Source organism: Agrobacterium tumefaciens str. B6 (assembly GCF_001541315.1).
GTDB classification, from domain to species: Bacteria; Pseudomonadota; Alphaproteobacteria; order Rhizobiales; family Rhizobiaceae; genus Agrobacterium; species Agrobacterium radiobacter.
In genome coordinates this window covers 113694-166048 of record NZ_LMVK01000052.1, presented here as the reverse complement: position 1 = coordinate 166048, position 52355 = coordinate 113694, and the positions used below count along the sequence as shown (strand labels likewise).

The following is a 52355-nucleotide window of genomic DNA, read 5'->3' as shown; positions in this document are numbered from 1 at the left end:
GGGCCCCTCCCAGCGCGGCGATTGTTCGGTGGTGCCGGGAGCGCCGTCTCGTGGAGAATTATTGGTCATCATTGCCTCCGCTTGGGTTTCAACGCTTCCCAACCATTTTGCTGCGGCAATGTTCCGCAAAGACCGGGAGGCCGAAGGAGGATTTTTTTTCGAAACAATTGCGCTCTCCCCCGGTTAGGCGAGCCAGACATTCAATCCGAGGGAGCGAACGATGACGGACAAATCCGGAAAATCCGATCGCATCTCCAGAATTGCGTATGAGCAGCAGCAGGATTTTCTCAGACGCTCGTCGCTGCAATTCCTGGAATGCGCGATTCATTTATGCGCAACGAACATGAGCATTTCCGAACTTGCGACGCGGCTTGAAAAACAGGCCCAATATCTGCGGCAGTTTGGCTGAGGAAGCGCCGAGACATGCGCCTGCGGCGACCATGCCATTTCTTGGGAATACTGCTATGCCAAGATTTTTCTTCACCGTGATCAGCGGCAAGAATCTCCTTGATGACCTGGAGGGGAGCGACCTCCCGTCGCTGGATCGGGCAATCGAAGAGGCTCTCAAGGACGCGCGAGCCTTGATGAGCGAAGCAATCCTGCAAGGGCGCGACATCTCCGAGGGATGCATCATTATCCGGAACCGGCAACAGGAAGTGCTAAAGGTCGTCCGCTTCGCCGACGCGCTAGACAGAAAAGAGTGATGGCGCGGCAACATGCGTCTGCAAACGGGCCATGAGCCTTTCATATTCTTTTTCCGGGACGCCGTAGGTCATGTTGGCAACGTCTTCCAATATGCTGCGGTTGATGATCCGGATGTTTCCGCGGCTGGCGTGGATGGCATGGATGCCTTCGAGAACATGCAACTCGTTGGTGATGCCCGGCCGCCGCACCCCAAGAACCGTGGAGAGAAACTCATGGGTAATGGGCAGGTCATCCGTATCGAGCCGGTCATGACACATCAGCAGCCAGCGTGCGAGCCTTTCCCGCAGACTATATTGTCCATTTGCAAGTACAAGCTGACCGACCTGAAGCAGGCAGACATTGATGTAGCCTAGCAACAGCGCACGCAGGCGCGCGTCTTCCTCCATTTCCCGTCGTATTTCAGCAGCCGGAATCAGGAAGCCACGGCCGCCCACGCCCATGATGGTTTCATCCGGCGTGGTTTCCGCGCCCAGCAGAACGGGCCAGCCGGTAATCCCCTCCCGCCCGACCATCACGGTTTCAATGCTTTTGCCGCCATCATCATGAACAACGGTCGATGCAAGGCCGGTTTCGATGAAACAGAGATGTGAAATGGGCTTGCCAGCCGCAACGAGCTGGTGTCCCGCCGGCAGATCCACCGCCTCCATGCGCGACGCAAGGCGCGACAGCCCTTCCGTGCCGAAGGTCTTCAATAAACGATTGTAGACAAGAAAATCTGATCCAAGCATAGCAGTTCGCCCGGCTCGTCCCTTTGCTCGAAAACATTAGCCCGGCGTCATATTAGCAGCGGAAAATCGCATGAAAACAGTGAGTACGTTTCCGTACCAATTCGCAGAAAAGATCGTCTCTGCGTCACAGAATGGCCGAAATTCCAAATTTAAGCCCATTTTTCAGGGAGCATCCTACACCGAAACCCGATCAGGGTATGTCGTCCCGCACCCTCACGGAAATCGGGAATGATGACCATTCCAGCGGGAGCCACACCTTGGCCAGAAGCACGAATAGAAACCGACCGCCGCCTGCCTTCCAGCCCGACAGCGCCGGCGCACCTTCACTCCGCGCCTTGCACGCGGAAGCGGAAAGTTGCGAAAGATGTGACCTCTACAGGCACGCCACCCAACTGGTTTTTGGCGACGGCGACACAAGAGCGCGCGTGGTCCTTGTCGGCGAACAACCCGGCGATGAGGAAGACCTGAAAGGCCGGCCTTTCGTTGGCCCGGCCGGTCATCTGCTCGATGAATGTCTGAAGGAGGCCGGTATAGATCGTTCGCAATGTTATGTGACCAATGCCGTAAAACATTTCAAATTCGAGCAACGTGGGAAACGACGACTACACGCCCGGCCAAACAGCGGTGAAGTACAGCGCTGCGCCTGGTGGCTGGGAGCGGAACTGCGCCTTATCGATCCAGACCTTATCGTGGCGATGGGCGCCACGGCCTTTTATGCGCTGACGGGACGGACAAGCGGTGTGACGAAGGAACGCGGACATGTCCTTTTGACGCCGCGCGGCACACGTCTTCTCGTCACCATTCATCCGTCTTACCTGCTGCGCCTTCGCGACCGGCAGGAGGCGGATCAACAGCAGCGCGCCTTCGTCTCCGACCTGCACAAAATAGGCGAAATCCTGGGCGAGGCGACCTAGCGAAACCGGCCTGCCGCATTTGCCCACTGTCAGGAACAAGCTTTTCCCATCGCAGTTAGGTGCGACCGAACAGGGAGGCTTGAACACCATGGAAAAGAACATCGAATACCAGATCGTGGCACATGAAAACGGGTGGGGCGTTGTCGTCGCTGATGTCATGAGAGCTGTTTACCCCAGCCGGCATCTGGCTTTGGCAGCCGCAAAGCTGCTGGAGAGCGATGTGGCCCCAACGCAAGAGCCGGAACGCTTTACCGCGACCACAAATCTGACCTTGACCGACGCCGCGACACCCAGCCTTTTGCGCAGTTCGCTCCAGGTAGAGGTGGCTGTGCCCTATCAGGTGGATATTCCCTTGCGGCGGAGAGGCGGAGAAGTCAGTTTTCCATCGTCAATCGGCGGCCTCAATCTGGCAGGCGGCAAAGTATAACCGGATGGCGGCCAGCCTCACCTCATGCGGCGCGGCCAGAGTGCATTTCCGTTAGAAAATAGAGCGCAATCGCAACAGCCAGCATGTAGATCATTAAGGCTTTCCACGTCCTTTTTCGCCCGCGAAAATCGCTATCATCTGTGCGAGGGACCAGAATTTCGGCTCGAGCCGTTCGCACAAAGGCATATCCTGTTCGGGCCCGATACTTTCCCACGTCGCATCAATCATTCTTTGTTTTCACCGGCGTGGAATGTCCCTATCGGCGCCTCTTTGACAAATTCGGTGACCGAGCAGCTGAAATCGTCCAGTTCAGGCGTTATGGTGGGCAACAGGCACAAGCATGCCTGTGGTATGCGAGGAGTAAAGGATGCAGACTGTTAAACGCCTCACCATCGCAGTCATCGGTATGACAGATACTGTTACATCGGAAATCAGAATGGCCTGGTTTCATGCCCAGATCGGCCTGGAGGGCCCCTACTCCGCCAGCTTCATAGAGAGCAAGGGCGCCCTCAAATTTGCGGCTGCGATTATCGACGTACGTTACGAGGCAGACGTCATGCTGCGCCTCACCGATCAACTGGACGGAGAGGCCATTCCCTATCTTTTTTTTGTGCCGGAGACGGTTATCGACAGCGAGCCGGGACCTTTTGCCCTCTCTGGACGTTCGGAAGACATCGAAAATATTGTTTCCGCCTTGATGGCGCAAGGAGGGGGCATCAGACATTAGAGCGAGGCTCGTATTATGCTGGAACGACCCGAGAGCCTTGGTGAAGTAAACATCCTGCTTTCTCTTCTGCCGGAAGCCATCCGGCAAGAGGTTATGGGCGTTTGCAGCCCCCTCAAGCTTGCATTGGGCGATGTGCTGATATCCGCTGGCGCGCCCGTCGAGCGTGTTTTCTTTCTGTCCTCCGGCATCGCTTCCGTCGTGGTGGTCACCAAATCGGGGCGCAAAATCGAATCAGGAATTGTCGGGCGAGAGGGTTTTGTGCCAACGGGAGCGGTGGCTGGCGCGCAAACAAACCTGACTGAGATCGTTACGCAGGCTCCGGGCGAAGCACTTTTCATGAGCATAAGGTCGTTTGACGCTCTTCTTGCACAATATCGGGTCTTTTCCGATATTCTTGTCTGCGCCCTGCACGTTTCAAGAACCCAGGTGGAATACACGGCTTCTTCCAATGCCACCCAGTCCGTAACGGAGCGCCTCGCCCGGTGGCTGCTGATGTGCCACGACCGTGTGAAAGGCAATCATTTGCCACTGACCCACGATTTTTTGTCCACAATGCTGGCTGTCAGGCGCGCGAGTGTAACAGATGCCCTCCATGTTCTCGAAAGCCATGGGTTCATTCGTTCCGAAAGGGGACGAATTACGATCAGGAACCGCGAGACGCTCGAAACCTATGCACACGATCTCTACGGCATGCCCGAGGAGGAGAATAATCGTATGATCACCCGCTTTTTGCAGGACGACCGGTCTGAAACCCCGCTTGACGACCTGACCGCGGTCGGGAACGGCGTGGTTCGCTAAGCAGGACGGTCTTTTCAATCATCGTTGGGTACGCTTCCGGACATTTACCTTCGGTCGTTTCGCTATTAATATGGATGTAACTTCCTTTACCCTATGAAACGCCGGGCGCGTTTCAAGGAGGTGAAATGTACGCCAACCACGAGTATCAGAGCTCCGGAATTTTTCTGAACGAAGACATCAACATCGTTAAGGCAGCCTACGAGAATGTCCTGTCTGCGGAACGAGTTCCTGCTTTATGTCGGGCAGACGTCGCCCGTTATGTCCTGAAAATGTATGATCGCGGCGTTGTCGATCCCTTGAAACTCCAGCGGCTCGCAATTCTCTATTTTAGAACCAAATTGCTCGTCGGCTGATATCCGGTCTTAGGCGACGCAACTCGCCTTAATCTCAGGCTCGATTTCGTGGAGGGGACGTTTCTTTGCCGTCTCCGGAAAAACGTGCGCTTTGTGATGCCGGCAGATAGGATGATGTTGCATTCGGGTTTCCTGCCGGACATCACCCCGCCGCCGTATGAAACCTGGTCGGCGGACGGGAACAAACCTGCACAAGCACGGTTCGGGTCGCTCCACGGAAATCATGCCGGATGAGGTGCAACATGACCAGGAAAACACTCCCCATTCCCGAAGACAATCGAAGCCAGCAGGGTCCTGGCGACAATGATCGGCTGAGCACTGAAGATACTCCCTTCATCAAGGAGCAGAAGGTTTCGACCCAGACCGGCAGGCAGGCCAACATAAAGATAAACACGACCCATCAGGGTCACCAGCAGGACAGATAGCGTTCACCTGTTCAGGTGGGTTGTACCTCGTTCCGGGCTCCTCGCAATCACGGATCAACCTGATTCCTGGACGCCCCGAATGCGGGTTTCTGCGTTACCGCCGCCATGTTTCATTCAGAACTGACGGATTGCCCCATGGGCAGGCACTCTGCCGGAGGCAACTGGCAACTGGGACTTGCGGTTCCCAGACGAATCCGCAGGCGATGAGCCTTCACCCGCATGAGAGCATTGATGAGGGCTATACGAAGGCTGCATCGCACGGTTTACGATCGACGCGCACAACCCTCAGTCCAGATTTCGCCGTAGCGACTCCCTTGCCCTGTTGACACGGCTTTTGATGGTGCCCACGCGGCAGCCGCAAATGGCGGCGGCATCGTAGTAACTCGTCCCTGCGGCCACGAGCAACAGAGCTTTTTTCTGATCCTCGTCGAGTTCGCGTATTGCCTGCATGACTTCCTGATGCTGCACGCGCCATTCCTGGCTGGCGGGGGTGGACATGGATTGCTCGATACCGACAGGCAGACCGATACATTCGCGTCTCGACACCTTGTAACGGGTGCAGAAAGTGTTGCGTAAAATGGTGAAGAGCCATGATTTCAGCGCCGTGCCGGGGGTAAAACCATGCAGAGACCTAATTCCCCGTAACATCGTCTCCTGAACGAGATCGTCCACATCCTCCTCATTTCTGACGAAGCGACGGGCGAAAGCTGTCAAGGCCGGCGCTTGCTGTGCAATACCGATACGCAATACCTCCAGCTGGGCTTCACTCAATGTGTTTCCGGAAACTCCACTCATAGCGTGCCTGGTCATTTTCCCATCCTTTCATCATGGGGAAATGCCTCGGCAGCCGCTTGGTTGCTGTACGCCAACGTACAATGGCGAAATCCATGCCAAAGGGCGTTGATGGGAGAGGCCAGACAGGTGTTTAGGTGTCCTCTCCCCAGGAAGTGGCCTGCGATGCCTCTGCTCGACCATGCGTTCCGCGTTTTTTCGCGTCTGTTCACGGTCCCGGCGGCTTTCTTCGCTATCGCCGGAACGGGCATCATCCGTACCGGGCTCCGGCTTTGTATCGTCCTCTGGTCGGCTCATCGCTTCATCTCCGCTTGTGAGTACAGACTGATGGATCGCTCTTCCGGCCCGTCTTCTAACCGCAGCGTCCTGGAGAGGTTCCGGCCCGGCTGAAGATTTGAGGGAACAGTGATGAGGGAAGCAGGTTAGGGGAGGATCAAGGAGGATGTCATGAACAAGGACGACAAGCTCAAGCAGATTCACAAGGACAGCGAACCGCAGTTCGCACGCGGTAAAAAAACCTCTGATAACAATGGCGTGGCAAGCGCAAAGCCAAGGGTTATCACCGGATCCGACGATGCAACCGCCAACAAGCTGCCGCCCGGCGTCAAGAAACCCGAGAAGGACTGGGATGTCAACTACGACGAACGGGAATCGAACGAGGGCGATTTCAGGGGGTAGCGCCGCCGCAAAACGATCTTCACCCGGCCAAATCCTCGACAACAAGTTCGATGGACTGTGGCTCGGCGCCCTCCTTTGTCTGCACCGTCAAGACGCTGCCGGTGTTCAGCACGCCTTCCAGTACCGTACGCTCACCGACAACGATCTTAATCACCTTGGGGGTCGAAGCCTCGATATTCAGGCTGTTGCTGGTTTCGTAATCAATGGTCTCTGTCACGGCTGGAACCTCCGGTTCGTGTGAAGCTAGGCGGCCTAACTTCGGTCGGGCAAGCTTGTTCCTTTCGGTGACGACAGGCAGCCGGCTGCTTTCCCTGCTCGCCCGGAGCGGTCCGATGCTAGGGCCTCATCAATCGCGGAGCGGATTGCGAAGGAAGTGCCGCAAGGAGGGTTGCCGTATCGCATACCTGCAACTGCGTCGAAAAACGGCCGGACAGCAATTTTAAGGCGGCGTCGTGCGTCGCGTCCCTTCCGCTGCACAGCGCGTCTTCAACCAGAATGACGTGAAAGCCGTCATCTATCGCCCCTAATACGGTGGCGAGAACGCAGACATCGGTTTCTCCGCCGGTAATCACCACAGTCGAGACATGCTCTTTCCGCAGGATGTCGCCCAAGCCTCCATATTGCCACGGGGAATAGACGCTTTTGCGGAAGATACGCGCGGGCGGTATGTAGCGTGACAGCGGCGGAATGACCTCCACAAGTTCTGGAGCCAATGCCTCGCGCGTCATCATCGGCCATTTTTCATAGTAGGCCCGCCAGGCGCCGGGGGCATCCGCGACGGTTTGCGGCGGAATAAAACAGGTGAAGATGCAGCGGGCGGGATCGCCTTGAACGACAGCCTCCACTTGCTCGCTGATGCGGTCCATCCATTCGACGTGCCATGGCGTATCCTCGGCGAAAATACGCTGCATATCGACGCACAGGTGCCGCCAGTCTCCCGCAGATGAAAACTCGATCATTCCCCTCCCCTATCCGCCCGTCTCACCATGAGGGGCGGTAACGGGCTTTGATTCAGGCGACCCGCGAAAGCGCAGGAAGATGGAAAGAACGACCAGAACTGCCGTCGAAAGAAACTCGGATTGCCAGTTCTGAAAAGACTCGAACCAGAATTCCACACTTCCCAGATGCGCAAACAGCGTTGTCTCGGGCTCGCCATGCATGACTGCTTCCAATGCCGCCGCGTCTGCGCTGTATTTCAGATGCAGGACAAAACTCACGATAAAGAGGAAAAATAGCGCCAGTCCCAGAGAATAGGAATAAATGGTGCGGATAAGTCCCCCAGCTTTCACTGGCCATGGAGCCTCGGGATCATCTTCTTTTCGCTCGGGGTCTTCGTCCTGCGATGCAACTTCATCGGGATCCTTCGATTCTGATGAGCCCTTTTGAAAAAGAAATGCAGTCAGAACGACATAAGCCGACATCTGGAGAAACTCGCTCTCCCAGTTCTCAAACAGGGCAGACAGAAAATGGCCGCTCTTTGCATAAGAAAAAAGCGTGAGGGGCAAGGCTTGATGCTGCGCCAGCTCCTCATTGTGAACTGCCCATCCGGTTGCGAGCATGCCACCGATCGTCAACAGGGAAGCCAGGACAAGGATGATCGTCAAGCCATTGTCGCGAAACAGCCTCATGGTTCAGCCTCGCATGAAATTGACAACTGCAAAAGCGGAAGCGCCACCGGTTTCAACAGCGCTTCCGCGTGATGGATCACGCTGCCTTGGACTTGCCCTTGATGTTGGCGCTTGCCTGGGCAAGCGACGAGAGAGCGGTATCCGTTGCGCTTTCTTCGCCAAGTGTCTGCTCGAACAGCTTGGCCGCTTCCTTCATGCCAAGCTCGACCGCCCAGGTCCGTAAAGTGCCATAACGGGTGATCTCGTAGTGTTCCACGGCCTGCGCTGACGAAATCAGCCCGGCATCGAGCGCTGGAGAGCCTTTGAACTCCTCCATGATCTCCTCGCCTTCCGAGATGATGCCCTGGATCGCCTCGCAGGTCTTGCCGCGTGCCGGCTTGCCGAGCAGCTCAAAGACATTCTGCAAACGCTCCACATGGACCTCTGTCTCGTTTCTGTGCTTTTCGAATGCGGCCTTCAGATCCGCTGATTGCGCGGCCCGCGCCATCTTGGGGAGCGCCTTCAGAATCTGCCGCTCAGCGAAATAAATATCTTTCACCGTATCGAGGAAAAGGTCTTCCAATGTCTTCTCAGCCATTTCAGTCTCCTGTTGCTTGGTGGTGAGTTGTGTAGGGGATTGTTATTTCTTATCGATGGGTGGGGAGGCCTTGCCCAGTTTGACGGAGGGTTCGCGAGCCCATACCCGCAGCTTGCCAAGTTCTGACACGAAGGCTGCAAGTCCCCTTTCGCCCGGCAAAGGCAGAACGCCCTCATCCATGGCATCGGCAATTCCAGCGATTTCCAGTAACGGCAGCGCCGACTGGTCGTAGCCGATGAACTTGCAATGCTGGAACGCGTCGGCAACGAAATCCCGGGCCGTCGCCTCCTTGACAAGATCGTCGATGGCCGCACCCGATGTCAGCAGCGCGACGGCATCGAAAAGCACCGAAGGACCGCCATCGATCATGTGGTGGGCCTCGATGAAAGCGCCGTCCGACGCCGTGACACCGCCAACCTTGGGGGCGACAAATTCGAGGACGGCTTTTTCGGCGGTAACCGCCTGGGTCAGCCCCTTCAGCAATTTCGCATCCACGCCATCAGTGATGAGAATGCCGAGCTTGCGGCCTTCAAACCGTTTGGGACCCCGTTGAACGATGCTGAGCGCCGGCGACGGCTCAAGATCCTGCCGAGTCGGCATGGCCGCGTCTGCGGGTTTCGGCATGGTCTTAAAGCCGAGCTTCTGCGCCACCGTTGCAGCAAGCGTTTCGTCGATATTGAGAAGATGCGACACCATCCTCTCGCGAATGATCACTGTTTCGACCTTGCTGAGTTCGAAGGTGAGCGCCGACGCGATATGGCGTTGCTCAGGCGGGGTCTGGCTGATGTAGAACTGCCGTGCCTGGCTGTAGTGATCGGCAAAACTTTCCGGCCGCAGCCTCGCCTTGGTCCCCTGCTCTTCAACTGCGAAATGCTGGAAACCACGCGTCGGCGATTCCCTTGGCCCCTCCCCGAAGGAATTCGGCTGATAATTAGCCCGTCCTGTCGGGTTGCGCATCGCCATATGGCCATCCTGCTGGAAATGCGCGAAGGGACACTTCGGCGCATTGATGGGCAGGTGGGTGAAGTTTGGCCCGCCAAGCCGTTTCAGCTGGGTGTCGAGATAGGAGAAGTTCCGGCCCTGCAACAGCGGATCATTGCTGAAATCTATGCCGGGCGGCACGTTCTGCGTCATGAACGCCACCTGTTCGGTTTCCGCAAAGAAATTCTCCGGCATGCGATCGAGAACCAGCCGGCCGACAGGTTTCGGCGCTAATATCTCCTCGGGAATGATCTTCGTGGGATCGAGGACGTCGAAATCGAAACTGTCGGCGAAATCCTGGTCGAAAAGCTGCACTTGTAATTCCCATTCCGGGAAATTGCCTGACTGGATTGCGGCCCAGAGGTCGCGCCGGTGAAAATCGGGGTCAGCACCATTGATCTTGACCGCTTCGTTCCACGCCACCGACTGCAACCCAAGCTTCGGCTTCCAGTGAAATTTGACGAAGGTCGATTGCTCCTTCGCATTGATGAGGCGGAAGGTATGCACGCCAAAGCCTTCCATGAAGCGGAAGGACCGTGGAATGGTCCGGTCGGACATGATCCACATGACCATGTTCATGCTTTCAGGCGTGAGGCTGATAAAATCCCAGAACGTGTCATGCGCCGTTTGCGCCTGCGGAAAGGCGCGATCGGGCTCCTGCTTTGCGGCATGTATGAGATCCGGAAACTTGATGGCGTCCTGAATGAAGAAGACGGGGATATTGTTGCCGACGAGATCCCAGTTTCCCTCCCTGGTATAGAGCTTGACGGCAAAACCGCGCACATCCCGCGCAAGGTCGGCCGAGCCCTTGTTGCCGGCAACAGTCGAGAACCTCACGAAGGCCGGGGTCCTTTCCCCCGCCCGTTGAAACAGGTCAGCCTTGGTGTGAGCGGCAAGGGATTCATAAGTCTCGAAATAGCCATGCGCCCCGTAGCCGCGGGCGTGAACCACGCGTTCGGGAATTCTCTCATGATCGAAGTGGAAGATCTTTTCGCGGAAATGGAAGTCATCCACAACGAGTGGCCCGCGAGGACCGACCCGAAGCGAATTCTGGTCGTCGGCAACCGGCCCGCCCTGGGCGGTCGTCAAGACAGGATCATCGCCCACCGCGGTCTGATGCAGTTCTCCGCCCGTAGCCCGGTGAAGCTTTTGATCGTGGATCGTCGCAGCCGTTACCTTGCGGGCAGACGAGGTGGACTGTGGTGGTTTGCTGGCCATATCAACTCCTGAAAAACGACCGCAAGGGGCGACGGCGGAGCCATGCGCCCTGCTTAACGATGAGGGGCTTCCCGTCAGTTCGCCGAACGGCGATAGCGGTTTCGTTCCCTTTCGACGTCTTCCAGCGCGTAGGGATTTAGTGTGTCGTCGAAACGCGTCCAGCCCTGCTCCTGATAGGCCGCACGGCGATCCACCGGATCCACCCGGTTTGATCGCTTGAGAATATCTTCCGCCACGGGCGCGAATTCATCCTCCACTCTGGCCGTCACCAGCGTGCCACCCCTGCGGACGCCTTCCGCATAAACATTGGCGTCCTCTTCGGAAACGCCAGAGCGGGTCATGGCGCCGATCAGCCCGCCGGCTGCGCCGCCAGCGACCGCACCGCCGGCTGCACCAACGGCCGTTGCAGCAAACCAGCCTGCGGCCACAACGGGCCCGACGCCTGGGATTGCCATCAGCCCAAGTCCGGTGAGCAGACCACCCGCCCCCCCAACCACGGCGCCGATCCCTGCGCCTGCGCCTGCCCCTTCCGCGGCGTTGGAATCCTCCCCGTGCCGCCTGTCGGCATTGCTGGCAACGATACTGATATCGCTCGATGGCACGCCAGCCGTCTCAAGTTCACTGACGGCAGCGCTTGCATCATCATAGTCATCAAAAAGTCCGGTTACGGTTCTCATGTCATTTCTCCCAAAAAGATCCCGCGCCTTACTTGGCGACGACGTTGCCCTGATAATCGAGCGCTATGGCCACGGTCTTGCCGCCCTTCATGCCCGATGCCATCCACACACCCTTGTCGTCCTTCGTCAGGTTCTTGACCTGTGTGTAACCGGCCTCTTCCATCCTTTGCCTGGCCTGCGCTTCGGTGAAGCTGTTCGCGCCTTCAACGGGAGCCGTGGGATTCTTGGCGTCCGGCGTCGCGACAGCCGGCGTATCGCCACCCGGATTGGCGGTTGGCGCCTGCTGGGCGAAAGCCGACAGCGCACCGCCGCCCAGGAGCAACGCAACGAAAACAGTTTTCTTCATCTGGATTTTCCTCCGCTTTCGATCATGGATTTCCAGCCTTCCTTTTGGGACCTTTCCTCCGAGAGACGGGAAACCCATCTCCGGCCGGCATGGACGCCTCCCGAACAAACCGACATGGATAGAGTTCCGAAAATAATTATTGCTGGGAGAAATGCCGTTTCGCGCGATGATCGCAGCAGCGGCAATTTCGGACCACATAACAACAAAACCAGTGACGCGGCGGCGCTCTTGGCTACAAAGCCGCGACAGCAGTAGTGACAAGGCGCTCACTGCGATCACAGGCGAAGTCAAGCCGGTGACAAGCGGGCCGGAAGAAATGAACTCAGACCTCGCTGCCCGGATATTGGCGGTTTTTGAGGAGCGCAGCCAGATGCACCGTGTTGCGCACAAGCATGCTGATCATGGTTTTAACGGTGTCCGGCGTTTTATCGAGATCGATGAAATTCTCCGAACCCATCGCCTCTCCCACCCAATAGGCAACCGCGTTTGCCGGAATGGTGAAGCCGACGTCATTCAGCGCTTGGAAGATTTCCGCCGAAACGTGGTGCGCACCATCCTCGTTTCCGACGACCGCCACCGCAGCAACCTTGCCGTAGGAAACCAGCCGCCCCTGTTCATCAGTTTCGTTCAGGAATGCATCCATGCGCTCCAGCGCCCTTTTGCATACGCTCGAGGGCTGTCCGAGCCATATGGGCGTCCCCAACAGGAGAATATCGGCGGCAAGGATCTTTTCGCGGATGGCCGGCCAGGCATCCCCCTCACCTTCATCGGAGGTCACGCCGGCCTTGACGTCATGATCGGCAAGCCTGATCGTTTCGGTGCGAACATCCTGACCAGTGAGTTCCCCAAGGATCAACGCCAGCAGTCTTTCTGTGGACGATTGCTCCGCCGACGTCGATGACTTGAGTGTTGCGTTCAATGCCAGGGCCGTGAGAGACATGCTAGCTCCTCCTGTCAGCGGGCTTCGCCCTATGTTGGCTTTCGGTGACAATGTCGCTTGAGATGGGGCCGCCATTGCCTCGTCCCTTTGATAAAACTGCCGTGACCTAACGTCGGGAAAGCAGTCGCGCCATGGCGTGATGGGGAGGAGGCTTCTCGCCTGCAGGGCCGTTTTCTTTTTCGAGCCGAGCGCGGATGTCCTCGATCTCTTCTTCCGTGAGATGCTCGATCCCGATGAAATCCGCACGCGCCTGCTCCACGGCTCTCAACAACTCGTCCAGTTTTGCTTCCATCGCCGCGGAATCCCGGTTCTGTGAATTCTGCACGAGGAAAATCATGAGAAACGTGACAATGGTCGTGCCAGTGTTGATGACCAGTTGCCACACCTCCGAAAAGCCAAACAACGGCCCGCTTACTCCCCAGACGAGGACCGTACCAAGCGCAACGATAAACGCCGTCGGCGAGCCGGCAAAAGACGCAATACGACTCGCAAAAAGGGTAAAGAACTTGTTCATAGCGCGCTGCACCTCACTGTTGACACAGATGCCGACGCAAAACGCCCGTCAATCGCCCACAGGTGTTCGGTAATGTGCGCCGCGAGATGACACTAACAAAGGAGAATACGGACGGTTCCGGGTTAGCGGCAAAGTGAAGCGCGGAGCTTCCAACTTTACTTATGCTTTGAAGAAAAAGCCGATTGCCCTCCGCATCCTTGTCGTCGTTCTTCTGGGCTTTAATATAGGGGCGAACCATACTCGGGCGACATCAGTCGCACGTCGTGTCCTCCTGCCGCAAAGAGTCGACCAAGGTGGTGAGCGCCGAAGCATGCTTCCATAGCAATGATGCACGCCGGCATCTTGCGACAAACTCAGTGAGCGTCTGACGCCGCATCGTTCGGCGGACAATCACCGAACCTTCGTCATCAACTCCGACAACGCTGCAGCTGTTTTTTCCTATGTCGATGCCAAGTATCGAAATCGTCATGATCTGGCTCCTCTTCCAATGACGAGACATCATACTCGATGTTCTCGCAAAGGGCGGGCCATCCCATAACCAACATCCTCAATCAGCTTTGGGAAGTTCTCGACCATGTCGGACCGGGCCGTGATGACATCGAACGCGTCGCTGTCGAGATCACCCGTTACATGACTGAACGCGAAGCGGAAAAAGTGGCTGATCTGATTGTTGATTTCTTCGATGAGCTTGTTGAAGCGGGCCTGCGCCAGTCCGATAGCGGACCGTCCTAAAGCATTTTCTGGATCGCTAAGGGGAAATACAGACCCATTCGCGCTCCGAACTCTGACGCGTTTCAATCGCCCAGACTGACGCGTCCAGGTCCGGCTGGCGCAAATGCGCCAGGGATGCGGCAGGCATATCGGACAATGCGCTCTCCCTCCGCATCGAGGACCTGCTCGCCGTCTTCCTTGTGAAGGCGTCTTTGTGGGTGTCGGGCAGGATGTCTAGCACCGCTTCGGACGGTCGCGAGAGACGGGTGCCCAGAGGCGTCGCCACGAATGGCCGGTTGATCAGGATCGGATCCTTGAGCATCGCGTCCAGCAGCAGGTCGTCGGTCAGATTCGGGTTGGCGAGGCCGAGTTCGGCAAAAGGGGTGCCCTTTTCGCGGATGACCTCGCGGACGGTCAGGCCGGCGTCGGCGATCATGCGGACCAGCTGCTCCCGGCTTGGCGGGGTCGCAGGTATTCGAGGACCGTGGGCTCAATACCGGCATTGCGGATCATCTCCAGCGTGTTGCGCGAGATGCCGCAGTCGGGGTTGTGGTAGATGATGACGTCCATGATGTCATGCCCTTCTGATGGTAGTGGCGTTCGTCCGGACGGCGGCGCCGCGCTCGTACCAGCCCTTGCTGCGGTTGACGATCCAGACCACCGACAGCATCACCGGCACTTCGATGAGGACGCCGACGACGGCGGCAAGGGCCGCCCCGGAATGAAAGCCGAACAGGCTGATGGCTGCCGCCACCGCCAGTTCAAAGAAGTTGGAAGCGCCGATCAGCGCCGAGGGACCGGCCACGCAATGCTCTTCCCCGGTGGCGCGGTTGAGCAGGTAGGCCAGGCCCGAGTTGAAATAGACCTGGATCAGGATCGGCACGGCGAGCAGCGCGATGACGCCCGGTTGCGCGATGATCTGCTCGCCCTGGAAGGCGAACAGAAGCACCAGCGTCGCGAGCAATGCCACCAGGGACACCGGCTGCAGCCTGGCGCCGAGGCGGTTGGCGTCTGTAACCCGGCGCAGGACCTGTGCCGCGATCACCGGCAGGACGATATAGAGCACCACCGACAGGATCAGCGTATCCCACGGCACGGTGATGGCTGAGAGACCCAGCAGCAGGGCGACGATTGGCGCAAAGGCGACGACCATGATGGTGTCGTTCAGCGCCACCTGCGACAGCGTGAAATGCGGCTCGCCCTTGGTCAGGTTCGACCAAACAAAGACCATGGCCGTGCAGGGTGCAGCGGCGAGGATGATCAATCCGGCAATGTAGCTGTCGATCTGGTCGACCGGCAGATACGGCCGGAACAGATAACCCACGAACAGCCAGCCGAGCAGCGCCATCGAGAATGGCTTCACCGCCCAGTTGATAAACAAGGTAACGCCGATCCCGCGCCAGTGGCGGCCAACCTGGCTAAGGGATGCGAAGTCGATCTTGAGCAGCATCGGGATGATCATCAGCCAGATCAGCACTGCGACCGGCAGGTTGACCTTAGCGACTTCGGCCGTGCCGATGGCCCGGAAGACGCCCGGCATGACATGGCCGAGGGCAACCCCGACGACAATGCACAGGAACACCCAGACGCTCAGGTAGCGTTCAAACGTAGACATCGACTTCACCCTATTATTATCTTGGCAAGCAGTGCAGCAGATGCCGGACAAAGGCTTGCTGCCTGGCGGGTCTGCAGAATGGCGGCGGGTGCAGCCGCGCGATCAATCTGGGCGAACCCGAGGCGTTCAAAAAAGGATGTCGCCGTGTCCGTCAGAAGATAGACGGTGCGGACGCCATGACCCATCGCTTGGTCAAGCACGAGATTGGTTACGGCGACGCCGTAGCCGCGCCCGCGATGTTCCGGAACCACGACCACCGAGCGTAGGAGGGCGTGCTGACCATAAATCTCAAGACCGCCGAAACCTACCTTGCGGCCGTGATCGCTCAGCTGGAAGAAGCTGCGTCCGCTTTCGGTGAGATCGTCGGTTGGCAGACTGGCAGCTTGCAGGGCCGCCAGAAGGTCGCCATCGGTTCCGGCGACCGGCTGCAGATCCAGCTGCCAGCTCACGCGACATCGCTCCGCCGGTTGGTTGAACCTTCCATCGCACCGATGGTGCGCAGCTGGGTTTCCAGCGCCAGCTTGTCGATCGACGAAAAGGGTAGGCTCAAAAACGCGGTAATGCGGTTCTTGAGGAACCGGGCGGCCTGGGAGAACGCCTGGCCCCTCTCGATGAGCGAGCCTTCGACGGCGGCCGGATCCTCGACCCCCCAATGGGCGGTCATGGGGTGGCCGATCCAGACCGGGCAAGCCTCGCCGGCGGCGTTGTCGCAGACCGTGAAGATGAAATCCATCTGCGGCGCGCCGGGCTCAGCAAAGACGTCCCAACTCTTGGAACTGAAGCCAACGCTATCGTAGCCGAGGCCGCGCAGCGTATCGAGCGCCAACGGGTGAACCTCACCCTTGGGTTGACTACCGGCGGAATAGGCTTTGAACCGGCCCCTGCCCTCGCCATTGAGAATGGATTCCGCCAGGATCGAGCGGGCGGAATTCCCGGTGCAGAGGAACAGGACGTTGTAAATACGATCGGTCATTGCAGCTTCTCCATGGCTGGTGCGCAGCAGGTGGCGACCTCCGCCGCTGGTGCGCAGATTTGGGGATGGCCGGCGCAGCAGTCTTCCATCAGGAAGCGGATCAGGGCACCGAGGCCGTCATAGTTGGCGGTGTAGATCATCGAACGGGCCTCGCGCTTCTGATTGATCAGACCAGCGCGCTCCAGCTCCTTCAGGTGAAACGAGACGTTTGATGGTGAGACCTCAGCCTTCTCGGCGACGACCCCGGCGGCCATGCCCTCAGGCCCTGCGACCACGAGCATCCGCACGATATGCAGCCGGGTTTCTTGCGACAGCGCTGCAAATGACATGAGGGCTTGACGTTCTTTCATATTTCTACAATCCTTGAATTATTGAATCAGGAGTAGCCGAAATGAATGCAATCTACAAGTCCCTTTTGGAACTGGACATAAGCCTCGGCCGCCTGCTGGACACCATCGACGATGTTGGCGATGTGCCGCTGATCTTTTCCTACGACGGCCGGCTGGTGAAACCTGGTTACCATGTGACCGAGGTGAAAGCGGGCCAGTTCGCCGCACTTGATTGCGGCGCCAACCCGGAAGCCTGGTCGGAAATCTTCGTGCAGTTGTGGGACATTGAGGAAGGCGACCGCACACATATGCCAGTGGCCAAGTTCGCGGCAATCATCCGCAAAGTCTCCGAGCATGTGCAACTGGATGGATCAGCGAAACTGACCTTTGAGGTGAGCGATGGGACCCGGCCAATGCAGCTCTACAGCGCATCGATGCCAAGGTTTCGCGATGGCGCACTGCATGTTGAACTTGCGCCGCGTCCGGCAAGCTGCAAGCCGCGCGATCGTTGGCTGGAACAGGAGACCCGGAAGACAACACAGGCATGTTGCGGAGCGAGCGCCGCCCAAAACACCTGCTGCGGATAAAGTCGCAGCGCAACCTGGCGTCCGTATAATGAGAGGTCCGCAGCGCTACAGGGGAAAGGAAGCCGACAGGAGCTTTGCCGGTGTTGCGGCGTCGTCCGCATTTGTGACGAGAAGCAGGTACAGCGTGTCATTCTCCATTTGAGCGCTGACGCCCGCCACCTTGTATGGCTGTTCAAGCTGGTGCAGCGAGAGCAACCGCCCATCTTTGTCAGCGATCCCGACCGCGGCCCCTACGCAGTAACCATCAAGATATGCGTCGTCGGTATCAGCGTCGGCCCGGCATTTTGCTTGCGCGGTAGTCGGCAACTGGCAGACCGCCTATACCCCAGTTCGGCAAGGCAACCTCATCGATAACAACGAAAGTTGTTGCGGGATCCTTGCCCAGAACGTCGCTCAAGACGTCAGTGATCCCCTTGATGACGGCGGCCTTCTGCGCGTCAGTCGCACCCTCTTTGGTGATCTCAACTTTAATGTATGGCATGCTAGGCTCCCCTCTCTTCCACAAGTTCGAAGTCAAATACTTTGGCGATAATCCACCAGCGGCCACGCAACTGAACCAGGGTGAGGAGGTCCGTGAAATAGCGATTGCCGATTGCACAGTTCGCCACGACGAGCGCGGTGGATCGTCCTGCGAATTGCACCGAGACGACTTTGTCGCGTCGCATCTCGTTGCGCTGAGCGGGGGGCTCACGTTTCGCCAGAACGGCCAGATATTCAGGCTGGGTTCGGTGAAGAAGGTCACCCTCAGCGGCGGTCGCATACACCGCGGCTGGCAGCATTACCTCCGCCATGCGTGTAGCATCTGCTTCATACAGAGCATCAAAGTAGACCTGGACAACCTGATAAACTGCTGCCATCTCATCGAGATCATTCATCATGCCGTAGCCTCCAGACTTGCCTGAAGAGAGCCAACGCGCCAGCGCAAGGACGCTTCCGCCACGCGTCGTCCCAGGTATCGGGCGGTTTCGCGATCTGACGCCCCTGGTACGACGTCTGCCCCCTGATCTGCATTGCTCTGCGCCATGGCACCGAGGAAAGAGGCAAGCCTGTTCATGTCATTTTCAGAGCCGGTCGAAGTGTGATTGCCCGGAAGAAGGCCAAGACCAACCCAAACCATTCCGTGCTGCATGGCGAACAGAGAAAACTGCTGCAACGTGTTCAGCTTGTCGCCGTTCATCCCGGCAGAGTTTGTGAACCCTGCTGCGAGCTTATCTTTCCATCGCTGATCGGCCCAGCGAGACGACGTTGCGTCCAAAAATGCCTTGAATGGGGCAGACGGGCCGGCCATGTAGGTCGGGGAGCCGAACACGATTGCATCGGCTTCATCCAGCTGATCCCAATGCGCCTCATAGTGCTCGACAGAAATCAGCGTTACCTCCACACCATTGACCTGGCGGACGCCTCCCATCACGGCCTCCGCTTGCACACGTGTGTGACCAAAGCCGGAATGGTAGATGATGGCTATGTTGGGCATGTTGTTCTCCTGCTGCCGTTGAAACTAACAAGACGAAACATGTGGATTTCGGTTACCAAAGTAAACTTACATTCTCTTGGTTTCTTGATTTCCAGGTTTCGCACTGGTAACCTATTTTTATGTCATTGAAGGTCAGAAAAAATCGAAGCCCCTCGCCGCCAGCTTCGTGCTCGCTCACAGAGTGCATGGGCGTGATCGGCGCGGCATGGACGCCAAATATCATCTGGTACTTGAGGGCAGGCCCGAGGCGCTTCAGTGAACTGAGAGTCGATATTCCGCCGATTTCGGCAAAGGTCTTAACGCAGCGCCTACGTGAGCTTGAGGAGCGGGGCGTCGTGACAAGGAATGTTCTCCCAACATCCCCTCCCTCGGTCGAGTATCAACTGACCTTACTAGGAATGGAGCTTATCCCTGCCATCGCCGCGATCGTTTCGGTAGGTGAGAAGCTGAAAGGAACACACGAAGGCAGAGCTCTTCTTGGTGCTGAGGCTCAAGAGCCTGAAGAGGCAAACGCTGCCAATAGCCAATCACGCTAACGGCAGGGCAAGCGATGCAACGACAACGCAGTATACGGCCTTTTTGCTCTTGAAAGGAGTCGAACTTACGACTCGTAAACGACTTCTCTATCAGGTTGAATTAGCTGTTTTCTGCCCAGTAGCTTGCCCGCCATGGCCGATCCACGAACAGGGGTATCCCGCCAGGTTCGAAATTCTTAGTAGATTGGCGGTACGCCCTTGACCTCCGGCCGACGCGGTAATGCTCAATCAACTGACTGAGGTTGGTCACGCTGTCTGAGGAGCTTGCGCGTAGTCTCCGCTCAAGATCTTCCTGCTAGGAACCGCGGCTCCACATCAGAATCGTCACGGACGATCATGCCGCCCTGAGATGCGAGGGAAAGGGCAGAGCAGTCGATCGGGCGTCGGCCCGAACGGACCGCTCACGCGCTTGTGGATCCTGAGCCAACCGTTGTCGCCGAGCGCAAGCCGCAGGCGCTGGGTGCCATCACCGTTGCGCGCCTCTGACCATTTACATGCTGGGCGATCACCCAAGTCTCGATTAATTCACGCCAGAGGGTTTCAACCGTTGCCTCGGCCAAGGACAGGAGCCGGCGGTGCTGCAGCGATATCGGAAAGCGATCCGATCGCCCTCCCAGTTCTCCGAACTTGCCATCGTCGGCACCTTCCCGCTTCAGAGCCGCACAAATGGCCTCCACATAACAAAGAGCCGTTACGGCGAGGCCTGGAATAGTCTCATAAGAGCTCGGTGCGCCACGCTGTGCGATGGTCAGCCTCTCACTCAATACGACCACAGCCGTGTCACCATTGGCGGCTGCGGCGGGCCAGCCATGGGTCCCGCACCGCTGCGACAGTGTCGAGAGCAGGTTGCCAACACAGATATTGACTACGAGATTCTCATTGGATCGATATCGGGAGCGTTCGCCTGCTCGCGACAGCCAATCGATCGGAGGTATTCACGACATGTGGGTCGCTTATATGACATCGCCGGATCAAGCTGGCGGCGGGCCACTTGTTCCGGCGATGATGCCGGTCATTACTCCGGCAATCAAATGGCGTCGATCGACACAAACTCTCTAGGCGCAGGACAGAGAACTCGCAGCCGCGAACCTGGGGTACCGATCGCAGACGAGGGCAGGTCCTGGTCCTTTCCGGCTGCCTCTCAATTTCCGTCTTCTTGTTCGAGAGCGTCGCGAACCTCTGCGATTTTCCCTGTATCTGTTCCAGCGCCTAAAATGCTCTTCGCTTCGGCAAGCTCCTCGTCGGTCACCGGCCGGTTTGCCAGCTGTTCCAGTGCCGAAACAAGGGCAGTTTCGCTAAGCGCGGGATCTGTGGGCACGGCCGTCACCCCGTACTGAATTTCGAATTCCGCATATGCCTTCACGTAGGCCGCAAGCGCTGCCATCTTGGGGTCGCTGGAATTCAGGTAAGCATGATAATTTCTCTTCATCGAATTGAGACTGCCAGTGCCGGGCTTCGCGCTGTGCGTTTTCGATGTCCCGGCATGAGTTTTTGAGGGTTTGTTGGAATGATGCGATTTCAATGATGCCGAAGAGCCCTTGTGCGCGGATGAATTCGAGGACGCGCGGCTTTCGCCGGCGCCGGATTTCCCGCCGCCATGGCCTCCCCCGTTGCCACCGCCGTTCCCTCCCCCATTACCACCGCCATTGCCGCCGCCGTTACCACCGCCGTTCCCGTCCTTCGCAAATGCCGCGTGCGTGAAGCCGGGAGTATCTCCCCCCATGGGGGCAAGGGCCAGGACAAGCCCAAGGCTTGCGGGACCGATCAGCGAGGAGATTTTCATGTGCAGGTCCTTTTCAAAGTCGGTCACCGCTTGCGCCGAGCCGCGGTGCCAGTAAATCGTTACGCACTACAATATTGCCGAAATCTCCGGTTTCTACTCCACTCCGACCTATGCCTTGGGCACTTGGACCATAGTCCGATTGATCGCGACCGATGGTCGCTGATTGTATGGACCGGACGACAGGCTCCTCTTGGCGAAACCTGTGCCTCCCCGCACGGTTGACACCTTGCGTTAACGGGGTAGCTATAAAGGATTGGGAGATGAGTGCTGATAATGCGCATTCTGCGGACAGGTCCTAGCTACAAGGCGTCGATGACCAGCCCGGTGCAACGCTGGAATTCCCAGTCACTCGCACGGCAGTTCCTGCTTGCGGGCGGTTTTGTCGCGATCTGCGCGATGGTGGTCGTGGGCTATTTTGTTGCCAGCCTGATCGAAAACGCCGTGACACGTAACTCCGCGGCAACGACCGCGCTTTACGTCGACAGCGTGATTGCACCTCTTTTGCCTGACATGCAAACCACCCAAGCCCTGGACGATTCGATAACGCGGGCCCTGGATGAGACCCTTGGCCAAGGCGCACTTGGAAAACGACTGTTTTCGTTCCGGCTCTGGCGCAGCGACGGTACGATTCTCTATTCCAGCGAAAAGAACCTTTCCGGCAAGCAGCTCCCGCTTTCCGGTGACCTCAAAACGGCCTTTACCGGACAGATGACAGCGAGGTTCAATCGGATCGACGGCGTCGAGAGCGACGCCGAACGTGATAGCGAAAAGCCACTTCTGCAAATCTACAATCCGGTCCTGCAGCCATGGTCGGGCAAGGTCGTCGCCGTCTCTGAATTTTTCGAGATCGCCAATGAATTCGAATGGAGTCTCAATCAGGCCCGCCTCCTGAGCTGGCTCGCGGTCGCGGCGTTCACGACCACATTTTTTGGCCTCTTGTCGATTCTAGTCCTGCGTGGAAGCCGAACCATCGACAGCCAGCGCAAAGCCCTCAATGACCGCATCGGTGAACTCTCCGCCCTGCTGCGGCAGAACGAGGCCTTACGCGCGCGTGTTCAGCGTGCGACACAAAGGGCCACGTCCCTCAACGAGAGTTACTTGCGCCGCATCGGTGCCGACCTGCACGACGGTCCCGCACAATTGGTCGCCTATGCATCCTTGCGCCTTGACAGTCCGAAGCTCGCCGACCCTCGCACTCCCGCCGAGGAGCGGGAAGCATCCTTGACGAACATCAAGACAAGCCTCGATGACGCCATGACAGAAATCAGGGGCATTTGCAGCGGGTTGATGTTGCCGCATATAGAAACGGACAGCCTTGCCGAGTTGCTGAAGCGCGCGATTCTTGCCCATGAGCAGCGCACGGGCGTCACTGTCGACCTCTTACTCAACAAAACACCGGCATATCTTTCCAGGGCTGCAAAGATCTGTATCTATCGTTTTGTTCAGGAGGCCCTGAACAACGGCTATCGACATGCGGGCGGCATTGGACAAAAGGTTACGCAATCTTCCGAAGGCAGCCTCGTTATGGTCGAAGTGGCAGACGAAGGGCACGGCTTCCGAATGAGCGACGTTGCACCCGAGAAACTCGGCCTCGCGGGTCTTAGGGACCGCGTTGAAAGCCTGGGCGGTGTCTTCCATCTCTTTTCGTCCGATCGTGGAACCATCGTGCGAATGTCGCTTAACATCGAGGAAATGGAGCAGGCATGACAGCGCAGCAAATCAGTCTGGCAGTTGTGGACGATCACCCTCTCTTCAGGGAAGGCGTTATCCGAAGCCTGACCGAAATGGACGAATTCAAGGTCGTTGGCGAGGGTAGCAACAGGGACGATGCGCTGCGCATAGCGGCGGAGCACCGGCCGGACATTCTGCTGCTCGATATCTCCATGCCTGGAGGCGGGCTGGAAGCTGTCCCGCTCATACTTGAACAGATCCCGGGCCAGAAGATCGTGATGCTGACGGTTTCCGAGGCAGGCGATGACGTCATGACAGCTCTAAGGAGTGGAGCGAAGGGTTACGTCCTGAAAGGAGTCGGGTCCCGTGCACTCGCTGATATCATTCGAAGCGTCGCGGCAGGCGACAGTTACGTCGCTCCGACACTGTCTGCACGTCTGATTTCGCAAACCGGGTCAGGCACCCGGTCTAATGCCTTCACCGCACTCACGGAGCGGGAACGGGAGGTGCTGGAGCTGGCATCTGCCGGATTGAGCAACAAACATATCGGGCTGAAACTGGATCTGCACGAAAAGACTATAAAGCATCACATGACGCAAATCTTTACCAAGCTCGGCGTGAGCAACCGGACGGAAGCCGCGATGGCATTTCGTGACGAGATTGACCGGCGCCGTTAGCGGAGGAAGGCCCTGAGCCGCTCCTCGTCAGAGACTGTTGCATCGCGATTGACGATTGTTCTGCCCTTTGCATCCTTCATCACGTATCGGCCGCGCTGAACGCTTTCGCTGATGCCATCCTTATGGCGAACAGTCAGAGTACCGCGACCTCCATTCGCCGCGTCGTCGAGACCGGCCTGGCTTTTCGCAGCATTTCCGGTGCCCGACGACTGGCTGTTACTATTTCCCTTGCCGCCTGAATTACCATTGCCGTTGCCGCCACTGTTACCGTTGCTGCCTCCGTTCCCGCTACCCCCTCCATTGCCTCCGCTGCCCCCACCGCCGCCATTGCCACCACCGTTACCGTTTCCGGCCTCAGCCACCTGCTCGTGAATTGCAGCGGAGAAACCGTGAAAATCAATCGTATAGGGAAGAGCCGTGTTGAATAGGGTCAACAGCAAACACGGGAAAACGGCGATCAAATTGCGGCTTGGTAACACATCCGGCCTCCTTTGGGTTGGATCTGTATGCCGAGGCAAGCGGAAATCTGACCGCACCGATGGGCATAACTCTGAGACCGTACAAGTTGTCAATGCACCTCGGAGGGTCAAGTCCAAACATGCGAGAAAAGGTCTCACGGGACTTCAGCAGACACGTGAGAAACCTTTCGTCGCCCTTCGATCAGACCAAGGTCGGACGCCGGCGCCCTGGAGTGGGAGAGCAGACTCAGAAAAACATAAGGCCAACGCACTGTTCAAAGAACTTAGGCCTTCCCCGGACGGCCTCTTCGAAGCGGGCGTCGTCGGTTTGTCAGCGTATAGTCAGCGTAAATCGTTAGTAACTTCACGGTGCACTCTTACCCGACAGTCAGACGTGACGATGCCCGGAACGATTTGAACTCGCTCAGCGACTGTAACGACCGCCCGTTATCGATGGGCGCCAGATCGAGGATAATATCATTGGCAATCGTCATAGGCACAACAAGCGACTGCGATCCGCCTGGATTGCCTCATGACACCAGAATTTGATGGCAGGGGCAGGATCGATCCTTGTGCCCTCGACGTCCGTCACAGCTAGCGTTTTTGCCACTCGCCGTTTTGCAATCTCGCGTACTTCCTGGGGAAGCGGCGGTGTCCGGCGGAAGGCGAGAAACGAAACGACATCTTCGGCGATCAGAGTTGGCAGTACTTCCGCAAGCTGGTGCTCCGGTTGGCCAGATCGGTCGCGTAGGCTCGCTGAAAACGCGCGAATATCCGCGTCGGATACACTGCGGCGGACCTGCTGAACAGCAGCAATCTCGCTGTCCAGGATCGACGCCGGCAGGCCGTTGTGCGTCGAGCGACGGTTAAGATCAAACGTGACCCGGAACGACCTACGCCATCAAGAAGCGTGGCAGTCTTGAATTCAGCCGCTTCGCTTCCCAAATCCTGATCGACCCGCTGGTCCGGGCCCCTCTGGTGACAGTCCTCGGCGCTTTCACGATGTCGGACCTCAAACCGACAGATGCCGCAACCCACGGGGCTAGACTATGATTGCAGATATCGTTGCCTGGATCTTCACACTCTTCGTAGTCGATCCGCTTCATTCCGAGATGCGGCAAAATCTCGAACGTGCAAATGCGCCTGTCCAGATCGTGCAGCAGTCGCAGCAATGCCTTGCCGTTCAGGTGCCGGCTCTCATCGAAAAGGCCGGCAACGAGCCAGGTTGGGCGATTGCCACGGTTATCGGCATCTCTACCGGCTGGACCCCACCAGAGCAGCTTTTTGATAGCGAAGATCTGAACTGTCGCACGCTTCGTGGACTTTTGGGCGCGCCAGGTACCCACGAGGCGGAAGGCTGACCTTGATTACGCCGGGCCGCAAGCACGTGAAGAGCAGAGCATCCACGACCTTGTCCCGGCTTGTGACAGAAGCACAAAGCCGAGAGGGCTTAACGATCGCAGAAGCCCTTCACCTAATGGGAAAATCCGGCTTTGGTTTCGTCATGCTGCTTCTTGCGCTGCCGGCGCTGATCCCGATTCCGGGCCCTTTCGGAATGGTGTTCGGATCTGCGCTAGCGATCGTTTCACTTCAGTTCGCGATCGGATTGAAATCGCTGTGGCTGCCAGCCGCCCTTGCCGATCGACGCATATCAGCGAATGCGTTCGAGGCGCTTGAGCGGTATGCATCGCCAATGATCCGCAAGATCGAGTATTTTGTCCGGACGGGTCGGCTGGTGACCTTTACCGGGCCACGCATGCCCTACCTGCTTGGGCTTCCGGTCTTCTGCCTTGCCGTCGCCGTCGCTTTGCCGATCCCGTTTGGAAATCTCGCCCCTGTCGCGGCACTGTGTGTCATCGCCATCGGCCTGATCGAGCGTGACGGGCTCGTGGTTCTACTCGGCCTCTGCATGACCCTGATCGCACTGGCTGTGACAGGTGCAATTCTCTACGCTGCAGCCGGGCTTATTCCCTGGATTTGAACCTGGGTTGCCACTTGTCAGTGGCACGGTCCTGTGCGCTCCAAGCCATGGTGGAGCGTGACGGCGAGACATCGATACCAGACGCGCAAGCAATCTCAGAGATAACCGCGGTTGGATCAAAACAGGCAATGACGAGGCGTTCCCTATGTCCGCGTAACCATCGCCGACGGCGCTCAACGGGCGTGCCCTCTTTAGAACTGCCAGTCAGCAGCCGCCGTTGAAACAGTCGCCGCGCTATCGTGCCCTCTGAATGATCAATCCGCCCAGCTTGGCGATCGCCTGAATCGAGACTCGCCAAAAAACCGCTCGCGTTTTTGCAATTGTTCAACCAGCCGCTATCGGATCATCGATATCCTGGCTCTGGAAATGGTCGATCAGAAAGCGGGCAGCCGGTCCTGGCGGTGTATCGGTGCGATAGACGGCCTGTAGTCGGTAAGGTCCGCCTTTACAGTCCGGAAGATCCAGCTGCACCAGACGACCTGCTTCGATATCGTCACGCACCATCGGTTCCGGCATATTGCCCCAGCCGATGCCTTCTTTGAGCAGCATGTGCTTGGCGCCGAGGTCAGCAAGTCTCCACGTGTGATTGCCCACAACTGCAAACTCATGGCCCTGTGTGAGGGGCGATCTGTCAGTAAGGACCAGTTGAATATGGCCCCGTGCCGCGCCCGGAGGATGGGATCCGCCCGCCAACGGATGATCCGGCGACGCGACGGGGATAAGTCTTACGAAGCCCACACCGATGCGCTCGAGTCCGGCGATTTCGACGTCGAGCGGCCCACTGATGCCGATCGCCGCTGTACGGTTGAGCACGATCTGCGTAACCGCACCCAATGCTTCGACATAGAGGCGAAGAGATACACTCGGAAATTCTTTTCGAAACGCTTTTAACGCGTCCATGACGCGGGCGGCAGGGAGCATGACGTCGAGCGCTAAGTGGACCTCTGGTTCCACACCGCGGAGCATGCTTTTTACTTTGGCTCGAAGATTGTCGATGCCATGGGCAACGCTCTTGGCTTCGGCGAGGACAGTTCTCCCCTCCAATGTCAGCTGCGGCTTCTTCGTGGACAGTCGGTCGAAGAGCGTGACGCCCAACTGCGCTTCGAGGTTGGCGATCGTGTAGCTGATTACCGACGTGGCGCGGTTGAGCTTCCTTGACGCGGCCGCAAAGCTGCCGGCCTCGACGACTGTGATGAAAACTTTGAGCTGATCCAGTGTTGGCTGGCCGGGATCTGACATTTCTAATTCCTCGAACGTTTTCGCCGAAATTATCTGAGTTTTCCGAAATGTCCAAGGGGTCTACCTTCCTCTCATCGAAATTCAACGACGGAGTAGACAATGTCTTACTTGTCAAACGCTGACATCGAACAGGTCATACTGCCCTCGACCCGTGACCTCGGAGGGTTCTCCGTCCGCCGCGCTCTTCCTGCCGCTATGCGTCAGATGGTCGGCCCTTTCATTTTCCTCGATAGTTTCGGGCCGGTTCGATTTGGTGCTGGAGAGGGGATCGACACGCGCCCCCATCCCCATATCGGTCTGTCGACCCTCACCTATCTTCTTGAGGGCGAATTATTGCACCGCGATAGCGAGAGCTATGTGCAGTCAATCAGCCCAGGTGAGGTCAATCTCATGGTGGCCGGTGCTGGCATCGTCCATTCAGAGCGCACGCCGGAGCACGTTCGCAAAGACGGCGGTAAACTATCCGGTTTGCAAAGCTGGATCGCACTTCCAAAGCAGTCCGAAGAGACTGCACCGCTCTTTCAGCATCTGGGAGCCAGTGAGTTGCCGACAATCAACGGCGAAGGCATCAACATGAAGCTTCTCGCTGGCGCGCTACACGGCCGGCACTCCCTGACCACTACCTTTTCCGATCTGTTTTCGGCAGAAATCCAGCTGGAAGCAGGAGCGCGCTACCGCATCGATGCGGAGCATATCGAGCGAGCAATTTTCGTCGTGACCGGCACGATCGAGGTCGTCGGCCAGGACGGTGCGTACGGGCCGGATCGGCTGATCGTCTTCAAACCGGGAGCGGAAATCGTGGTCAAGGCAATCGAGTCTGCCCGGTTTCTTGCTTTCGGAGGCGAACCACTCCCCGAAAAGCGGTTCATCCGCTGGAATTTCGTTGCCACGGATCAGGAGCGCATTCGACACGCCGCCGATCTTTGGCGCAAGAGACAATTCCCCGGTGTTCCAGGCGACGATGAGTTCATCCCCCTTCCTGAAAACTTCAACTGATATCCATTAAAACAAGGAGAACTACCATGACGACTTATGCAATCATCGGTTCTGGTGCTATCGGCTCTGCACTTGCTGAGCGCTTCCACGACGCAGGCGTTGACGCAGTTATTGCCAATACTCGCGGTCCGGCGTCGCTCCTTCCCATCACAGACAAGTTTGGCAGCACCGTCAAGGCGGTCGAGCTCGACCAGGCTCTTCAGTCGGACGTCGTTATTCTGGCAGTTCCGTATGATGCCGTTCCAGAAATCGCGAAGAAAAAGACAGCGTGGGAAGGCCGTACCATCGTCGATGCTACGAACGCGATCGACTTTCCTGCTTTCAAGCCCCGTGACCTCGGCGGTCGGCTGTCATCGGAAGTCGTTTCGGATTTTTTCCCTGGCGCTCAGCTTGTGAAAGCGTTCAACACCCTCCCGGCCGCCGTGCTCGCCGCCGACCCGGTCAAATCAGGTGGAAAGCGTGTACTCTTCCTGTCAGGTAACTCTCTGGAGGCCAGCAAGAAGGTAGCGGGCCTGATCGCTCGTTTGGGTTTCGCGCCCGTCGATCTTGGCGGTTTCGAAGCTTCCGGTTCTCTTCAGCATTTCGGACAGCCGCTTGTGGCGCTCACCCTGCTGAAGGACTGAGCTCGCTCCATAAAACAGCGTTCAGGCGGCAGGCCAAGATGGAATTTCCAATACCGCAAACGGTCGATAAAATCGAACGTAATGGATCAAATTATGCAGCTTTTATCGAATGATGAAAAAGCCGATCTTGCCTCCATCGAACTCAACCACTCCAACGGAGCGTCCAAAATGACCAAGGTTCTTGTCCTTTATTACTCGTCCTACGGCCACATCGAAACGATGGCAGGGTCAATCGCTGAAGGCGCAAGAAGCGCCGGCGCCGACGTTACGATCAAGCGTGTGCCGGAAACCGTGCCGCTCGAAATTGCCGAAAAGTCCCATTTCAAAATCAACCAGGAGGCACCGATTGCAACGATAGCGGAACTCGCCGACTATGACGCGATCATCGTCGGTACCGGCACTCGCTTTGGCCGCATGTCCTCGCAGATGGCGGCTTTCCTCGACCAGGCTGGTGGCCTGTGGGCTCGGGGTGCCTTGAACGGCAAGGTGGGTGCAGCATTCGCCTCGACGGGCACCCAGCACGGCGGACAGGAAACCACCCTGTTTTCGATCATCACCAACCTCATGCACTTCGGCATGATCATCGTCGGCCTGCCCTATAGCCACCAGGGCCAGATGAGCAGTGAAGAGATTGTTGGCGGCGCTCCGTATGGGGCAACGACGGTGGCCGGTGGCGATGGGTCACGCCAGCCTTCGCAGATCGATCTCGCCGGTGCATTCCATCAGGGCGAGATTGTCGCCCGCACGGCCGCCGCCCTCGTCGCAGCTCGCGGGTAACGCCACACAACTCTCTCCCACTTTTTCCTCCAACCAGACCAGCCGATTGCGATCGGCTGGCACGGAGAAGTTATGTCTGCGCTATTCTCAAACAAGGTCGTCGCAATTACGGGCGCAAGTTCCGGGATCGGGCGGGCGATTTCTCTCGGTCTCGCCCGTGAGGGAGCGACAGTACACCTTGCCGATCGGGACGCCAAAGGTCTGGCGGAAACCGCAGATCTGGTTCGCGCCGAATATGGCCGGGTATTTACGACGGAGCTCGATGTCTCCAGCGAACTTCAGGTCGCGGGATGGATAGAGCAAATCAGCTCCACGTCTGGTCGTCTGGATGCCGCCTTCAACAATGCCGGCATTACCGGTCCGGCAAAGGGGATCGAAGACTACCCATTGGAAGATTTCCAGCGGGTCATTGCCGTCAATCTGCAGAGTGTTTTTCTGGGAATGAAATACCAAATCCCGCTGATGAAACGAAGCGGAGGCGGCGCGATCGTGAACACGGCGTCCGTTGCGGCTTTGACGGGGCCTGGCGGTATGAGCGCCTACGCCGCCTCCAAGCATGGCGTCCAAGGCTTGACGCGCGTCGTCGCAATGGAAAATGCAGCGCATGGCATTCGCGTAAACGCAATCGCTCCTGGCTGGACGGAAACGCCGATGGTGGCGGCGAACAGCCAGCAGAACCCCGCCTTTGCCGCACTCGCTCAAAACGCCATTCCCGCCAAACGTGGCGGCAAGCCTGAGGAGATTGCAGCAGCTGCGATCTGGCTCGCGTCCGACGCCGCCTCCTATGTCACCGGACACATGCTGACCGTCGACGGTGGCATGACGATCGGTGGATTTGAACTCTGACAACGAACCTCGAAAGGATCATCCCATGTCAGAACAACACGAAGCACTCAAATCACTCGTCCGCCGCAACACACTGGAAGTGCAGTCCGGCGGCAACTTCGAACTTTTCGACGAGCTCTTCGCCGATGACTTCCTCGACCACACACCGCAACCGGGTGGAACGCCAGACAAGGAGGGCGCACGTCGCCTTTATCATGCTCTGCGCGAAGCCTTCCCCGACTTCCATGCCGAGATCCATTGGCAGGCAGTCGACGGCGATATCGTCACGACCTTCAAGACCTATCACGGCACCCACGAGGGCGTTGTCCTCGGGATCGAACCAACCGGCCGCAAGGTCAAGTTCGAAACCGTAGACGCCATGCGCATCCGCGATGGCAAGATCGCAGAACACTGGGGCGTCGCCAACCTCTATTACCTTCTGCAGCAGCTAGACGCCCTGCCTCCTTCGGCGCCGAAAATCCCTGAAGTTTAAGGGCGGATGTCATGACCAAGACTAACATTCTCGACGACAAGGTCGTCATCGTCACCGGCGCATCGAGCGGCATTGGCCGTGCGATCGCCATCCGGGCTGCCGAACATGGCGCCAAGGCAGTCATCGTATCTGATGTCGTCGAAGCGCCGCGTGAAGGCGGCGAACCCACCGCTTCTGAAATTCGCAAGCTCGGCGCCCAGTCGATTTTCGTGAAGGCTGACGTAAGTCGCAAAGCTGACAACGACGCATTGGTCGCGGCGGCCGAGGAATTTGGCGGCGTCGATGTCATGGTCGCCAACGCCGGGATCACCCTGAAGACAGACGGCGCAGATGTTCCAGAAGACGATTACCGCCGCCTGATGTCGGTCAATCTGGATGGCCCGCTATTCGGCGCCCAGGCAGCTGCCCGTCAGATGAAGGCGCTGGGCAAGCAGGGCAGCATTGTCCTGATGGCCAGCATGGGCGGGATTTCTGGCGCTGGCATCACAGTCGCTTACTCGACAAGCAAGGGCGGCGTGGTTTTGATGGCGAAGTCGCTCGCCGATGCTCTTGGCCCGGACGGCATCCGCGTCAACGCGGTAGCACCCGGCACCATTGACACTGAGCTCCTTCGCACGAGCCCCGGTATTGCTCAGGCCTCCGAGGGCTTTCGCCAGAGAACCCCGTTGCGGCGTCTTGGAAAACCGGCAGAAGTCGGCGACGCTGTCGCGTTCCTTGGCTCCGACCTGTCGAGCTACGTATCAGGCACCGCACTGCTGGTAGACGGAGGGCTTCTTTCCGTCATCTGAATTCCACGACCCTCCAGTCGGACCCGCGCCCTCAAAAGCGCGGGTTTTTCTTTGTCCCGATCGTTCGAATTTTTCGACGATTACCTCCGAAATTATCCAGCTTTTTCGTTCGATCGTTCGGTGGCAATTTCTCCTCACGACGCAGCCACGGTGGCTACGCCCCACAAATCAAGGAGAAACGTCATGTCTTATTCCGAAGCAATCGCCCAGCGCGCTGAAGCCCTTTCCAAGTCTGCCCTCGTTCACGGTGTAACACCCCTTGCCGGCCGTGTTCTTCTGGCAGCGATCTTTCTTCTGTCCGGCATCAGCAAGATTTCCGACCCGGCCGGCACGATCGGCTATATCAATATGGTCGGCCTGCCCTTCCCGCCCCTGTCCTACGGCGCAGCCGTTGTGACCGAAATCCTGGGCAGCATTGCCCTGATCCTCGGCTTCCAGACCCGCATCGTCGCCCTGATCCTTGCCCTGTTCAGCGTTGCCACGGCCCTGACGTTCCACAACAACCTCAGCGACCTGAACCAGTTCATCCACTTCTTCAAGAACATCGCAATGGCCGGCGGTCTGCTGCAGGTCGTCGCGTTCGGCGCGGGCCGCTACAGCCTCGACGCCCGTCGCTAAGCGAAGCACCCGATCGAAAGAAAAGCCCGGGCCATGGTCCGGGCTTCTCGCGTTTTTACTTACCCCATTCCGGGCCGCCGTCCGTGCAGGTCTGGCCCCCATCGACCGGCAGGACGATCCCAGTGATCCAGGCAGCTTCGTCACTTGCAAGGAAAGCGACCGCCGAGGCAATCTCTTCAGGTTGGCCTGCCCGCCTCAAGGGAATCCGGTCCCAGGCTTTCTCGAGAAGGGCCTCATCATCCATGATGGCATCCACCATTCCCGTTACAGTAAGTCCAGGTGCCACTGTGTTTGCTCTGACGCCGAACTTGCCGAGGTCGCAGGCTGCTGAGCGGGTCAGGTTTGCAACCCCACCCTTTGCAGCATTATAGGCCGCATGGCTCCAGCCGCCACCAAGGGATGAGACGGAGCCGATGTTGACGATCGAACCCTTGGTCTCCTTCAGATGCGGAACCGCGGCACGGCTCATGTAAAAGACGCCGGAAAGGTCCGAGGCAATGCATTCGTCCCAATCCTGATCGCTAGTCTCCTCGATGGTGCCGACAAGATTCATGCCCGCAGCATTGACAACAGTGTCGATGCGGCCGAACCGTTCGACCGTCGCTGCGACAAGGGCGTCGCAGTCCGGCCGTGAGGAAACATTTGCAACAAAGATGCCACTGCGGTCGGCCGGCATCTTAGAGGCAACGTCCGACAACCGCTTCTCCGTCCTGCCGGAGATCATAACGGATGCTCCTTCCACAAGAAGCCTGTTGGCGATGGCGGCGCCGATACCGGAACCACCGCCTGTTACGATTGCTACTTTTCCTTCAAATCGCTTTGACATGACACACTCCTTCAATCTCCGTGGCGAAGCCCCGGTAGTGTTGGTTTCGTGTTGGGTTGATTGGATTGGTTCAGTCAGCCGGGAAGTCGGCGGAACGAGACAAGGCTTCCCAGGCAACAACGTTTGCCTTCAGGTCATCCGCCTTCTTCAGGGCTGCGTCCGCGGCGTCATTGCCGAGGGGAAGATGGTGCGGAGGCTGCTCAGCCAGCACGGCTTCCCGGATGGCCTTCGCTGCACGCGCCGGATCGCCAGCCTGTTTGCCTACCGATGCATGGTAAGCCCGACGTGCCTCGCCTGCTGTGCCATCGTAGTCGTCGATGGATGCGGAGACCTCGTTTGACGAGCCTGCCCATTCCGTCCGGAAGGCGCTCGGCTCGACCGTCATGACATTGATGCCGAGAGGAGCGACTTCTTTCCGAAGCGTGTCCGACAATCCTTCCACCGCAAATTTTGTTGCGCAGTAGTAGCCCACGCCCGTGTAGCCAACCAGGCCGCCGATCGATGTCAGATTGACGATCGTACCACTGCGGCGGGCGCGCATATGCGGAAGCACCGAATGGATCGTGTTGGCAGTACCAAAGAAATTGACGTCGAACAGGCGACGGGCATTCTCTTCATCAGTTTCCTCGATCGCACCGAAGAAACCGATCCCGGCGTTGTTGATCAGGACGTCGATCCGACCGAAATGTGCTTCCGCGGCGTCGACCACCGTCTGGCACTGTTCCCGGTCGATCACGTCGAGTGGAAGGATCAGGGCATCGCCCTTCTGCTCAAGATCCGCGATTCTGTCAGTCTTGCGAGCCGTCACCACGACCTTTTCACCGGCTTCCAGCAGGTGTTCTGCGATGTAGCGACCGAAGCCTGTAGAGCATCCGGTTACGAGCCACACTTTAGGGTTTTGCGTGCTCATTTCATATACTCCTTTCTGTTTAAGGCCTGCGGCGACCGTTGCTGGTATCCGCAGATTTCCACGTCTTCAACGCACAGGTTCGGAACCTTCGCCATGAAGGCTTCGACGTAAGGCGTGCTCATATGCAGTTCGAAGTCGGAGGCGTGCCGCCAGTCTTCGAGCACCATCCACGCGTCGGGAACGTCATTGGACTGGTGGATCTCGTAGCGTAGGCAGCCTTCCTCCTTGCGGGACGGAGCGACGAGCTGAAGCAGTTCGTCCCCCAGATCTCCTGAGCGGCCCGGCTTCGCAGTGAAGTAGGCCACATTGGTGAGGTCAGCCATTTCAGGGCTCCTTCTCGGTTAGGGCAACACCCGTATAGTGAGGGCATACCTGGAAAAGATCTGCCGCGCCTTTGCGGGAGCTGTCGTAATCTTGCTCTTTTCAGACACCCTTGATCGCTATAATGCGCGATGCGGCCGCAGCCTGTCGCTGTTCAGCGAGGGGCGCATATTCCGGGGATGCGAACAGCTGACGGATGGCTTCCTTATTCGGAAATTCGATGATCAGCATGTTGGTCGATTCCCAATTCTCAAACCCGAGCGGCTCCGCGTCGAGCGCGATCAGACGGCCGCCGGCTTTTGCGACAAGCGGCAAAGCCTTGGACCGGTAGTCTTCGATCGACGGCATATCGTGGATGTCGAGGTCAACGACGAGATAGGCAGACATGTTATTTCTCCTTGAATATAGATTGGATGAAGGCGCACCGCCTCACGGAAGGGCGCGCCATTTGACCATGCGGTCTTTGAGGTCGAGTGTGCCGCCGTCGACCGTGAATGAACCATCGCCCCTGTGATGCAGGGTTCGTCGTTCCTTTCGGCCCTCGTTGATCCACAGTCGTTTGGCTTCCAGAATAAACAGGTTGTATCGGTCGACATTGCGTCGATCGATAACCTCACACTCGATATTGGCCAGACAGTCGGCAATGAGAGGCGCGGATACGTCCTTGGCTTTGCGGCTCTGCAAGCCGAAGCGCTGGAACTTGTCGACCCGATCGCCAGAGCAGTTGCCGACATCGACAACAGTTTCGGCGAGGTCCAGGCCCGGCACGGCGATCACGCATTCGCCGGTATCCTTGAGCGTCTCGTAACTGTGGTCCCAAGGACCGATCACGCAGGCGATCAGCGGTGGCACGTGCTGGATCATCATGTGAAAGCCCATGGTCATGACATTTGGCTTTCCCTTATCGCTGGTCGTCACCATGACAATTGGGCCAGGCTCCAGGATGCGATAGGTTTGGGTTGCGGATATCTCCTTCATTTCCAATCTCCCTTGAAGTGGTCCCTGTGACTGACAGGGACCGGTTCGGGCCAGCTGGTTACCAGCCCTGTTCCACTGGCAAGACGAACAGCTCGGCGACGTCGACATGCGACGGAGCCTGGGCAGCGAACACGATGGTGTCGCCGATATCCTCGCCCTGGAGGAAGGTCATCTGGCTTGCCAGCTCGTCCATCTGATTGCGGTAGACCGGATCGGTGATGTGATCGTAGAGCTCCGTGGCAACGGCGCCTGGCTGGATGCAGGTCACGCGAATGCCGTGCTTCTGCCCGACTTCCATGCGCAGGCCATCAGAAAAGGCCGTGACTGCATGCTTGGTCGCGCAGTAGACCGAGAGACCCTTGAACACCTTGCGGCCCGCGATCGAGGACATGTTGAAGATGTGGCCGGAGTGCTGCTTGATCATCTGCGGCAGGACGGCCGCTGTCGTGTTGAGCAGGCCCTTCACGTTCACGTCGACCATCCGGTTCCACTCGTCCACCTTGAACTGGTCGATATCGGAAAGCGGCATAAGGCCGGCATTGTTGACCAGGATGTCGATTGAGCCATAGGCGTCGACGAGCTTCTTGACGCCCGCTTCGATAGAGGCGGTGTCTACGACGTCCATTTCGATTACGAGAGCTTCGCCACCCTTGGCTTCAATCTGTTTTTTGACATCTTCCAGTTTTTCGGTGCGGCGGGCTGCGATACCGACCTTCACACCGGCTTCAGCAAGCTTGACAGCGGTAGCAGCGCCAATGCCGCTCGATGCGCCGGTGACCAGTGCGATCTTTCCGTTGAGATTGGTCATTTCTTTACTCCTTGTCTGCGGCCCACCACCGCGGTGGGCGTTTCGTTTTGACAAGGATGAAACTATGCCTTCGATCGCCGTTCTTCTCTCGGGCCCTTGCTCGACCTGTCGCGATCTTGCTCAAAACGCCGAGAGGTCAAAAACTAGCCTCGATGATAGTGACCGGGCGGCAGTCCAGTTTCGCAACGGACAAGCTGGGCTAGCCGAAAGTCATCGTTGACTCCGACGTAAACCAGAATGCGGCTGCTGCCAGGCGCGCTGTCACCTTTTGCCGAGGCCGATCAAAGTCATCTGGAAGCTGGCGCCCATCATACGCTTCCAGAAATTTTCCATTTTGCGACGAGACGACACAGACTACGACGGATCCATGCGTCTATCGCTCGAACTGCGAATGCGAGCGTGCCAACGGAGCTAAGGGGGATCGGAGACGCTCTTTCAGCCGAGGGCGTAGTAGGGAGTATCAAGCGTGTAAAGCATTTGCGCCCCTTCAACTCCCTTTAGTGCGAACCGGCCTACGCATGCGAGACGCTGACGATCACGCCCCTCTATACAGTCTGCAAAATTGGAAGAGGTCAGCAGGTTTACATCAAGAGACCGGCACATCGAAACAATGCGGCTTACCTCGTTCACGGCGGGACCTATCACGGTGAAGTCAAGCCGATCCTCGCTTCCGATATTCCCGTAAAAAACATCACCGATGTGTAGTCCGAGACAGACTTCCGTAGTGGGGCGGCCTTCCGATGTTCTCTTGCCAGTAAGGGTTTCAAGCCTCAGGCGAAGAAGGCTTTCGGCTTGCAAAGCGGCGTCACAGGCGTCGACCTGTCGATCCGCCCTGAAAATTGCCAGGACGCCATCACCGATTAATTTCAGCACCGTCCCGCCAGCCTCATGGACGGCCGAGATCACAGCATCGCTGTAATCATTCAGGAGAGGAATGATCTCTTCAGGCGCTACTGTAGCAGAAATTCTTGTATAATTTGCGAGGTCCGAGAACCACAGGGCTGCGGATATGCGTTCCGCCGAACCACGGTTGATTTTACCTTCAAAGACTTTCCGTGCCGCGTCGTGCCCGAGATAGACCTCGGCAATCGTCCTCGCAATCCGTGCAAGCGCAGTGCTTTTGATTGCCAAAGCCAGAACCGGCAGAAGCTTGCGAAGGTTCTGAAGATCGAGATCAGAAAAGCCGGCGGAATCACGTGTGGCGAAGTGCGAGAAAAAGCAGTCCATCTCGCCGATGGTTCCCTGTTTTTCAAACCTATGGATAAAGGCAACGAAGTCCGTGTGACCAGAGCTACGCATATCATCCAACGTTGCGAAGTCGGCCGGATCGCCTAGTCCGATACGACGTCGGATTTCGGAAACCTCTCCTGCCCACAGATAATAGAAAGCTGAGCGTTTCCAGTTTTCCAACGCGTCTCCGGAACTACTGGGACCGTACTCGAATTCTGTTTCCACCACTTGCTGACTATCCCATCGAAAGGCGCGCCCCTCGTGGACCGGGTGAAGCGTGTCAATAAGAGCAAGACTGCGGTCAAGTGGTAAACCGGCGTCGCGGCATGCTGCACAAAAGCCACCGAGCAACATGGACTCGCTTGCTCCTCGAAGCCCTTGGTGAGCTACCCAGGCGGAAATCCTCTCTATGTCGTCGTCAGTCATGCCTCTGGAAACTTTCGCGTGCCGTTGTGCCTCACTGTGCGTGCTAAAGTGAATGAAAACAAGGGTTTTTAGCTATCCCCCCTAAACGACCAAAGGCTTCGTTCATCCCGTAGTGGGCTCTACATCCGATCATTCGAACCGCGAGCGCTGTCGCGATTTTGCTCGGGCTGGCCGAACTTTATCCTCGCCGATAGTGGCTCGGCGGAAGACCGCTCTCGCGACGGAAGACCTGGGCGAAGTGGCTCGGGCTTGAATAGCCGACGGACATGCCGATCTCGATAATGCTGGTGTCCGTTTCCTGAAGGAGCAGTTGCGCGCGCGCCACGCGCTGGCGAATAAAATAGCGTGACGGAGAGAGGCCCGTAGCCTTTTTGAATAGACGGCTGAAGTGGAATTCGCTCATTCCGACCGTCTCGGCGAGTTGGGCCAGATTGAACGGTTCGGCCAGATGCTCTTCCAGATAGGCGACCGCACGCCGAAGCTTGAACCCGGAAAGCGCGTTCTGCCGATCCTCGGCAGCTTCACCGGACGCATAGTTCCGGATCAGGTGGACAGCGAGGCTTTGCGCGAGGCCTTGGATGAACAGCTGGCTTCCCATTCCTTCTGCCGTCAGCTCCTGATGAACGAGCGCCAGGAGGTGAGACAGCTGCGTGTCCTTCCCGCCGGAAATGTCGCGTAGTTCCGGCGGAGCAGCGCAACCCAAAATATCGTGGGCAACACGCTCGAAAAGCGGAACCGAGAGATACAGGTGCATCACCTGAAACGGAGCGTCACCGATCGCGCGCCAGCGCATCTCGTAGGGCGTAGGTGTGCGGGTTAAGAAAAAATCGCCCACGTTGACTGTGTTGGCGACCCAGTCTCCATCAAGGTCTCGTTCCTCGACTACCGCTTCTCCAGACATCACCCACACGACGAGAGGTTCCGCCACAGCGGGAACGATAAAGGGTTCCTGCTTATTAAGACGGGAATAGAGCTTTACGAACAGGTCATTCCAAGCCGGACTATCGCCACTGACAAGAGTGCGACCCGCTATATACTGTTCAAGTCCGAGCGGGGACGTCCGCTCGGGACTAGCAATAACCTTTTCCATTTCGGGCATAAGTGCCCGTCGCTGCGTGGTTTTTCCAGTAACGGCCGGGACAGAGGGCCTATTTTTTTGACGGGATTGTTCAATGGTTTCCAATGGGGACCCTTTCTGAAAACGGCATGAGAGCTTGGGCTACCTAAGGATTGAACGGAACATTTCTCGTTCAAATCTTCGCCCACAACCACCACCAATGATGCAATGCAGCATTTGGTTTCTTCACACAGAAATTTAAATCAAGGCGCACCATTCCCTGGTAGCGCTCGAGGGAGCGCGGCTGCCTCAGGCGAACAGGACTCTATTTCAGCGAAAATCGCCCATTGCGATCGCGACGATGATCACATCGAGCGAGGCGGACCACGCCGGCAATGGACATTGCCGGCGTGGTGTTCGATTACTGCTTGCGATAGAGAACCATTCCCGCGTGGTACAAGACGCCATCGACAAAATCGCCGTCGGCAGTAAAGCCGGTATCATCCCAGTATTCGATGTGGTCTCCCGACACCTCGTATCGTCCTTGATAGGCACTTTCGCGTCGGCCACGTGCCTCGTCGTAGCGGCCGTTAGGGAGCAACTGGTGCCGGATACGACCGTCTGCGGTCTCCCACATGCCGACATAAGGGTGTGAGGGCGTTGCGGTCGTCATTGTGCTGCCTCCGTCTTGCCGAGGAAAGACTGAATTGTTTCGGGTTCGACGACCCATGCGTAATTCAGTTCTTGTCGGATCTTCCATTTACCATCAGTGCATTGCCAGCCCAGCTGCGAGCGTCCGTCAAAAGCGATCACCTTGCCGTCAAGACGATCAATGCGGCCAACGAAGCCAAGAGTGGTCGAAGCAACTCTGTCGCCGACGATTACGTCATGGCCTCCGGTCAACCCGTGCCGAACGGATCGAGCGGCGTTTTGCAACGCCTCCCAGTTGGCGCCGTAGCGAGCCGAATTGTCAAAGAGCTGTGTGCTACCAGGCGCAAAATTGTCGTAGAAAACCCCCTTGGTGTTTTCCAGATCGTAATACTTGTTCAGCTTTTCTGCGAACACGAATTTGCCATCGCCTTCATGTCGCTCCCAGCCCTTCATGATCCAGTCCGCATGGAGTGCGAGAGGAGCTTCGGCGCCTTCCCGGGGGCAGGAGCTGTCCTGTGCAGCGACGGGTCCGGCGCAGATCCCGAGAGCCAAAGCTGCTGCGAGTGTAATCTTGATGTTTGTCATGGAAATATCTCCTTCGATGATCGGTTGTGCTTGTTTGCCAGCTGCCGGTCTGACCGGTCGGCTATGGGCAATAGGTAGACAAATTCGATTGTCGCCTGTATTCCCTCATCGCTAACGAGATTGGTTAACAGGACACGACAATGACAATCGATTTAAACCTGGTGCCGATGTTTCTGGCCGTCGCCGAGGAGGGGAATTTCAGGGCGGCCGCTGATCGCCTTGGCGTCACACGCTCGGCCGTTAGCCAGGCGATCAGACGGCTCGAGGATATTTGCGGCATTGCGCTAGTCAGCCGTACCACGCGCAGTGTGCGGTTGACGGAGGCGGGCAACCGCTTCCGTGAAAAGCTGTCTCAGCCAATGGCCGACGTGAAATCGGCATTCGAGGATGTCGCAGGCGACGCAAGGCCCAGCGGTTTGCTTCGGATCGCTGTCACCTCGATTGCGGAACAATTCCTGTCCGGCCCACTGATCGCGTCATTCGCGCAAGCCCATCCCGCCATCACGATCGACGTCACGGTGACCGACGACGTTTTCGACATCGTAGCAGCCGGCTACGACGCGGGGGTCCGGTTGGGCGATGTGATCGAACAGGATATGGTCGCAGTACCGCTCACCAAAGAAGAGCGAGAAGTGGTCGTCGCGACGCCGGGATATTTCGATATCCATGGAACGCCCCGCCACCCCCGGGACCTCGTACATCATCGCTGTATCGGCTGGCGTCCGTCTCCAAGTGCTGCGCCGTATCGATGGGAGTTCGAGGAAGATGGCATCCCTTTCGACGTCGCCGTCGAGCCGCAAATCACCACGAACGATCTGTATTTGATGATCCGGACTGCGCTTGCGGGCGGCGGAACCACATTTGCGCTTGAAGAGACGTTTCGCCCATACATCGATCGCGGCGAGTTGGTCACCACTTTGGACGAGTACCTGCCCGCCTTTCCGGGGTTCTTCCTTTATTTTCCAAATCGCCGCAATATGGCACCCAAGCTGCGTGCGCTCATCGACCATGTTCGCTCATACAAACTATCTGTTGGTACCGCGCGGAACTGAGCCGGTGGCGCAATTCTATGCGAACCTGAAACGGCAGTTAAGTCTTGACCACTATCCGTGCGCCCGGAGCGACGCGTTCGTAAAGATCCATAATATCCTGATTCAGAAGACGAATGCAGCCAGCGGATACGGCTTTTCCGATCGAGTTCGGATCGTTGGTGCCATGGACTCGATAGTAGGTGTCTTTGCCGTCCTTGTGCATGTAGAGAGCCCTCGCACCCATTGGGTTCCGTGGGCCGCCATCGACACCATCCTTGTGGGGGCCATAATGCGCCGGGTTTCTTTTGACCATGTCAGGTGTGGGTATCCACCGTGGCCAGGCTGCCTTTCTGGCAATCACGGCATCGCCTCCATCGAAGCCGCGAGCGACGGGCCCAACTCCTACGGCATAGCGGATCGCCTTTCCATCCGACTGGACAAGATAAAGGAACCGCTCTGTCTGGTCGACGATGATCGTGCCCGGCTTCTCATCGGTCTCAAAACTTACGATCTGCCTTACGAACTGCGGATTCATTTTCTCCGCGGCAAGTCCCACGACGCGAAATCCGGCGTCAGTTTTCTCGCCGTACATCTGGACCGGATCAGATCCAAGTGATTGGGCAGGTTGGCGACTGACAGGCGTCTCCATGACCCTGGGCGTAGCTCCGGATGTTCGATCATCGTTACTTGCGCATGCAGAGAGGACTAGAGACACGGCGACAGCGATCGACTTGCTTGCGGACGGGGATTTACGAATCACGAGAAGACCTGCGGAAAGAAAGGTTGGTGTCACCTCGCCGATTTGGTCTTCGTACCTTAAGGCGGGCTTAAGGCTACAGAGGCGCCGACTTGTCAGGATCTCGGGAACGACAGGACAACTTTGAATTCGTCTGCGGAGCCGTCGAAAAGCAGATCTCCCCCAAGCTTCCTCATTGCCATATCCACAATTGCGAGACCGAGCCCGCTACCGTCGGCTGAAGACAAGCGACCGCGTTTAAACCGCTCCCGCACGTCTGCCTGATCTACCAAATCTATGCCGGGACCACGATCAATCACTTCGATGTCGAGTGAGGCCTCTCTATCTTGAATTCGCACGTCTACACTAGAATTCAAGGGCGAATACTGAACAGCGTTTTCCATCACATTTCGTAGCGCAAGGCGCAGCAGATTGATGTTTTTCACGGGAACGATCTCCCCGCGCGGCGCGCTGACCTCGATCGAGATCGATCGCTTGTTTGCCAAACCCTCAAGATCGGCACGCGTATCCGCCAGAATGGTTGCGAGAGCTGCCATCTGCACGTCATCGCTCCGCTCGGCTGAGTCAACGGAGGCCAGGTCGATAAGTTGCCGAACCAGACGACTGGTTCTATCAACGCTCGTCGAAATTTGGGCCAATGCCTTCTCGCGCACCCCTGTTTCATTGCTGCGCAATGCTACCTGCGCCTGTGTCTTTAGCCCTGCTAGCGGCGTTTTCAGTTCATGTGCCGCATAGGCAATGAAAGTCTTTTCTCTTTCCCGGGCTGCTTCAACTCGATGGAAAAGCAAGTTCAGAGATTTTAGGAGTGGCTTGATCTCGCTTGGCACATTCTTCTGCTCGATAGCATGCAGTTCCTCGGCCGATCTGGTGCTGATCGATGTTGCAATTCGGTTGAGAGGACCGAGCCCCTGCGCAACGCTTAGCCAGATCAGGAGGGCCAATACCGGGAGAATGGCAACGGCTGGAACGAGTTGCCCTTTGACGACATCCGCCACCAACCTGTCACGGATCTCTACACTGTCTCCCACAAGGACACGAACGTTGAGGCTCTGATTAACGACTGCAAAGACCCTCCATCGAACACCATCCACAATCGTTTCGCTGAACCCATCGCGGTTCTCCGTCAAGGTTTCCGTTGGTGCGCTTTCGGATCGGCTGACGAGTTTTCCCTCAAGCGACCAGATCTGGCAGGATAGCTGTCGACGATAGTCGCTTTGTAGTTCGAACGACTGGCCGACGTCACTTGTCCGGATACTGTCGACGGCAGCCGCGACATCGATATGGTGGTCGGTGATCAAAGAACTCACCATTCTTGCCGCTTCAGTCAATCGCGCATCGAGAACCCGCTCAACCTGATGCTGCACACTGGAATATGTCCAGAAGACCGCGAGCAGCCAGACGGCTCCAGTTGCCACGAGCAGGATTGCGAACAAGCGCAGACGTATCGAGCGCATCTAAACCACCCCCAGCCTGTAACCGACACCCCGGACGGTCTCGATGGCACTGCTGCCGAGCTTAGCCCGTAGCTTGTGGATGTGCACCTCAATGGTGTTGCTCTCCACGTCCTCCTGCCAGCCATACAGACGCTCCTCCAGGGACTGCTTGGAGTGGATGGCCTGCGGACTTTCCATAAGGGCGTGAAGGATGGAGAACTCGCGGCGCGACAGGCTGACTTCCATACCGTTTCGGCTGACCTGCATCGAAGCCGGATCCAGTGTCAGTTCGCGAACCTGGATCGTCGCACTCGCCCGGCCCCCAGCGCGGCGTGTGATCGCCCTTAGGCGTGCTGCGACCTCATCGAGGTCGAAGGGCTTTCCGAGATAGTCGTCTGCGCCTGCATCCAGACCGTCGATCCTGTCTCCGACTTCATCCTTGGCGGTCAGAAGCAATACGGGGATGCGGTTGCCTGCCCGGCGGATGCTGCTCAGAACATCCAATCCCGAACCATCTGGAAGCATTCTATCGAGGACGACGGCATCGAACCGATCGGTCCTCAGGGCTTCAGTGGCATCAGCGGCCGTCGCCACGCCATCGGCCACGAAACCACTCAGCTTCAGCCCTTCGCTCAAGCCATCCAGCAGGATTGGATCATCTTCTACTATCAGTATTCGCAACTGTGCCTCCACGCATCCTGCTCATCGTCCTACTGCAAACTTCACCTTAAGCCTGCCTTAAGCTGCCTGCCGGATCTCTTCCCACAGGAAACGAGCAGACGAGAGGATATGGCGGATGAGGATAATCGCAATCGCGTTTGCGATCTTGACGATGCTGTCGGCGGTTTCTCCGGCCGCAGCAATCGAAAAGCCACTGGAAATGGATCAGGCCTTCAAGGCAACCGTCGAACGCGAGGAGGACGGCAGAGCTGTAATTCGCTGGCAGATCCTGGACGGCTACTATCTCTACCGTGATTATCTGAGTGCCGAGAACGAAGACGGGAGCAGGCTGGAGCTGCAGACTATTCCCGGCACGATGAAGGACGACCCAAACTTCGGCTCGACAGAAATCTACTATTCATCCGCCACTGCGTCGCTGCCCGGCGCACCACAGAAATTCCGCGTGACCTATCAGGGTTGCCAGGACAAAGGGCTTTGCTATCCGCCAACCACTAAGACCGTCGATCTCGCAAGCTTGTCCGTCGAGGATGGCAGGATCTTCTCGTCAAGCGGTTTCGCCCCTGCCCGGCAAACCTCGGCCACATTCTCCGAGATCGATGCCGAAAACGATTTCTCCCTGTCCGACGAACATGCCCGGACCGCGGTCGATCGTATGCTTGCCGACGGAGGAATGGTCCTGCTGCTTGGCGGCTTTGTCGGGTTCGGCCTGCTCCTCGCCTTCACGCCGTGCGTTTTCCCTATGTATCCGATCGTTGCCGCCATGCTCACACGTGAAGGCGAACGGCTGACTGCCCGGCGCGGGTTCCTGCTGTCGTCCTCCTACGTGCTGGCGCTCGCAATTGCGTTCGGCCTACTGGGAATGGCGGCCGCCTGGTCCGGGCAAAACCTGCAGATCGCGTTGCAATCGACCTATGCGGCCGGCGCGATCTGCATTCTGTTCGCTATCCTCGCACTGTCGAATTTTGGCCTGTTCCATATCCAGATCCCCTCCGCGATTTCAGCCCGGTTCGGGAAGACGTCCAGGGGCCGGGGCACCATCGCCGGTGCAGTGGCACTGGGCTTCACGTCTGCGCTGCTCATTGGACCCTGCGTGACCGCGCCGCTGGCCGGCGCACTTCTCTATATCGCCCGTACCGGAGACGTCGTGATCGGCGCCGCTGCCCTGTTCGCGCTTGGTCTCGGAAAGGGGATCCCGCTGATCGTCATGGCGACTGCGAGCGGAAAAGCCCTACCCCGTGCGGGGATGTGGATGGAGAAGGTGCGGCAGCTCTTCGGCTTCGCCTTTTTGGCGACCGCCCTCTGGATGGCCACACCCCTTGTCCCTGAACAGGTCGCTCTGCTCGGCTGGGCGTTGGTTGCTCTCTCTTTCGGGGTGTTTGCCTTCAGCGCGGCCGCCGCTCACTCCCAATCGGGCATGACGGTGGTTGCCCGCACGACCGGGCTGGCCTCCGTAATCTGGGCTGGCCTGCTGTTCGTAGGGCTCGGCCTCGGCGCCACGGATCCGCTGGCTCCGCTGAAGCCGCTGACGGGCTCCGGTGGACCCGCAGCAATCGCCTCGATCGACAAGGCAGACTTCGCCAAGGTTTCCTCCATTGCGGATCTCGGCGACCGCATTGATGACGCGCCCGGACACGAGTCGACGCTGCTTTACGTGACGGCGGACTGGTGCGTGACATGCCGCACGATCGAACGTTCACATTTCACTTCTCCCGAGGTTATCGCGGCTGTGAACGGATTGAACCTCGTTAGCCTCGACCTGACGAAACTTGATGCCGACAAGCAGGCGACACTGTCAGCTCTGAAGGTGATCGGTCCGCCGACCATGGTGTTCCTCGACAGCAAGCGCAGGGAGCCGTCGGCAACCAGGCTGGTTGGTGAATTCTCGATACGCGATCTGGCCACTTCCGCTCGCAAAGCCAAACACGGAGAACTCTGATGTATTCAAGGCGCGATTTCCTGGCAGGCGGTATCGCCGCCGCAGGAGGAGTACTCCTTACCGGACAAACAAGTCAGGCACGGCAGTTGAGCACGAACGACGTATTCTACGACAAGGATGCGCCAGTTCTGGGCAATCCCAAGGGCAAGGTCACCGTTGTGGAATTCTTCGACTATCAGTGCCCCTACTGCAAGAGTTCCCATGCCATGGTGAAGAAGGTGGTTGCGGCTGACGGCGATGTCCGACTCGTCATGAAGGATTGGCCCGTGTTCGGCGGCGCATCGATCTTCGCCGCGCAGGCGGTTCTGGGAGCGGCCCAGATCGGGAAATACCAGGTCGCCATGGACGCCCTGATGAAGACGAAAGCCCGTCTTTCTGAAGAAGATGTCGAAAAGGCTCTGACGGGAGTTGGCTTGACGATGAAGGAGATCGCAGCATCCGTGAACAAGCATAACAAGAAAATTTCCGGAATCCTCGATCGTAACTACAACCAGGCACTCTCCTTCAATTTCGTCGGTACGCCTTCCTTCGTGATCGGAAAGACGATCTATCCCGGTGTACTCGATGAAAAGGGATTGAAGGAGGCTATCAGGAACGCCCGTGCCTGACCTGGCGCAGCAACCTGCGAGCGGTGAGCCTTAATACTCACTTAAGGTTGGGCGCTGACCCTGATTTAAAACACAAGGACCCCATCAATGATAAATGTGAACTACAGGCGCCATGCCTGCATCTCCGCGCTCCTCATTACGCTTGTTGCGAGTCCTGTCACGGCCGTGCCCTCCCAGGCACAGGAGGTATCCAAGGAACTGCCTCCGATTTTGAAGTCCATCGAACTTCAGGGATTGAAGATCCTCGGTGAGATGGACGTGCCCGGTGGCTTGCGGGCTTTCGCCGCGAAGGCCGGATCCCAGCCGCTTGCCATCTATCTGACCCCGGATAACAAGCACGTGGTCGTCGGCACGCTTGTGGATGCCGATGGCCAGAATATGGCTGCCGCACAGTTGAAGGCGTTGGCCGAGAAACCGATCCTTGAGAGCGGCTGGAAACAGCTCGAGGGTTCGACATGGGTTGCGGATGGCAAGGCGAAGGCGCCCAGGATCGTCTACACCTTTACTGACCCCAATTGCCCGTACTGCAACAAGTTCTGGCACGCCGCGCGGCCTTGGGTCGAAAGTGGAAAGGTCCAGTTGCGACACGTCATGGTCGGCGTGATCCGTCAGGATTCCCCTGCGAAGGCCGCCGCCATACTCGAGGCGAAGTCCCCTTCCGGCGCGCTGACGGAAAACGAGTTGAAGCACAGGGACGGCGGAATCAAGCCCGCGTCTGCGATCAGCGCGAAGTCCGCGGCCAGTCTCGACAGCAATGCCAATCTGATGACCGAGTTGGGTTTTGGCGGCACTCCGGCGATTGTTTTCAAAAAGGCTGACGGCAGTATCGGCACTGTCGCTGGAATGCCAGAAGACGCGGCGCTCGAAATGATATTCGGGAAACAGTAGCATCGTTGGCTTGCAGTAGCGCTAAGAAATCGACTCGCGTCGCGCTAGGATAAAAGGACACCCAAAAAAGGGAATCGAAACAGCAGCTCTTGCGTCCAACCCGGCCCACTTCGACGAGACAGGTCATGAACAGGCACAAAACATGAGCGCCCGTATAGTCAGACGGTTCAGGCAGCGCATGCGGTCTCGGACACGCGCTCTGACGCGTTGCCGAGATGATCGTTAGGCTCAGGACTCGTTGATCAGAGCCAGAAGATGACGGTTGCAGCGAGAGCGATGGCGGAGAAGAAGGCCATTGGGCCCCTGTCGTAGCGCGTCGCCAGTCCTTGAGACGCCCGAACATGATCTCGATCCGGTTGCGCCGTTTGTAGCGGTGCTTGTCGTGTTTGACGTTCTTGTTCCGGGATTTCCTACCCGGAATGCAGGGAGTGATCCCCTTCGCTTGTAAACCGTCACGAAACCAGTCGGCATCGTATCCACGGTCGGCCAACAGCTATTTGGCCTTGGGAAGCTCGTCAAGCAAGGCGGCAGCACCGGTATAATCGCTAACCTGACCTGCCGTTATGAAGAAACTGATCGGGCGGCCGCTGGCATCTGTCAAGGCATGAAGCTTGGTGTTCATGCCGCCTTTCGTGCGACCGATCAGGTGGCCCGCGCCCCCTTTTTACCCACAGGCCGGAAGCCGTGCGGTGAGCCTGGAGATAAGTCGCGTCGATCATGATCGTCTTGCACTCCGGTGCTTCAGGCACAGCCAGCCCTTCCATCATCTGGAGAAAGATGCCCTTGTCACCCCAACGTTTCCAGCGGTTATAAAGCGTCTTGGACGGGCCTATTCCTTCGGCGCATCGCGTCACCTGAGACCGTTGCGGTTGACGAAGATGTGCCACTCAGAACGCGCCGATCATCAACGCGCTGAGGGTCATGGCTCTTGGGGAAATAGGGCTGAAGACGAGCCATTTGCTCGTCCGTCAGCCAAAATAAATTACTCATCAGTCAGGCTCCTTCTCCAGAAGCCTGAATCATCGGTGGCTGCCAAAATCAATAGGTCCTGACCGTAGGACTTGGTGTGTCCGGACTGTATGTTTGTCAGGGCGTGTACAGCGGATTGGCACCACCACCCTACCCGACCTGCTCCCGAAAATTGTGAAAGGACGAAAAGCAAGATACAACCAATTATTCGCTTCGAAATGACTAGATAATTGTATTATAGCCGCGCATAAATCATTTGATAGATTGGGTTTATAAAGAAGTGACTATTCTAAAGGGTGCCCCAAATTTAGCGAGTGCCGTGGACGGCGTTCTTAGTCCTCTACAGATTGAAGTCGTTCGCAAATTGATACCCATTGTCCGTGCGGGTAAGTGGCCAATCGGAGGGAAAATTTCTGACGCCGCTCTCGCCCGCGAATTCGGCATTTCGCGTACGCCTGTTCGGCAGGTACTGCAATTCCTTGCTGAGAAGGGAGTTGTAACGCAAACCGAAAATCGCGGCTTCATCCTCGTGCGTGTACCTTCCGCAGATGACCGCTTTGAGGAGATTGTGCCACCATCAGAGATCGATGTGCTGTACCGGAAAATTATGCACGCGAGAGCCAACGGCCTGATCGGCAGCGAAGCGTCCGAAACCGAATTACTTGAACATTTCGGGACGTCACGCGGTGTCGTGCGTCGCACGCTGATGCGCCTGTCGGCCGAAGGACTGGCTGAACGGCGTGAAGGGCACGGCTGGCGTTTTGCCGAATGCCTCGACAATCGGCAGGCGGTCAACGAAAGTTATGCATTCCGCGCCATTATCGAATGCGGCGCCGTCATGGAAGATACATTCCGAGTCGACATGGACATGCTGCTGGAGCTCGAAAGTGAACAGACGGCACTGCTTAACGCTCCCTTAGCATCGATTGAAGGGTCGGCCTGGTTTGAGGCAAATGCTCGCTTCCACGAAACCGTCGTTTCCTGGGCCAACAACCGGTTTCTCGAACAGGCGATCCGCCGTCAGAACAGCCTTCGGCGCATGACAGAATATGCCGAATTTGCTGAACTAAGCGAAGCTGGCGTACGCAAAGCGGCACGGGACCACCTGGCAATCCTCGAAGCCATCAAAAGCGATGACCGCAAGCTGGCTTCGGCCATCCTCTTCCGCCATCTCAGCCGTTCTTCTGCGAGTGGTGAGGCGCGCCCTGCCCGGCTGGGTGATTGATCGCAGATGGCAGCACGTATCTTCTGCCGTGACCTGTGTGCTGAGCGCGGCGAACCGGCATCTGGACTTGGCCCATCGTCAAAAAGCTATGTGCTGCTGCATTGGCCGCGCGGTGACTGGCGAGTGCCACGCATCAAATCGAAAAATATGCCGGAAGGGCTCGGGCAGGCAATTCTGGCTGCCAATGCCGCGGGCATTCACGTCGCTCTGGTTGATGGCGACGACATCGGCTTCACGCATCAGGATATTGTCAGAGACCATGTGACGCCTGAGGAAGCCGAACAGCTGCTGCTGCATATTGCCGGTGGAGGCGTGCTTGACGGCACACATGACCCACGCTTGACCATCGTGTGCTGCACCGATGGCAAACAGGACCCTTGCTGCGCCCGTTACGGCTTCGCGACATGGAAGGCCCTGCGGCAGGCGGCAGACCCAAGTCGTTTCCGTATCCTGCAATCTACCCATCTCGGCGGATGCCGATTTGCCGCCTCGCTTGTCGTTTTACCGCAACGGGCCCGTTACAGCCGACTGGAACCATCACAGGTTGGCGAGTTTCTCAGCTGCCTTGAACAGGGCACCCCCTACCTGCCCGCCTATCGCGGCAACCCTTCCTACGACGCGCCAACACAGACGGCGGAAATTGCGCTACTGGAATGGGCAGGACAGCGCGGCATAACAGGGGAGCTGACACTGCATAAAACGGAGAGCGAAATCTCCAGCCCGGAGCAGGTTCATTTCCGAGCAACGATTGGTATGCAACGCGCCAATGTAACCGTTGAGAGACCGGAGTTTGCGGTCAACACGCGCTGCGTCACGATTGGCGAACCTGAGGGCACAAAAAACGTGGTGCGGTGGGTCGCCACATCTGTTCTGGCCGAAGACTGAACGTTGCAATCCTCGGCCAACCGATATTTTCTCAGCCTTCGAGAACAGCCGAGAAGAATGCCTTGACGGGTGGTTGAATACCGGTGCCATCATGGCTGATGCCGGCAACCGTATCGAAACGTGGCTCGACACCAACCGCCTTCAGGCCCTTTTCCAGGGTGCGCAAGCGCTCAACGCGGGTTTCACCGCTGTCATTGATACCCTCCATCCAGAAGGGTGATTTTGGCCCGACGGTGACGTCCCAGGTTTCGATATCCGCATCACCGATTACCAGCTGCACGGCCACTTGACGCATGGCGTCGATATCAATGGGTTGGCCAAATATCTCTTCCATGCCGTTCAAACCGACCCACCAATTTGCACGATCATCGGGAAGCGTGACGGTACCGGGCGCACCGACCGAAACGGCGTGAAGCCTGCGCGGGTGCAGATAGAGAAAACGATGGGCAAATTGCGCACCACCGGAAAAGCCGTGCATCAACACCTTGTCCTTCTCGACACGGTAACGTGTCGCCAGTTCATCGATCATATCCAGCAGAACAAGATCATAACGAATGCCGTGATAGATCATGTGTTTGTAGTTGTGCAGATCATCAGGGTCATCAATGCCCGCCGGGAAAAGCGGTGCCAGCAGGACGCATTGATGTTGTTCGGCAAAGTCGACGAATTCATCACGCAGAATATCAGCATCCCGCAGGCTGCCATGAACGAGGACGGCAAGGGGATGTACAGTTTCACCGGCCGGATCATATCCTTCAGGAATATAGCAGCACCACGAAAAGCGCTGATCCATACGCGACGCAAAAATCGGTGTGCGGCCGCGGCGATAGAAATTGAGTGGCACGGCCTTTTGCTGGGCAGACATGAGACGATTCCCCTTAGAGTTTTTTCGGCGGTTGCCGGCTGGCGTAATCGGCCAGCACGCGGTTCATACGGGCAAGCACGCCCTTTAATGCCTCGTAACCATCGTTACGCTCGCGCGTTGTCTCATCCATGTAGAGCTTGCGGTTGATCTCAAACTGCACACTGTGGCGTTGAAGGGCCGGGTTCGAATAGGCCGCAACCAGTTCTGCGCCACGAAAAGGTTTGTTGAGCGCAACGACCAACCCCTCCGCTTCGAGAGTTTCGGTGATCAGCGCTATAAATTCGCCGGAGGCCGACCCGCCATGCAGATCGCCAAGGCAAATATCTGCCCGCACCGCTCCCGCCGGATCAGACGAAATCGCATGGCCGACAGCGGTCATGGAATGGCAGTTGATGTGATAAACGCGACCAAACCGGCTGTAGACCGCATTCAGCAGGCCAGCCAGATGCTCATGGTAGGGCTGCCAGTAGGTGGCGATCCGCGCCTCGGCTTCCGCCACACTCATGGGTGCCGCATACATTGGCTCATCGCCCCAGGCATAACGCCACATCAACCCCATGCCACGTTTTGCGGTTGCGCTTTCACGCACCGGATGAGGCCAATCACCGTCCACAAGCTGCGTGTCCATATCGAGCAAGGACCGGTTCACATCGAGAAAACTGCGTGGGAAATGTGCACTCAGTAGCGGCGCACCGACATCACA

At 57.6% G+C, this 52355-nt stretch carries 67 protein-coding genes and 3 pseudogenes (2 of these 70 cut by a window edge); 29 read left to right on the top strand and 41 right to left on the bottom strand.

Going from position 1 to position 52355, the window contains the following annotated elements:
- On the bottom strand, positions 1-69 hold the 5' portion of the coding sequence (locus ASB65_RS26775; RefSeq protein ID WP_060726024.1) for a hypothetical protein. The gene continues 135 nt to the left of window position 1, outside the view; 69 of the gene's 204 nt are visible here — the first part of the coding sequence; it begins with the start codon at positions 67-69; its stop codon lies beyond the left edge, outside the window.
- A 151-nt stretch (positions 70-220) separates the two neighbouring features.
- On the opposite strand from ASB65_RS26775, the gene ASB65_RS26770 reads away from it, so the two are divergent.
- Together ASB65_RS26770 and ASB65_RS26765 are read left to right on the top strand one after the other, a co-directional pair.
- Positions 221-409, top strand: a complete 189-nt coding sequence (locus ASB65_RS26770; protein ID WP_060725983.1) for a hypothetical protein — start codon at positions 221-223, stop codon at positions 407-409.
- Between the two features lie 55 nt (positions 410-464).
- Positions 465-704 carry a DUF6894 family protein gene (locus ASB65_RS26765; protein WP_060726023.1) on the top strand — a complete coding sequence of 80 codons (240 nt, stop codon included), beginning with the start codon at positions 465-467 and terminating at the stop codon, positions 702-704.
- On the opposite strand, the gene ASB65_RS26760 is transcribed toward ASB65_RS26765, so the two are convergent.
- Positions 687-1433, bottom strand: a complete 747-nt coding sequence (locus ASB65_RS26760; protein WP_060725982.1) for a Crp/Fnr family transcriptional regulator — start codon at positions 1431-1433, stop codon at positions 687-689. The two genes, ASB65_RS26765 and ASB65_RS26760, sit on opposite strands and share 18 nt — an antisense overlap.
- Before the next feature lie 257 nt (positions 1434-1690).
- Here ASB65_RS26760 and ASB65_RS26755 point away from each other — a divergent pair, with 257 nt between their 5' ends.
- The 6 genes from ASB65_RS26755 (at position 1691) to ASB65_RS26730 (ending at position 5077) form a co-directional block, all read left to right on the top strand.
- A complete protein-coding gene (locus ASB65_RS26755) occupies positions 1691-2347 on the top strand; it encodes a UdgX family uracil-DNA binding protein (RefSeq protein WP_060726022.1) in 657 nt (218 codons plus the stop codon).
- An 88-nt stretch (positions 2348-2435) separates the two neighbouring features.
- Positions 2436-2774, top strand: a complete 339-nt coding sequence (locus ASB65_RS26750; protein ID WP_060725981.1) for a hypothetical protein — start codon at positions 2436-2438, stop codon at positions 2772-2774.
- Between the two features lie 367 nt (positions 2775-3141).
- A complete protein-coding gene (locus ASB65_RS26745; RefSeq protein ID WP_060725980.1) occupies positions 3142-3501 on the top strand; it encodes a hypothetical protein in 360 nt (119 codons plus the stop codon).
- Positions 3502-3516: 15 nt separating this feature from the next.
- Complete coding sequence (locus ASB65_RS26740; protein WP_060725979.1) at positions 3517-4299, top strand: Crp/Fnr family transcriptional regulator; 783 nt, start codon at positions 3517-3519, stop codon at positions 4297-4299.
- A gap of 125 nt (positions 4300-4424) precedes the next feature.
- A complete protein-coding gene (locus ASB65_RS26735; protein ID WP_060725978.1) occupies positions 4425-4652 on the top strand; it encodes a hypothetical protein in 228 nt (75 codons plus the stop codon).
- A gap of 242 nt (positions 4653-4894) precedes the next feature.
- Positions 4895-5077 carry a hypothetical protein gene (locus ASB65_RS26730; RefSeq protein ID WP_060726021.1) on the top strand — a complete coding sequence of 61 codons (183 nt, stop codon included), beginning with the start codon at positions 4895-4897 and terminating at the stop codon, positions 5075-5077.
- A gap of 285 nt (positions 5078-5362) precedes the next feature.
- Here the strand turns inward: ASB65_RS26730 and ASB65_RS26725 are convergent, their stop codons facing one another.
- Positions 5363-5887 carry a sigma-70 family RNA polymerase sigma factor gene (locus ASB65_RS26725; RefSeq protein ID WP_060725977.1) on the bottom strand — a complete coding sequence of 175 codons (525 nt, stop codon included), beginning with the start codon at positions 5885-5887 and terminating at the stop codon, positions 5363-5365.
- Between the two features lie 429 nt (positions 5888-6316).
- On the opposite strand from ASB65_RS26725, the gene ASB65_RS26715 reads away from it, so the two are divergent.
- The gene (locus tag ASB65_RS26715) at positions 6317-6547 is read left to right on the top strand and encodes a hypothetical protein (RefSeq protein WP_060725975.1); all 231 of its coding nucleotides are present in this window, start codon (positions 6317-6319) and stop codon (positions 6545-6547) included.
- A gap of 19 nt (positions 6548-6566) precedes the next feature.
- Here the strand turns inward: ASB65_RS26715 and ASB65_RS26710 are convergent, their stop codons facing one another.
- The 10 genes and pseudogenes from ASB65_RS26710 to ASB65_RS26665 all read right to left on the bottom strand — a co-directional run.
- Complete coding sequence (locus tag ASB65_RS26710) at positions 6567-6764, bottom strand: hypothetical protein (protein WP_060725974.1); 198 nt, start codon at positions 6762-6764, stop codon at positions 6567-6569.
- Between the two features lie 118 nt (positions 6765-6882).
- Positions 6883-7506: a cysteine hydrolase family protein gene (locus ASB65_RS26705; protein ID WP_060725973.1), complete on the bottom strand. Its 624-nt coding sequence runs from the start codon at positions 7504-7506 to the stop codon at positions 6883-6885.
- 9 nt (positions 7507-7515) lie between these two features.
- Positions 7516-8175 carry a DUF6766 family protein gene (locus tag ASB65_RS26700; protein ID WP_060725972.1) on the bottom strand — a complete coding sequence of 220 codons (660 nt, stop codon included), beginning with the start codon at positions 8173-8175 and terminating at the stop codon, positions 7516-7518.
- A gap of 76 nt (positions 8176-8251) precedes the next feature.
- Complete coding sequence (locus ASB65_RS26695; protein WP_060725971.1) at positions 8252-8752, bottom strand: ferritin-like domain-containing protein; 501 nt, start codon at positions 8750-8752, stop codon at positions 8252-8254.
- Between the two features lie 42 nt (positions 8753-8794).
- Positions 8795-10951: a catalase C gene (gene catE, locus ASB65_RS26690; protein ID WP_060725970.1), complete on the bottom strand. Its 2157-nt coding sequence runs from the start codon at positions 10949-10951 to the stop codon at positions 8795-8797.
- Between the two features lie 74 nt (positions 10952-11025).
- A complete protein-coding gene (locus ASB65_RS26685; RefSeq protein ID WP_060725969.1) occupies positions 11026-11628 on the bottom strand; it encodes a general stress protein in 603 nt (200 codons plus the stop codon).
- Between the two features lie 28 nt (positions 11629-11656).
- On the bottom strand, positions 11657-11974 hold the full coding sequence (locus tag ASB65_RS26680; protein WP_060725968.1) for a hypothetical protein: 318 nt from the start codon (positions 11972-11974) through the stop codon (positions 11657-11659).
- Positions 11975-12296: 322 nt separating this feature from the next.
- Positions 12297-12914: a flavodoxin family protein gene (locus ASB65_RS26675; RefSeq protein ID WP_060725967.1), complete on the bottom strand. Its 618-nt coding sequence runs from the start codon at positions 12912-12914 to the stop codon at positions 12297-12299.
- A gap of 106 nt (positions 12915-13020) precedes the next feature.
- Positions 13021-13428 carry a low affinity iron permease family protein gene (locus tag ASB65_RS26670; RefSeq protein ID WP_060725966.1) on the bottom strand — a complete coding sequence of 136 codons (408 nt, stop codon included), beginning with the start codon at positions 13426-13428 and terminating at the stop codon, positions 13021-13023.
- Positions 13429-13615: 187 nt separating this feature from the next.
- Positions 13616-13897 (bottom strand): annotated as a pseudogene (locus ASB65_RS26665) (IS110 family transposase); the annotation flags it as partial.
- A gap of 38 nt (positions 13898-13935) precedes the next feature.
- Here ASB65_RS26665 and ASB65_RS26660 point away from each other — a divergent pair.
- Positions 13936-14160 carry a hypothetical protein gene (locus ASB65_RS26660; protein WP_080868742.1) on the top strand — a complete coding sequence of 75 codons (225 nt, stop codon included), beginning with the start codon at positions 13936-13938 and terminating at the stop codon, positions 14158-14160.
- Between the two features lie 131 nt (positions 14161-14291).
- Here the strand turns inward: ASB65_RS26660 and arsC are convergent.
- The 5 genes and pseudogenes from arsC to ASB65_RS26635 form a co-directional block, all read right to left on the bottom strand.
- Positions 14292-14709, bottom strand: a pseudogene (arsC, locus tag ASB65_RS26655) (arsenate reductase (glutaredoxin)); the annotation flags it as partial.
- A gap of 4 nt (positions 14710-14713) precedes the next feature.
- Complete coding sequence (arsB, locus tag ASB65_RS26650) at positions 14714-15754, bottom strand: ACR3 family arsenite efflux transporter (protein ID WP_060725964.1); 1041 nt, start codon at positions 15752-15754, stop codon at positions 14714-14716.
- A gap of 5 nt (positions 15755-15759) precedes the next feature.
- Positions 15760-16203: an arsenic resistance N-acetyltransferase ArsN2 gene (arsN2, locus tag ASB65_RS26645; protein WP_060725963.1), complete on the bottom strand. Its 444-nt coding sequence runs from the start codon at positions 16201-16203 to the stop codon at positions 15760-15762.
- On the bottom strand, positions 16200-16727 hold the full coding sequence (locus tag ASB65_RS26640) for an arsenate reductase ArsC (protein WP_060725962.1): 528 nt from the start codon (positions 16725-16727) through the stop codon (positions 16200-16202). The genes arsN2 and ASB65_RS26640 overlap by 4 nt, the downstream gene beginning before the upstream one ends.
- On the bottom strand, positions 16724-17077 hold the full coding sequence (locus tag ASB65_RS26635; RefSeq protein ID WP_060725961.1) for an ArsR/SmtB family transcription factor: 354 nt from the start codon (positions 17075-17077) through the stop codon (positions 16724-16726). The genes ASB65_RS26640 and ASB65_RS26635 overlap by 4 nt, the downstream gene beginning before the upstream one ends.
- 41 nt (positions 17078-17118) lie before the next feature.
- Here ASB65_RS26635 and ASB65_RS26630 point away from each other — a divergent pair, with 41 nt between their 5' ends.
- A complete protein-coding gene (locus tag ASB65_RS26630) occupies positions 17119-17643 on the top strand; it encodes a DUF6428 family protein (RefSeq protein ID WP_060725960.1) in 525 nt (174 codons plus the stop codon).
- A 45-nt stretch (positions 17644-17688) separates the two neighbouring features.
- Here the strand turns inward: ASB65_RS26630 and ASB65_RS27955 are convergent, their stop codons facing one another.
- The 4 genes from ASB65_RS27955 to ASB65_RS26615 are packed head-to-tail and all read right to left on the bottom strand — an operon-like array spanning position 17689 to position 19117.
- Positions 17689-17949 (bottom strand): DUF6910 family protein, encoded by a 261-nt coding sequence (locus tag ASB65_RS27955; protein WP_174014746.1) that lies wholly within the window; start codon positions 17947-17949, stop codon positions 17689-17691.
- Complete coding sequence (locus ASB65_RS26625) at positions 17909-18124, bottom strand: tautomerase family protein (RefSeq protein WP_060725959.1); 216 nt, start codon at positions 18122-18124, stop codon at positions 17909-17911. The genes ASB65_RS27955 and ASB65_RS26625 overlap by 41 nt, the downstream gene beginning before the upstream one ends.
- A gap of 1 nt (position 18125) precedes the next feature.
- Positions 18126-18521 carry a nuclear transport factor 2 family protein gene (locus tag ASB65_RS26620; RefSeq protein WP_065694965.1) on the bottom strand — a complete coding sequence of 132 codons (396 nt, stop codon included), beginning with the start codon at positions 18519-18521 and terminating at the stop codon, positions 18126-18128.
- Complete coding sequence (locus ASB65_RS26615) at positions 18518-19117, bottom strand: flavodoxin family protein (protein ID WP_060725958.1); 600 nt, start codon at positions 19115-19117, stop codon at positions 18518-18520. The genes ASB65_RS26620 and ASB65_RS26615 overlap by 4 nt, the downstream gene beginning before the upstream one ends.
- Positions 19118-19302: 185 nt before the next feature.
- Here ASB65_RS26615 and ASB65_RS26610 point away from each other — a divergent pair, with 185 nt between their 5' ends.
- Positions 19303-19653 (top strand): winged helix-turn-helix transcriptional regulator, encoded by a 351-nt coding sequence (locus ASB65_RS26610; protein WP_236734519.1) that lies wholly within the window; start codon positions 19303-19305, stop codon positions 19651-19653.
- A gap of 1141 nt (positions 19654-20794) precedes the next feature.
- Here ASB65_RS26610 and ASB65_RS28810 read toward each other — a convergent pair.
- The gene (locus tag ASB65_RS28810; RefSeq protein ID WP_060725957.1) at positions 20795-21436 is read right to left on the bottom strand and encodes a hypothetical protein; all 642 of its coding nucleotides are present in this window, start codon (positions 21434-21436) and stop codon (positions 20795-20797) included.
- 312 nt (positions 21437-21748) lie between these two features.
- On the opposite strand from ASB65_RS28810, the gene ASB65_RS26600 reads away from it, so the two are divergent.
- Both ASB65_RS26600 and ASB65_RS26595 read left to right on the top strand, forming a co-directional pair.
- Entirely contained in the window at positions 21749-23143 is a 1395-nt protein-coding gene (locus tag ASB65_RS26600; protein ID WP_060726019.1) for a sensor histidine kinase, read from the top strand.
- Positions 23140-23784, top strand: coding sequence for a response regulator (locus tag ASB65_RS26595; protein ID WP_060725956.1), 645 nt, complete (start codon positions 23140-23142; stop codon positions 23782-23784). Before ASB65_RS26600 ends, ASB65_RS26595 begins: the two co-directional genes overlap by 4 nt.
- Here ASB65_RS26595 and ASB65_RS26590 read toward each other — a convergent pair.
- Positions 23781-24263 (bottom strand): hypothetical protein, encoded by a 483-nt coding sequence (locus ASB65_RS26590; protein WP_060725955.1) that lies wholly within the window; start codon positions 24261-24263, stop codon positions 23781-23783. The two genes, ASB65_RS26595 and ASB65_RS26590, sit on opposite strands and share 4 nt — an antisense overlap.
- 1028 nt (positions 24264-25291) lie before the next feature.
- Here ASB65_RS26590 and ASB65_RS26585 point away from each other — a divergent pair.
- Positions 25292-25603: a hypothetical protein gene (locus tag ASB65_RS26585; protein WP_060725954.1), complete on the top strand. Its 312-nt coding sequence runs from the start codon at positions 25292-25294 to the stop codon at positions 25601-25603.
- Positions 25604-25605: 2 nt separating this feature from the next.
- Entirely contained in the window at positions 25606-26223 is a 618-nt protein-coding gene (locus ASB65_RS26580) for an exopolysaccharide biosynthesis protein (RefSeq protein ID WP_236734521.1), read from the top strand.
- A 324-nt stretch (positions 26224-26547) separates the two neighbouring features.
- Here ASB65_RS26580 and ASB65_RS26575 read toward each other — a convergent pair whose 3' ends face one another.
- On the bottom strand, positions 26548-27462 hold the full coding sequence (locus ASB65_RS26575) for a LysR family transcriptional regulator (RefSeq protein WP_060725952.1): 915 nt from the start codon (positions 27460-27462) through the stop codon (positions 26548-26550).
- A 99-nt stretch (positions 27463-27561) separates the two neighbouring features.
- Between ASB65_RS26575 and ASB65_RS26570 the strand changes: the two genes are divergently transcribed.
- The 7 genes from ASB65_RS26570 (at position 27562) to ASB65_RS26540 (ending at position 32582) form a co-directional block, all read left to right on the top strand.
- Positions 27562-28458: a pirin family protein gene (locus ASB65_RS26570; RefSeq protein ID WP_060725951.1), complete on the top strand. Its 897-nt coding sequence runs from the start codon at positions 27562-27564 to the stop codon at positions 28456-28458.
- 26 nt (positions 28459-28484) lie between these two features.
- Positions 28485-29081 (top strand): NADPH-dependent F420 reductase, encoded by a 597-nt coding sequence (locus ASB65_RS26565; RefSeq protein ID WP_060725950.1) that lies wholly within the window; start codon positions 28485-28487, stop codon positions 29079-29081.
- Positions 29082-29249: 168 nt separating this feature from the next.
- Positions 29250-29858 carry an NAD(P)H:quinone oxidoreductase gene (gene wrbA, locus ASB65_RS26560; protein ID WP_060726018.1) on the top strand — a complete coding sequence of 203 codons (609 nt, stop codon included), beginning with the start codon at positions 29250-29252 and terminating at the stop codon, positions 29856-29858.
- Between the two features lie 72 nt (positions 29859-29930).
- The gene (locus ASB65_RS26555; protein WP_060725949.1) at positions 29931-30704 is read left to right on the top strand and encodes an SDR family NAD(P)-dependent oxidoreductase; all 774 of its coding nucleotides are present in this window, start codon (positions 29931-29933) and stop codon (positions 30702-30704) included.
- A 25-nt stretch (positions 30705-30729) separates the two neighbouring features.
- The gene (locus ASB65_RS26550; RefSeq protein WP_060725948.1) at positions 30730-31176 is read left to right on the top strand and encodes an ester cyclase; all 447 of its coding nucleotides are present in this window, start codon (positions 30730-30732) and stop codon (positions 31174-31176) included.
- Positions 31177-31187: 11 nt separating this feature from the next.
- Entirely contained in the window at positions 31188-31964 is a 777-nt protein-coding gene (locus ASB65_RS26545; RefSeq protein ID WP_060725947.1) for an SDR family oxidoreductase, read from the top strand.
- A 183-nt stretch (positions 31965-32147) separates the two neighbouring features.
- Positions 32148-32582: a DoxX family protein gene (locus tag ASB65_RS26540; protein WP_060725946.1), complete on the top strand. Its 435-nt coding sequence runs from the start codon at positions 32148-32150 to the stop codon at positions 32580-32582.
- A 55-nt stretch (positions 32583-32637) separates the two neighbouring features.
- Here ASB65_RS26540 and ASB65_RS26535 read toward each other — a convergent pair whose 3' ends face one another.
- From ASB65_RS26535 to ASB65_RS26490, 10 genes are all read right to left on the bottom strand, one after another.
- Entirely contained in the window at positions 32638-33408 is a 771-nt protein-coding gene (locus tag ASB65_RS26535) for an SDR family NAD(P)-dependent oxidoreductase (RefSeq protein ID WP_060725945.1), read from the bottom strand.
- Between the two features lie 70 nt (positions 33409-33478).
- Complete coding sequence (locus ASB65_RS26530; RefSeq protein WP_060725944.1) at positions 33479-34318, bottom strand: oxidoreductase; 840 nt, start codon at positions 34316-34318, stop codon at positions 33479-33481.
- Complete coding sequence (locus ASB65_RS26525) at positions 34315-34641, bottom strand: putative quinol monooxygenase (protein WP_060725943.1); 327 nt, start codon at positions 34639-34641, stop codon at positions 34315-34317. The genes ASB65_RS26530 and ASB65_RS26525 overlap by 4 nt, the downstream gene beginning before the upstream one ends.
- Positions 34642-34741: 100 nt before the next feature.
- Positions 34742-35026 carry a DUF1330 domain-containing protein gene (locus ASB65_RS26520; RefSeq protein WP_060725942.1) on the bottom strand — a complete coding sequence of 95 codons (285 nt, stop codon included), beginning with the start codon at positions 35024-35026 and terminating at the stop codon, positions 34742-34744.
- A 42-nt stretch (positions 35027-35068) separates the two neighbouring features.
- On the bottom strand, positions 35069-35617 hold the full coding sequence (locus tag ASB65_RS26515) for a flavin reductase family protein (RefSeq protein ID WP_060725941.1): 549 nt from the start codon (positions 35615-35617) through the stop codon (positions 35069-35071).
- 58 nt (positions 35618-35675) lie between these two features.
- A complete protein-coding gene (locus ASB65_RS26510; protein WP_060725940.1) occupies positions 35676-36425 on the bottom strand; it encodes an SDR family oxidoreductase in 750 nt (249 codons plus the stop codon).
- A 435-nt stretch (positions 36426-36860) separates the two neighbouring features.
- Complete coding sequence (locus tag ASB65_RS26505; protein WP_060725939.1) at positions 36861-38081, bottom strand: adenylate/guanylate cyclase domain-containing protein; 1221 nt, start codon at positions 38079-38081, stop codon at positions 36861-36863.
- Positions 38082-38259: 178 nt separating this feature from the next.
- On the bottom strand, positions 38260-39264 hold the full coding sequence (locus tag ASB65_RS26500; RefSeq protein WP_060725938.1) for a helix-turn-helix domain-containing protein: 1005 nt from the start codon (positions 39262-39264) through the stop codon (positions 38260-38262).
- A gap of 295 nt (positions 39265-39559) precedes the next feature.
- Complete coding sequence (locus ASB65_RS26495; protein WP_060725937.1) at positions 39560-39811, bottom strand: Atu4866 domain-containing protein; 252 nt, start codon at positions 39809-39811, stop codon at positions 39560-39562.
- Positions 39808-40374 (bottom strand): hypothetical protein, encoded by a 567-nt coding sequence (locus tag ASB65_RS26490; RefSeq protein ID WP_060725936.1) that lies wholly within the window; start codon positions 40372-40374, stop codon positions 39808-39810. The genes ASB65_RS26495 and ASB65_RS26490 overlap by 4 nt, the downstream gene beginning before the upstream one ends.
- Positions 40375-40514: 140 nt before the next feature.
- On the opposite strand from ASB65_RS26490, the gene ASB65_RS26485 reads away from it, so the two are divergent.
- A complete protein-coding gene (locus tag ASB65_RS26485) occupies positions 40515-41426 on the top strand; it encodes a LysR family transcriptional regulator (protein WP_060725935.1) in 912 nt (303 codons plus the stop codon).
- 37 nt (positions 41427-41463) lie between these two features.
- Here ASB65_RS26485 and ASB65_RS26480 read toward each other — a convergent pair whose 3' ends face one another.
- The 3 genes from ASB65_RS26480 to ASB65_RS26470 form a co-directional block, all read right to left on the bottom strand.
- Entirely contained in the window at positions 41464-42054 is a 591-nt protein-coding gene (locus ASB65_RS26480) for a L,D-transpeptidase (RefSeq protein WP_236734523.1), read from the bottom strand.
- 203 nt (positions 42055-42257) lie between these two features.
- Positions 42258-43616 (bottom strand): ATP-binding protein, encoded by a 1359-nt coding sequence (locus tag ASB65_RS26475; protein ID WP_060725934.1) that lies wholly within the window; start codon positions 43614-43616, stop codon positions 42258-42260.
- A complete protein-coding gene (locus ASB65_RS26470) occupies positions 43617-44276 on the bottom strand; it encodes a response regulator transcription factor (RefSeq protein WP_060726016.1) in 660 nt (219 codons plus the stop codon). It abuts the gene before it with no gap.
- A gap of 115 nt (positions 44277-44391) precedes the next feature.
- On the opposite strand from ASB65_RS26470, the gene dsbD reads away from it, so the two are divergent.
- The 3 genes from dsbD to dsbG all read left to right on the top strand — a co-directional run bounded on the left by dsbD (position 44392) and on the right by dsbG (position 47708).
- A complete protein-coding gene (gene dsbD, locus ASB65_RS26465) occupies positions 44392-46212 on the top strand; it encodes a protein-disulfide reductase DsbD (RefSeq protein ID WP_060725933.1) in 1821 nt (606 codons plus the stop codon).
- The gene (locus tag ASB65_RS26460) at positions 46212-46820 is read left to right on the top strand and encodes a DsbA family protein (RefSeq protein ID WP_060725932.1); all 609 of its coding nucleotides are present in this window, start codon (positions 46212-46214) and stop codon (positions 46818-46820) included. Before dsbD ends, ASB65_RS26460 begins: the two co-directional genes overlap by 1 nt.
- A gap of 87 nt (positions 46821-46907) precedes the next feature.
- Positions 46908-47708, top strand: coding sequence for a thiol:disulfide interchange protein DsbG (dsbG, locus tag ASB65_RS26455; RefSeq protein WP_060725931.1), 801 nt, complete (start codon positions 46908-46910; stop codon positions 47706-47708).
- A 242-nt stretch (positions 47709-47950) separates the two neighbouring features.
- On the opposite strand, the pseudogene ASB65_RS27935 reads toward dsbG, so the two are convergent.
- A pseudogene (locus ASB65_RS27935) lies at positions 47951-48698 on the bottom strand (IS5 family transposase).
- 298 nt (positions 48699-48996) lie between these two features.
- On the opposite strand from ASB65_RS27935, the gene ASB65_RS26445 reads away from it, so the two are divergent.
- Both ASB65_RS26445 and ASB65_RS26440 read left to right on the top strand, forming a co-directional pair.
- Positions 48997-49902 (top strand): GntR family transcriptional regulator, encoded by a 906-nt coding sequence (locus ASB65_RS26445; protein WP_080868751.1) that lies wholly within the window; start codon positions 48997-48999, stop codon positions 49900-49902.
- Positions 49903-49908: 6 nt separating this feature from the next.
- A complete protein-coding gene (locus tag ASB65_RS26440) occupies positions 49909-50787 on the top strand; it encodes a sucrase ferredoxin (RefSeq protein ID WP_153463928.1) in 879 nt (292 codons plus the stop codon).
- A gap of 31 nt (positions 50788-50818) precedes the next feature.
- Here ASB65_RS26440 and ASB65_RS26435 read toward each other — a convergent pair whose 3' ends face one another.
- Positions 50819-51652 carry a hydrolase gene (locus ASB65_RS26435; RefSeq protein WP_060725929.1) on the bottom strand — a complete coding sequence of 278 codons (834 nt, stop codon included), beginning with the start codon at positions 51650-51652 and terminating at the stop codon, positions 50819-50821.
- Positions 51653-51665: 13 nt separating this feature from the next.
- Positions 51666-52355, bottom strand: the 3' portion of a protein-coding gene (locus ASB65_RS26430) for an N-formylglutamate amidohydrolase (RefSeq protein ID WP_060725928.1). It continues 204 nt past the right edge of the window; 690 of the gene's 894 nt are visible here — the last part of the coding sequence; its start codon lies beyond the right edge, outside the window; it ends in the stop codon at positions 51666-51668.

What these genes read in the sequence shown, in the direction of transcription:
- ASB65_RS26770 (WP_060725983.1), top strand. Translation starts at nt 221, where the DNA reads ATGACGGACAAATCCGGAAAATCCGATCGCATCTCCAGAATTGCGTAT.
- ASB65_RS26765 (WP_060726023.1), top strand. Translation starts at nt 465, where the DNA reads ATGCCAAGATTTTTCTTCACCGTGATCAGCGGCAAGAATCTCCTTGAT.
- ASB65_RS26760 (WP_060725982.1), bottom strand. Translation starts at nt 1,433, where the DNA reads ATGCTTGGATCAGATTTTCTTGTCTACAATCGTTTATTGAAGACCTTC.
- ASB65_RS26750 (WP_060725981.1), top strand. Translation starts at nt 2,436, where the DNA reads ATGGAAAAGAACATCGAATACCAGATCGTGGCACATGAAAACGGGTGG.
- ASB65_RS26745 (WP_060725980.1), top strand. Translation starts at nt 3,142, where the DNA reads ATGCAGACTGTTAAACGCCTCACCATCGCAGTCATCGGTATGACAGAT.
- ASB65_RS26740 (WP_060725979.1), top strand. Translation starts at nt 3,517, where the DNA reads ATGCTGGAACGACCCGAGAGCCTTGGTGAAGTAAACATCCTGCTTTCT.
- ASB65_RS26735 (WP_060725978.1), top strand. Translation starts at nt 4,425, where the DNA reads ATGTACGCCAACCACGAGTATCAGAGCTCCGGAATTTTTCTGAACGAA.
- ASB65_RS26730 (WP_060726021.1), top strand. Translation starts at nt 4,895, where the DNA reads ATGACCAGGAAAACACTCCCCATTCCCGAAGACAATCGAAGCCAGCAG.
- ASB65_RS26725 (WP_060725977.1), bottom strand. Translation starts at nt 5,887, where the DNA reads ATGACCAGGCACGCTATGAGTGGAGTTTCCGGAAACACATTGAGTGAA.
- ASB65_RS26715 (WP_060725975.1), top strand. Translation starts at nt 6,317, where the DNA reads ATGAACAAGGACGACAAGCTCAAGCAGATTCACAAGGACAGCGAACCG.
- ASB65_RS26705 (WP_060725973.1), bottom strand. Translation starts at nt 7,506, where the DNA reads ATGATCGAGTTTTCATCTGCGGGAGACTGGCGGCACCTGTGCGTCGAT.
- ASB65_RS26700 (WP_060725972.1), bottom strand. Translation starts at nt 8,175, where the DNA reads ATGAGGCTGTTTCGCGACAATGGCTTGACGATCATCCTTGTCCTGGCT.
- ASB65_RS26695 (WP_060725971.1), bottom strand. Translation starts at nt 8,752, where the DNA reads ATGGCTGAGAAGACATTGGAAGACCTTTTCCTCGATACGGTGAAAGAT.
- catE (WP_060725970.1), bottom strand. Translation starts at nt 10,951, where the DNA reads ATGGCCAGCAAACCACCACAGTCCACCTCGTCTGCCCGCAAGGTAACG.
- ASB65_RS26685 (WP_060725969.1), bottom strand. Translation starts at nt 11,628, where the DNA reads ATGAGAACCGTAACCGGACTTTTTGATGACTATGATGATGCAAGCGCT.
- ASB65_RS26680 (WP_060725968.1), bottom strand. Translation starts at nt 11,974, where the DNA reads ATGAAGAAAACTGTTTTCGTTGCGTTGCTCCTGGGCGGCGGTGCGCTG.
- ASB65_RS26675 (WP_060725967.1), bottom strand. Translation starts at nt 12,914, where the DNA reads ATGTCTCTCACGGCCCTGGCATTGAACGCAACACTCAAGTCATCGACG.
- ASB65_RS26670 (WP_060725966.1), bottom strand. Translation starts at nt 13,428, where the DNA reads ATGAACAAGTTCTTTACCCTTTTTGCGAGTCGTATTGCGTCTTTTGCC.
- ASB65_RS26660 (WP_080868742.1), top strand. Translation starts at nt 13,936, where the DNA reads ATGTTCTCGCAAAGGGCGGGCCATCCCATAACCAACATCCTCAATCAG.
- arsB (WP_060725964.1), bottom strand. Translation starts at nt 15,754, where the DNA reads ATGTCTACGTTTGAACGCTACCTGAGCGTCTGGGTGTTCCTGTGCATT.
- ASB65_RS26640 (WP_060725962.1), bottom strand. Translation starts at nt 16,727, where the DNA reads ATGACCGATCGTATTTACAACGTCCTGTTCCTCTGCACCGGGAATTCC.
- ASB65_RS26635 (WP_060725961.1), bottom strand. Translation starts at nt 17,077, where the DNA reads ATGAAAGAACGTCAAGCCCTCATGTCATTTGCAGCGCTGTCGCAAGAA.
- ASB65_RS26630 (WP_060725960.1), top strand. Translation starts at nt 17,119, where the DNA reads ATGAATGCAATCTACAAGTCCCTTTTGGAACTGGACATAAGCCTCGGC.
- ASB65_RS26625 (WP_060725959.1), bottom strand. Translation starts at nt 18,124, where the DNA reads ATGCCATACATTAAAGTTGAGATCACCAAAGAGGGTGCGACTGACGCG.
- ASB65_RS26620 (WP_065694965.1), bottom strand. Translation starts at nt 18,521, where the DNA reads ATGATGAATGATCTCGATGAGATGGCAGCAGTTTATCAGGTTGTCCAG.
- ASB65_RS26615 (WP_060725958.1), bottom strand. Translation starts at nt 19,117, where the DNA reads ATGCCCAACATAGCCATCATCTACCATTCCGGCTTTGGTCACACACGT.
- ASB65_RS26610 (WP_236734519.1), top strand. Translation starts at nt 19,303, where the DNA reads ATGGGCGTGATCGGCGCGGCATGGACGCCAAATATCATCTGGTACTTG.
- ASB65_RS28810 (WP_060725957.1), bottom strand. Translation starts at nt 21,436, where the DNA reads ATGAAAATCTCCTCGCTGATCGGTCCCGCAAGCCTTGGGCTTGTCCTG.
- ASB65_RS26600 (WP_060726019.1), top strand. Translation starts at nt 21,749, where the DNA reads ATGACCAGCCCGGTGCAACGCTGGAATTCCCAGTCACTCGCACGGCAG.
- ASB65_RS26595 (WP_060725956.1), top strand. Translation starts at nt 23,140, where the DNA reads ATGACAGCGCAGCAAATCAGTCTGGCAGTTGTGGACGATCACCCTCTC.
- ASB65_RS26585 (WP_060725954.1), top strand. Translation starts at nt 25,292, where the DNA reads ATGATTGCAGATATCGTTGCCTGGATCTTCACACTCTTCGTAGTCGAT.
- ASB65_RS26575 (WP_060725952.1), bottom strand. Translation starts at nt 27,462, where the DNA reads ATGTCAGATCCCGGCCAGCCAACACTGGATCAGCTCAAAGTTTTCATC.
- ASB65_RS26570 (WP_060725951.1), top strand. Translation starts at nt 27,562, where the DNA reads ATGTCTTACTTGTCAAACGCTGACATCGAACAGGTCATACTGCCCTCG.
- ASB65_RS26565 (WP_060725950.1), top strand. Translation starts at nt 28,485, where the DNA reads ATGACGACTTATGCAATCATCGGTTCTGGTGCTATCGGCTCTGCACTT.
- wrbA (WP_060726018.1), top strand. Translation starts at nt 29,250, where the DNA reads ATGACCAAGGTTCTTGTCCTTTATTACTCGTCCTACGGCCACATCGAA.
- ASB65_RS26555 (WP_060725949.1), top strand. Translation starts at nt 29,931, where the DNA reads ATGTCTGCGCTATTCTCAAACAAGGTCGTCGCAATTACGGGCGCAAGT.
- ASB65_RS26550 (WP_060725948.1), top strand. Translation starts at nt 30,730, where the DNA reads ATGTCAGAACAACACGAAGCACTCAAATCACTCGTCCGCCGCAACACA.
- ASB65_RS26545 (WP_060725947.1), top strand. Translation starts at nt 31,188, where the DNA reads ATGACCAAGACTAACATTCTCGACGACAAGGTCGTCATCGTCACCGGC.
- ASB65_RS26540 (WP_060725946.1), top strand. Translation starts at nt 32,148, where the DNA reads ATGTCTTATTCCGAAGCAATCGCCCAGCGCGCTGAAGCCCTTTCCAAG.
- ASB65_RS26535 (WP_060725945.1), bottom strand. Translation starts at nt 33,408, where the DNA reads ATGTCAAAGCGATTTGAAGGAAAAGTAGCAATCGTAACAGGCGGTGGT.
- ASB65_RS26530 (WP_060725944.1), bottom strand. Translation starts at nt 34,318, where the DNA reads ATGAGCACGCAAAACCCTAAAGTGTGGCTCGTAACCGGATGCTCTACA.
- ASB65_RS26525 (WP_060725943.1), bottom strand. Translation starts at nt 34,641, where the DNA reads ATGGCTGACCTCACCAATGTGGCCTACTTCACTGCGAAGCCGGGCCGC.
- ASB65_RS26520 (WP_060725942.1), bottom strand. Translation starts at nt 35,026, where the DNA reads ATGTCTGCCTATCTCGTCGTTGACCTCGACATCCACGATATGCCGTCG.
- ASB65_RS26515 (WP_060725941.1), bottom strand. Translation starts at nt 35,617, where the DNA reads ATGAAGGAGATATCCGCAACCCAAACCTATCGCATCCTGGAGCCTGGC.
- ASB65_RS26510 (WP_060725940.1), bottom strand. Translation starts at nt 36,425, where the DNA reads ATGACCAATCTCAACGGAAAGATCGCACTGGTCACCGGCGCATCGAGC.
- ASB65_RS26505 (WP_060725939.1), bottom strand. Translation starts at nt 38,081, where the DNA reads ATGACTGACGACGACATAGAGAGGATTTCCGCCTGGGTAGCTCACCAA.
- ASB65_RS26495 (WP_060725937.1), bottom strand. Translation starts at nt 39,811, where the DNA reads ATGACGACCGCAACGCCCTCACACCCTTATGTCGGCATGTGGGAGACC.
- ASB65_RS26490 (WP_060725936.1), bottom strand. Translation starts at nt 40,374, where the DNA reads ATGACAAACATCAAGATTACACTCGCAGCAGCTTTGGCTCTCGGGATC.
- ASB65_RS26485 (WP_060725935.1), top strand. Translation starts at nt 40,515, where the DNA reads ATGACAATCGATTTAAACCTGGTGCCGATGTTTCTGGCCGTCGCCGAG.
- ASB65_RS26480 (WP_236734523.1), bottom strand. Translation starts at nt 42,054, where the DNA reads ATGGAGACGCCTGTCAGTCGCCAACCTGCCCAATCACTTGGATCTGAT.
- ASB65_RS26475 (WP_060725934.1), bottom strand. Translation starts at nt 43,616, where the DNA reads ATGCGCTCGATACGTCTGCGCTTGTTCGCAATCCTGCTCGTGGCAACT.
- dsbD (WP_060725933.1), top strand. Translation starts at nt 44,392, where the DNA reads ATGAGGATAATCGCAATCGCGTTTGCGATCTTGACGATGCTGTCGGCG.
- ASB65_RS26460 (WP_060725932.1), top strand. Translation starts at nt 46,212, where the DNA reads ATGTATTCAAGGCGCGATTTCCTGGCAGGCGGTATCGCCGCCGCAGGA.
- dsbG (WP_060725931.1), top strand. Translation starts at nt 46,908, where the DNA reads ATGATAAATGTGAACTACAGGCGCCATGCCTGCATCTCCGCGCTCCTC.
- ASB65_RS26440 (WP_153463928.1), top strand. Translation starts at nt 49,909, where the DNA reads ATGGCAGCACGTATCTTCTGCCGTGACCTGTGTGCTGAGCGCGGCGAA.
- ASB65_RS26435 (WP_060725929.1), bottom strand. Translation starts at nt 51,652, where the DNA reads ATGTCTGCCCAGCAAAAGGCCGTGCCACTCAATTTCTATCGCCGCGGC.